The sequence below is a fragment of the Agreia sp. Leaf283 genome, assembly GCF_001422485.1.
GTDB lineage: Bacteria > Actinomycetota > Actinomycetes > Actinomycetales > Microbacteriaceae > Agreia.
Genome location: NZ_LMNF01000001.1, coordinates 1,089,198 through 1,146,606, shown reverse-complemented (window position 1 = coordinate 1,146,606; position 57,409 = coordinate 1,089,198). Strand labels below are relative to the sequence as shown.

Sequence of the window (57,409 nt, the reverse complement as noted above, 5' to 3'; positions counted from 1 at the left end):
GACCTCGATCGAGTCCTTCGCGTTCGGCGAACCTGCGGTTCCCCAGAAGGGCTCGTTGATGGTCGTGCCGTTCACGGCGCCCGCCGGCGGGCGGGAGGCGGCCGAGAACGAGGCCGTGACCGGCTGACCCGCGGCGAGGTTCGTCGAACCCACGCTGCGGGGGTCGATGTCGGCGCCCGCCTTGGCGAACAGGTCGACGACGCGGTCGGTCGACGCGAACTGCACATACGCGGGAGCCGTGACATCCTTCGTCGTCTCGGTCGTGACCGTGACGCCCGCCGGAGCCTCGACCTCGCCCGTGGCCGGGTCGTAGGTCACGTGGCTGAGCTTGTCGACCGTGAAGGCCAGCTCTCCGTCGAGGAACACCGAGTAGCCCTCGGGCACATCGGCGCCGTAGTACTTCGTGCCGCCGGGCGCATCCCACGTGATCGTGAGGTCGCTGTCGCGGTACTTGATGTTGTTGGCGGTGAAGTGATCCCACTCGATGTCGATCGGGTCGAGCTCGATCTTGGCGTCGGTGCGGGGGCGCAGGCCCATCGCATCCTCGATCATCGTGAAGTTCGTGGTTCCGAGGATCGTGTGGTGGATCCACGAGCGGTAGCCGATGTTCTGGGGGTCGGCCGAGCCGTTCGACCAGAACTCGTTCTGGTCGGGCAGCCGGTTGTCTCCGCCGTTCTGGTAGTGCGACCAGGCGTTCCAGTAGAGCAGCTTCTTGTACCACTCGGAGTCGATCGCGTCGGTCGGGTAGTTGCGCAGAACGCTGGCCAGCATGCGGAACGTGACCGTGGAGTTGATGACCGAGAAGTTGTTGCTGCCCGGTCCGCCGTAGTCGGCCTGGTCGGCCTGGTTCGCCGTGTAGAACGGGAAGATCGGGTACTGCTTGTCATCGGCGAACAGGCGCAGGGCGTCGACGTAGTCGTCGTTGTAGTCCGCGTCGCCCGGCTTCGGCATGAGGCCGACCGTGAAGGGGTAGTAGTTGTTGATCTCCTTCCACTTCGCGAGCTGCCCGTCAGACGTGAAGCGGTGCTTCAGCAGGTTCTCGTCGGAGTCCCACAGAAGCTCGACGACCTTCTCCTTGATGGTCTGCGCGAACTCGTCCATCTCGTCTGCCTTGGCGGTGTTGCCGGCCAGGCGGTAGGCCTCGGCAGACGCCAACGCGTTCGAATAGAGGTAGGCGTTCTCGGTGCGGTCCATGCTGGCGTTGGGCCGCTCGTGGAAGGACACGGCGTCGGCGTCGTTGCCCGTCATCGCGCCCCAGTTGTAGTCGATCAGACCGCTGTCGTCGGTGTCATAGGCGTCGAGCAGGCCCTTCACGTCGTACTCGGCGTATTCCGCGAGGTTGGATGCGATGGGTGCCGGCCCGCCGTGCAGCTGGTAGGCGCGCCACGCGGCCTCGGAGATGTACTGCGTGTAGCTGTTCGACCAGTTGGCGGGGTCGCCGGGGTTGTCGACGAACTTGTAGCTCTTGCTCGTCTCGCCCGCCGAGACCCAGGGGCCGTACGAGTAGATCGGGTCGCGGAAGTACTTGAGATCGTCGATGAACATACCCGTGGTGAGCACGATCGCATTGTTGTAGCCGAGCACGCCCTCCATCGAGGTGGGGAACTGGTAGTCGTTGCCCGGGATGTTCGCATCGAGGAAGTTGAATCGCATGAGCCACCAGCGGTAGAACAGCGTCTTGTCGATGTTGTCTTCAGGGGTGTCGAGGTAGGGCACGTTGTCGGCCCACCACTTGTTGTAGGTGGTCACGCTCGTCGTGAAGGCGGCGCCCGGGGTGGCGGCGCGCACGGCGTCGTACTCCGTGCGGCTCTCCTCGATCTCGGGCGTCACGAAGCCGAGCTGCACCTTGGCGCTGGCCGTGCCGCCGGCCGGCACATCCAGCGTGCGGGTCAGCTGGCCGGCGTCGACGGTGAAGCCGTCGCCCGAGAATCGGGGGAACACCGTGGTGAGGTTGTTGGCAGACGAGACCACACCGGTGAGCTCGTCGCCCTCGACCGTGGTGGCGTAGCCGGATGCGGCGCGCAGCTCGATGCTGGCCCCTCCAGTGCTCGAGACGTCGAGGTTGGTGACGGCCACGTTGCCGTTGGTGATGAACTTGGTCTGCACGACGCGCAGCCCTTGGGCCTCGTTGGTGTGCACGCTCCGCCAGTAGCTCGGCGTCTGCTTGCGCTCGGCGGTGACCTCGGTGAGGGCCACGGGGGTACCCCCGACGCGCAGCACGATGTCGTAGGCGCCGCGGTTGTCGATCGACTCCCAGTAGGCCACCTGGCCGCCGAAGCCGAGGACCTCGGGGCTGTGCTCCTTCATGAACACGGTGCGGCCGCGGGTGAAGAGCCACTGGTTGTTGTCGCCGTTGCTGCCGGCGGTGCCGGTGCGGGCGAGCATCTTGTCGAACCAGAAGTCGTTCGACGTGTCGGTGCCCGCGCCCGCCGCCACGTCGGCGTCGAAGATCGACTGCAGCTGGTTGCGGGTGTTGTACGCACCCGTCGGGGGCACGGGGTTGGCGTCGCCCGCGAAAGTCGGGTAGCCGATGTCGGAGTTGGCCGCGAAGGCCGGAGCGGCCGTTGTGGCCGCGAAGCCCGTGGCGATCAGGGTGGATGCGGCCAGGACCGCGAGCCCCCTGGTGATTCGCCGACGCGCTGAAAGTCGTTCTTTGTGCATGGATGCCACGGAAATTATTACCTCTCACCATTGAGACAGACGCTCTTGCTGTTGGACGTTACTGCAGGGCTCTCCTGGGCCGCAAGGGCTTTCGGGATCTTTCGGAATGTTTCGGCGCGATCGAGGGATGCTCGGATTTGCGGGCCTTTTGTGGCGAAAGCCCGCGCAAGTTCCTTTCTGCGATGCCGGTAACCAATTCAGGAGGAGAGCCCAGCCGCGTGGATAGTGGCGGTGGGCAGGCTCTCCTCCTGAATGAGTGACGCAATCGAGCACCCTGATCGAGGGCGGGTCCACAATAGAGAGCGGGGTGCACCGCCGTCACGACACGAAAGAAGACTCGAATGCGCGCAGTCACGTACGACCACACGGGAGATTCCAGCGTTCTCACGCTCACTGAGCGCGAGCCCGTCGAGCCGGAGGTCGGCGAGGTGCGCGTGCGCGTGGTGGTCTCGGGGGTCAACCCCACCGACTGGAAGTCGCGCGCGGGCGCCGGGGCGGGCAGCGGCCCGTTCGATGCGCCGAAGGTTCCGAACCAGGATGGCGCGGGCGTCGTCGACGCGGTCGGCGAGGGCGTGACGCAGTTCTCCGTGGGCGACCGCGTCTGGCTGTGGGACGTGGCGTTCGGCACGAGCATCGGCACCGCCCAGGAGTACGTGACCCTGCCGGCGACCCACGCTGTCGCGCTGCCCGACGACGCGACCTTCGACGACGGCGCGAGCCTCGGCATCCCGGCTCTGACCGCAGCCCTGGCGCTGGCCGCCCACGAGAACCTGCCCGACCGACTGTCGCCGGGCTCGCTCGAGGGCCGAGTGGTGCTCGTCTCCGGTGGCGCCGGGGCCGTGAGCCACGCGGCGATCCAGCTCGCGACGTGGGCGGGGGCGACGGTCATCACGACCGTCTCGTCGGACGAGAAGGCCGAGCTCGCCCGCCGGGCCGGAGCGGAACACATCCTGAACTACAAGACCGACGACGTGGCGGCGGCCGTCAAGCAGCTCGCGCCGAAGGGCATCGACATCATCGTCGAGGTCAACCTGCAGGCGAACGCCGAACTCGACGAGAAGATCATCGCCCGCGGCGGCACCATCGTGAGCTATGCCTCCGACGGCGACGACCGCGTGTCGCTTCCGATCGGCCCTGCCATGGGCCGCAACGTGCGCTTGCGCTTTCTGCTCACCTACACGGTGAGCGACGACGAGAAGCAGGATGCTATTGCCTCGGTCTCCGAGGCGCTGGCCGCGGGCGCGCTGGGCGCCGGCGACGAGACGGGGCTGCCGTTCACACGCTTCGCGCTCGCCGAGACCGCGGCGGCGCACGACGCGGTGGAGCAGGGCGTGGTCGGCAAGGTCCTGATCGACGTGACGCAGTAGCGGACCCGTTCCCTGAGCCTGTCGAAGGGGCTCGCACAACCCCGCGCCGATCGAGTAGCCCGGCTCGCGCAGCGAGCCGGGCGTATCGAGATCACATCCAATAGGTTGATCTCATGCCCACCTTCTCGACCGCCGTCTCCGAATCCGACCTCTCGCACCTGCGCCGGGCGATCTTCGTCTCGATCGAGGCGAAGCAGCATGGCAACCACCCGTTCGGAGCGGTTCTCGTCGACGAGCACGGTGCCGAGGTACTGGCGGCCGAGAACACGGTCGTGACGCACTCCGACGCCACCGGCCATGCCGAGACCAACCTCGTGCGCCTGGCGACGAAGGAGTACGCGCTCGACGAGCTGCGCGGCTTCACCCTCTATACGAGCTGCGAGCCCTGTGCCATGTGCACGGGCGCCATCTACTGGGCCGGCATCGGGCGCATGGTCTACGCGCTCCCCGAGCAGGCTCTCATTCCCCTCACCGGCGACGACCCCGAGAACCCCACCCTCGACCTGCCGAGCAGGGAGGTGCTGGCGCGCGGCCAGCGCACCGTCGTGGTCGCGGGCCCGGCCCTCGAAGAGCAGGCCGCCGAGCCGCACCGCGGCTTCTGGCGCTAGCCGACGCGGCCGCATCCGTCAGCGCGGCCGCCTGCGTCAGCGCGGCGGCGAGGTGGATGCGCGGGTCACCAGCCGGGTCTGCAATTCGATGCCGGGCTGCCGGGCCATCGATGATCGGGAGCTTCGTCGGGCTTGCACGAGCATGCCGAAGGCCGCCGCGCCCATCTCCCGGATGGGCTGGTGGATCGTCGTCATCGGCGGCGTCGCCCATGCGGGCTCGAGCAGGTCGTCGAAACCCACGACGCTGAGATCGTCCGGAATCCGGAGCCCGGCCTCGAGCGCGGCGTCGTAGACGCCCAGCCCCATGCCGTCGGAGCACGCGAAGATCGCCGTGGGCCTCTGCTCGGCCGACGCCAGCATCCGCGCGGATTCCACCCGGGCACGCTCGCGATCCCAGTCGCCGTGCGCGATCAGCTCCGGCGGCACGGTGATGCCGGCCGAGCGCAGGGCGGTCGTGAAGCCGTCGACTCGTGCGCTGCTGTACAGGTGAGCCGGCTTGCCCGCGATGATGCCGAACCGCGTGTGGCCCAGCGCGAGCAGGTGCTCGGCGGCCATGCGTCCGCCGTCCCAGTTCGTGGCGGCGACACTGGACACGCCATCGGGCGGCCTCTTTCCGGGGTCGACGATCACGACGGGCACAGGTGCGTCGGCGAGCGCGTGCAGTTCGGCGGGCGACATGTCGACCAGCACCACGATCGCCCCGAGTGTCGAACGGCCCAGCAGTCGTCCGATCCAGGATCCGTCGGGTCGCGCCACCGAGAGGGTCAGGTCGACGCCCGCATCGGACGCCTCCTCCTCGATGCCCTCCAACACCCGCGTGATCCAGCTTCCCTCGAGATGCCCCACGACCACATCGATCGACCGGAGACCGGTGACCGCGCCTGTCGGGTCGGTCGGGTCGGTCGCCGCGCTCGAACTGCTCGGGCCGCCCGAGCCGCTCGAGCCGCCCGCAGGCTGCCGCCGGATCGACCGGGTGTACCCCACGGCGTGCACCGCCTCGAGCACACGCGCACGCATCTCGTGCGAGACGTCGGTCTTGCCGTTGAGCACCTTCGACACCGTCGGGATGCTCGTGCCCGCGTGCTCGGCCACCCGCGCGAGGGTCGCGCGGGGCGATGCCGGGCGTTGGGAGTCCACCCCCTGATTCTACGGAGCAGTTGCGCAAGTTTCGAAGGAAAATCGACTCATGTCGCTTCGCACGACCACTTGTGCAGGCCGACCGGCACGACCACAATGGAGTCCGCTTCGCATCCGGTGACGATTTGCGCAACTTTCGATGCGGATGCGACAGGCCCCGAACCGAAGGACGACGATGACCGATCAGCCCCCTCACCCCATTCCGAAGACAGTGCTGGTCGTGCGCGGCGGCTGGGACGGCCACCAGCCCGTGGAGGCCACCGAGCTGTTCATCCCGTTCCTCGAACAGAACGGCTTCACCGTGCGCGTCGAGGAGTCCCCCGCCGTCTACGCCGACGCAGACGCCATGGCCGAAGTCGACCTGATCGTTCAGGCCAACACCATGAACACCATCGAGAAAGAGGAGTTCGAGGGCCTCCGCGCGGCCGTCGAGAGCGGAACCGGCCTGGCCGGCTGGCACGGCGGCATCGCCGACTCGTATCGCAACAACTCCGACTACCTGCAGATGATCGGCGGGCAGTTCGCGTCGCATCCGGGCAAGCACCCCGACGAGCGCACGGGCGAGCAGTCCGACAACTACATGCCCCACCGCATCGAGATGACTGCGGCCGCGGCCGAGCACCCGATCACGCAGGGCATCGCCGACTTCGAGCTCGTGACCGAGCAGTACTGGGTTCTGCACGACGACTACAACGACGTTCTCGCGACCACCACTCAGGCCGTTCGCCCGTGGGATCCCTGGAACCGGCCCGTCACCTCGCCGGCCATCTGGACCAGGCAGTGGGGCGCGGGGCGCATCTTCGTCTCGACGCCGGGGCACCGGGTCGAGATCCTGCAGGACACGAACGTGAGAACCATCATCGAGAGGGGGCTGCTGTGGGCAGCACGCTGAACATCGGAATCATCGGGGTCGGCAAGATCAGCGAGCAGTACTTCGCGAGCATGCCGAAGCTGCCGGGCCTCACCGTCGTGGCCGTCGCCGATCTCGACATGGATCGCGCGCGCGAGGTCGCCGCGGCCCACGAGGGTGTTCGCGCCCTCACCGTCGACGAGCTGATCGCCGACCCCGGTGTCGATGCGGTGCTCAACCTCACGATCCCGGCCGCGCACGTCGAGGTCGGAACCCGGGCCCTGCGCGCGGGCAAGCACGTGTTCGCCGAGAAGCCGCTCGGTCTGAACCCCGCAGAGGCCGCGCCCATGCTCGACCTGGCCGAGTCGCTCGGACTGCGCTACGGCAGCGCGCCCGACACCGTGCTGGGCACCGGCATCCAGACGGCGAGGCAGACCCTCGACTCCGGTGCGATCGGAGAACCGTTCGCGGCGAACGTCTTCTGGTCGGCTCCCGGCCACGAACGCTGGCACCCGGCCCCGGCCTTCTACTACCAGCCCGGCGGCGGGCCGCTCCTCGACATGGGGCCGTACTACCTCACCGCCCTCGTGCACCTGTTCGGCCCCATCGCGAGCGTCTCGGGGCTCGCCGTGCGCTCGGCGCGCCCTCGAACGATCGAGACCGGGCCGGCCGCCGGCACCCCGATCGAGGTGGGCGTCGACACGCACATCACCGCGCTGCTCGACCACGTCGGCGGCGTCACGTCGACCGTCACCGTGAGCTTCGAGGTGTGGAAGACGCGCTCGCCCCTCTTCGAGGTCTTCGGCACCGCGGGAACGATGGCGGTCCCCGATCCCAACCATTTCTCGAAGCCGGTCGAGATCGCCACCAGCGAGAACGACGAGTGGGTGACGGTTCCGGATGCCGCGGGCTTCGTCGACGCGGGCCGGGGCGTCGGGCTCGCCGACCTCGCCGAGGCGATCGTCGAGGACCGGCCGCACCGCGCATCCGGTCGCCTGGCCCTGCACGTGCTCGAGGTCATGGATGCGATCCTGCGCTCGTCTGCGGGCCGCGAGACCATCGTGATCGAGAGCACGACAGAGAGGCCGGCTCTCGTGCCGCTGCGCGACCTGGCCGAAGGCTCCCCCGTCGGCTCAGCCGGCGAGCGCTAGTCGCACGCGACGCCGTCGCCGTCTCTGTCGAGATCGTAGATGTCGGAGCCCACGACGAAGACGGGGCCGGCCACATACGCGGGGCCGTTGCCCGATCCGCCCGCGCAGTCCACATCCGACGCGATGGGAACGCAGGGCCCGGAGTAGTTCGAGTCGCAGCCGCCACCATCGGCGACGGGTGCGGGCTCGGGCGCGGGCGGCGGCGGCACGCGCGTGCCCACAGAGGTCACCTGGTCGACGGGCGCGACGCTCGTCGTGGTCGTCACCACTGTGCGCCCGGTCTCGACGCCGTCGACGGTCGTCACGGCCCAGGTCGTGACCTTCGTGCCCTCCGCCCCGGCGGTGGAGATGACGTTCTGGCCGACATCGAGGTTCGCATCGTCGACCGAAACGGCGGCGAACGGGATGGGCTCCGCCACGTCGACGTTGGTCACGACCACGACCGGCTTGGGCGTCGGTTTGGCGCTGGCCGTCGCGGTCGTCTTGGCCACGAGTCCTGCCGGCTGGGCCGTGCCGGCCGTCGGGGCACCGGATGCGCACGACGCCGTCACCAGCACGGTCGCCGCGAGCGCGACACCGATCATCATCGAGCGCGCACGCGAATACGACATGAAGTCCCCCTGACGCTCCGGGCATTGTCGGCACTGCATGGCCGAACCGGGCGTCTCTGCGACGCTACCGAAACCGTGACGGTCTGTAACAGTCCCCTGTCCAGGGAAGACCCCGACCAGGATGGTCCGTATCTTCCATCGCGCCAGTGGTCGAACGCAGAGAAGCGCCGACCTATTTGGGGGTTGGGTCGGCGCTTCTGACTTGAATATAACACTCGGAGTGAGTAATGCAAGCCATAATGTATCGGTAATATCTCAGATGACCGGCTCGTCCTGCACTGCGGCCGGCTTCGACGGATCGCAGAATCGGATGATGATCACGATCAGCCCGGCGATCGGCAGCAGCAGCCAGAACAGCTGGGTCCAGCGGTTGCCGCCGTCGCGCAGGCGACGCACCGCGATGGCGAGCACAGGAACCACGGTGCCGAGCGCCCACAGCGTCGCGAAGAGTCCGGCGTCGCCACTGTCCGCTCCGAGGAGCGAGGAGTCGAGCGCTTTCGCCGCCGAGTTCACCAGCACGACGAAGAGCATGAACCACCAGAACTCCGCGACGCCGGATCGGCCCGTGAACTCGGCGTACCTTCGGAAGCCCGTGCTGATCGCGGTGCCGAAGGACATGCGGGGCCCGGTCGTCGTGTAGCTCATACGTGGCACCCTACCGAACCTGCCCGCTCACCACTCCTCGCGGTGCCGCTCCTGGTCGACCACCGCCTCGCGATCGGCGAGGCGCCGCAGCCCGCTGAGCGGCTGGGCCATGCGGTGGTTGTGCCGGATGCGCGGCTCGACCCGGTCGAGGAACGCCCAGTACCCGGCGGTGAACGGACAGGCTTCCTCGCCCAGCCGCACCTTCGGATTGAACACGCATCCCCCGCAGTAGTCCGACATGCGGTCGATGTACGCCCCGCCCGACGCGTAGGGCTTCGTGGCGACGATGCCTCCGTCGGCGTGCTGCGACATGCCGATCACGTTCGCGGGCATAACCCACGGCGTTCCGTCGACGAACATGTCGACGAACCAGTCGTTCAGCTCCACCGGGTCGTAGCCGTGCTGCAGCGCCCAGTTTCCGAGCACCATCAGGCGCTGGATGTGATGGGCCCAGCCGTGCGTTCGCATCCCGTCGATCGTCTGGCTCAGACAGTTCGACCGGATGGCCGCCGCGTCGAGAAGCCGGAAGGCCTCGGGCAACGGGGTGTGGGCATCCAAGGCGTTGTTGCTCGTGCGATAGCCCTCGCCCAGGTGCCAGTAGAGGTGCCAGACGTAGTCGCGCCACCCCATGATCTGGCGCACGAAGCCCTCGACGCTCGGCAGCGGCGCGCGGCCGGCGTGGTACTCGGCGACGACAGTGTCGATCGCCTGAAGCGGGTCGAGCAGGCCGAGGTTCATGGGGGCGCTGAGCAGGGAGTGCGCCATCGTCCAGTCGCCCGTGAGCATGGCGTCTTCGAAGGGGCCGAAGTCGTTCAGCCGCACCTCGACGAAGTCGGCGAGGGCCCGCTCGGCCTCGGCCGCGGTGGCGGCGAAACGGCGAGGGCCGTCGTCGCCCACGAGCTGAACGACTCCGTCGCGCTGCCACCGGTCGAGGTCGGCTCGAACCTCGTCGTCGATCTCGTCTTCGACCGGCCACCACGGGTCGGGCAACCCGAGGCCGGGCGCGTTCTTCGGGGGCGGGGTGCGGTTGTCATGGTCGTAGTTGAACTTGCCGCCCTCGGGCTGGTCACCACGCATCAGAATTCCGGTGCGCTCGCGCACGCCCCGGTAGAAGTCCTCGAGCAACAGGCGCTTGCCGACACGGGAGTCCGCCCATGCGGCGAAGTCGGTCTCGCTCGTGACGAAGCCGCGGCTCGGCAGAATGTGAATGCCTCGGTCGCGCACGATGCGGCGAGCGGACCAGGAGGTGGGGTCGATGACCTCGAGGTCGTCGCGCCCGTCGACCGCCTCGGAGTAGCGGTCGACCCGGAGGTACTCGACCCGGTCGCCGAGCTCCGCGGCACGGTGCCTCATCGCCGACAGCAGCAGGTGGGCCTTGGCCCGGTGCATGGGGCGACGGCCGAAGACCGAGCGCGCCTCGACGATCATCATCGGGCCGCCGTCGTCGAAGATGGGGCCGAGCTGTCCGGCGAAGATCCAGCGGGTGCGCGGGGCGGGAGTCGGGGTCGTCACGGCCTCAGGCTAGGCGCGCAGGCCGCCCCGCACGGTGGCGTTGACAACGGCGCCGCGAACGACGAAGCGGCCGATCCGCCAAATGCGCCGAAGGCCACCCGCACGCAACGGTCGATAACTATCGATGATAGAAATATGTCATCCGTCCGCCGACAGAAGTGGAACCCATGATGACCGCACCCCACGTCCTCCTCGTGCACGGCGCCAGCCACCGGGGCTCTAGCTGGCATCTGCTCGAACGCGCCCTCGCCGCGCGAGGCATCCGGTGCGCCACGGTCGACCTGCCGAGCGCATCCCCCGAGCTCGGCGACCTGCACGCCGACGTCGAGGCGATCCGCTTCGCCCTCGACGCCGTGCCGGCGCACGAACCCGTGACGGTGATCTGTCATTCGTACGGCGGCATGCCCACCACCGAAGCCGTCGCGGGCTCGAGCAGCGTGAGCCGCATCGTCTACCTCACGGCCTACATGCCCGATGTGGGCGAGACGCTGCTCGACCTGGTCGACGAGGGCGACGACAGCGACTGGGCGATCTCCGACGACGGGCTCACGATCTCCGCCGTCGACCCCGCCCGCCTCTTCTACAACCGCTGCCCGCCTGCCGTCGCAGCCGAAGCGATCCGCGACCTGGCGCCGCAGTCGCTCGCGTCGTTCGAGCAGAGCGTGCAGGATGCGGCGTGGCGCGACATCCCGTCGAGTTACGTCGTCTGCACCGACGACAGGGCGATTCCGCCGCACGTGCAGCGCCGCATGGCGGCCGGCGCGACGACCTCGGTCTCGATCGACAGCGACCACTCGCCGTTCCTGTCGATGCCCGACCGGCTCGCCGATCTCCTGGTGGAGCTGCTCGGCGCTTAGCGGCGGGGCGCGGCTCCGGGGTAGCTCGCGATGAGCCGGCCCGCCTCGCCGGCCACCCCGGCGATCGCCTGCTCCGGAACGCCCAGCAGGCGAAGACAGCCGCGGGGCACGGTCGCGGCATAGGCCGCCCGGTCGCTGAGGCCACCCCAGTACCGCTGCGCCACGATGCTCTCGACCAACCCGAAGATCAGCACGAGATCCGACTCGGGCACCGACAGGGCGCCGGGGGTCGTCGATCCGAGCCGGGCGGTCTCGCGCGCGAGCTCGAGGTAGCGAGACTGGAGCACGGTGAGCTCGACGCGGCCGCTCTCTTCTTCTTTCGCGGCGACGTCGGGAATGCGGTAGAGCTCGTGCATGCTCCACGGATCGTTGAGGATCACGTCGAGGTCGTACGCGGCGAGAGCGTAGAGCTTGACCTCCGGGCCGGCCTGGATGCCTCGGAGCCAATCGGAGAAGCTGACCGAAGGCGACACCGTTCCGTCGAGCAGGGCGACGACGATGCTGCTCTTGTCGGCGAAGTGATAGTAGAGCGACGCCTGCTTGATACCGACGAGCTCGGCGATCTGGCGCGTCGTGGTGCCCTCGTAGCCCTGCTGGGCGAACAGGCGGGCCGCAGCATCCAGGATCTCGTCACGCGTGCTGGCGTCGGGCGCCGTCTTCGGGGCCGATCGCGGCCTGCCGGGCCGGCGGCGCACCACGGTGCGCTCGTCGTCGTGCAGGGGAACCGGTGCGTCGGCCGTCATCGCGTCACCGTCTCCGAAGGTCGTGTGATCACGTCTCCAGCTTGCACTATCAACGACATCGCGTGGGGCATGGCGAGCGAATGGACGTCGCCGAGCGGATCGAGGCTGGTCGCGACGAGATCGGCGCGCTTGCCGACCTCGAGGGTGCCCACCTCGTCGTCGAGTCCGTTCAGCCGGGCCGCGTTCGCCGTTCCGGCAAGAATCGCCTGCATCGGCGTGAGCCCGTGATCGACGAGCAGGCCGAGCTCGCGCAGGTTGTCGCCGTGGGGCACGATGCCCGCATCCGTTCCGAGCGCGACCTGAACACCCGCCGCGAGCGCGGCGGAGATGCGCTCCCCCGCCCGCTCGATGGTGCGCCGTCTTTTGGCGACCACCCAGGGCGCCGCCGTCGGCGATACCGCGCGGGTGAGCGTCGACAGGGTGGGAACGAGCACGGTGCCCCGCTCGATCATCGCCTCGATGGTCTCGTCGTCGACGAGGTAGCCGTGCTCGATGCTGCGCACGCCGGCCCGAACGGCGGCGGCGATGCCCGCGGTGCCGATGGCGTGGGCCGCGACGCCCGCGATGCCGTGCCTCTTCGCCTCGTCGACGACGGCCCGCATCTCGCTCTCGCTCAGGCCGCCGCCCTCGGGGTGGCTGCGCGGGCTGCCCATGCCTCCGGTCGCGGCGATCTTGATCCAGTCGGCCCCCTCGCGGATCGCCTCGCGGGTGATCCGAACGAATTCCTGCGGCGAGTCGGCGATCGCGCCCGCCCCCGGGCCGGAGTCGAGCGCGAGGCCGTTGACCGCGCGCGAGTCGCCGTGCCCGCCGGTGATGCTGAGGATGCGCAGGGCGATCAGCAGCCTCGGGCCAGGAATGACCCCGGCCTCGAGCGAGTCCCGGAACCCGGAATCCGCCCCGGCCAGGTCGCGCGCCGTCGTGACACCGGCCATCAGCGTCGCCCGCAGCTGCGGCACGGCGCGCAGGGTCTTGGCACTCTCGGCCTCGGTGATGCCCTCGAGTGCGCCCTGATCCGGCGTGGTGCTCGCGTGGATGTGACAGTCGAAGAACCCGGGCATCACCGTGAGGCCGTGGGCGTCGATGCGTTCCAGGCTCGAGAGCCCCTGGGCGATGGTCAGGCTGCCGGTGGGCGCGATGGCGGCGATCGTGCCGTCGTCGATCAGGATGTCCTGCCCGTCGCGGGGCTCTCCTGCGAGTGCGTCGATCACTCGGGCGTTGGCGATCAGCAGGGGCGGCATGGGCTCGACTTTCGGAATAAGGGTCTGAATTCTTCCCTCAATCTATCAAATACCTGTCAGCGATAGATTTTACACGCATGTAACACGCGGCAACGGCGTGGAAATACCGGCGGGTTAGTTTTTGTCAGCGATAGATATTCGCACGGGCACCGCTTCCGATGCCCCTCCCACCGCTCCCGAGAGGTCCGTACCCACGATGATCCAGAGCCCCACCACGCGCTCCGCCCGCGCGACCAGCCTGCGCAGACGGGCGCTGACCGCAGCGGCCCTCGTCGCGGCATCCGCCTTCGCCCTCACCGCCTGCGCACCCAGCACCTCGGGCGACGCCTTCGCCTCAGGCGACACCTTCGATGTCGTGCTGCTCGGCGCCTACTCCACCCCGCCCGACCCCGACGTGAACTACGACGGGCCCGGGCTCAACATCATCCAGAACACCTACGAGGGACTCGTCTCCTACGAGGACGGCAACACCACGGCCACGATCGTTCCGCGGCTCGCCACCGACTGGACGGTCTCGGACGACTCGCTCACCTACACCTTCGATCTGCGCAAGGGCGTGACGTTCCACGACGGCACCGACTTCACAGCGGATGCGGTCATCGCGTCGTTCGCCCGGCGCACGGACGTCGATGCGGGCCCCGCCTACATGGTCGCCGACGTCACGTCGGTCACGGCCGTCGACGACTACACGGTCGAGGTCACGCTCGCGGCCCCCAACTCGGCCTTCCTCGACTACCTCGCGTCTCCCTTCGGCGTCAAGATGATCAGCCCGACGGTGCTCACCGAGCAGGCCGGCGACGACTTCGCCCAGGCATACCTCACCGAGCACGACGCGGGCACGGGTCCCTACGAGCTCGGCTCCGTGACCACCGGGCAGTCGTACGAGCTCACCGCCTACGACGACTACTGGGGCGACAAGCCCGAGTTCAGCACCGTCGACATCACCCTCTCGGAGAACGCCTCGTCCGTTCAGCTCCAGCTCGAGCGCGGAGAGATCGACGCGGTGCTGGGCGACATCAACAAGACGAGCTTCGAGGACTACTCGTCGAACGATGAACTCGACGCCTCGACCTTCGCGAACTTCACGACCCAGACGCTGTTCGTGAACCCGCAGTCGACGATCTTCACCACGGTCGAGGACCGCGCGAAGCTCTTCACTGCGATCGACACGAAGACGATCCTCGAGTCCTCCATGGGCGAGCTCGAGGTTCCGACCACGCAGCTGTTCCCGGCGGGCATGCTCGACGCCTCGCTCGACGACCAGGGCGTCACCTACGACCCGACGGCGTTGGCCTCCCTGGCCGAGTCGGGCATCGCCGCGGGCAAGACGATCCGCATCGGCTACGCGGGCTCCTCGCCCGACGGCAAGGCCGTGGCCGACGAGCTGGGTGCAGACCTCTCGAGCGCGGGGCTCCCGGCCGAGTCGATCTCCTACGGCGCGGGAACCATCTACGGCCTCGCCGACGACCTGGCGGCGGCACCCGACCTCGTCGTGATGTCGGTCTTCCCCGACGCCGGCCATGTCGACGCCTGGGCGCGCATCCTCTACACACCCAGCGGCGGACTCGACCTGCTCGCGGCCGAGGTCCCCGGCCTCACCGACGACCTCGACGCGGCGCTCCTCGCCGGCGACGACGAGCCGTACGGCGCGATCGCGCAGAAGGTCATCGCCTCGAAGTACTGGTTCTCGACGGGCTCGCTGCAGACCACCACGGTGACGCGCTCGGGGCTCACGGGCATCGACGACGCCCGCAACCTGCTCGAGTACAACGTGCTGCACTTCGCAGCGCTCGGCAACGCCTAGCTCCCTGGAGGGGCGGGGTGCACGCGCACCCCGCCCCGCTCCATCCCCTCCCTTTTCGTCTCCGCTCTCAAGAAGGCAGCCCACCCATGAGCTCTCCGGTTCCCGTCGTCGAGGTCGAAGACCTGCGGGTCACCCTCCGCCGCGGCCAGGCCGAGGTCGAGGCCGTGCGCGGCGTCTCCCTCACGGTCGGGCGCGGCGAGATCGTCGGCATCGTCGGTGAATCCGGATCGGGCAAGAGCGTTCTCGGCCTGAGTCTCATGGCCCTGCTCCCCGCGGCCGCCCGCCCCGTCGTCACCGGCCGCATCCGGATTCTCGGCACCGACATGGTCGGAACGACCGCGACCGCAGACCGCCTCGTGCGCAAGAAGCACATCGGCGCGGTGTTCCAGGACCCGATGACCTCGCTCGACCCGACGATGACGATCGGCAACCAGCTGGCCGAGGTCACGTCGAACAGGCGCGAGGTCGTGCGACTGCTCACCGACGTCGGCATCGCCGACCCCGAGACCCGGCTCGGCGCCTTTCCCCATCAACTCTCCGGTGGTCTGCGGCAACGCGTGATGATCGCCCTCTCCCTGGCCCGCAACCCGTCGCTCATCATCGCCGATGAGCCCACGACGGCCCTCGACGTCACCGTGCAGGCGCAGATCCTGCAGCTGCTCCTCGATCTTCGCGAGAGCCGGGGCTGCAGCGTGGTCTTCGTGACCCACGACCTCGGCGTCGCCGCCCAGATCTGCGACAGGATCGCCGTGATGTACCAGGGTCGCATCGTCGAGAGCGGCGACGTCGACACCGTGCTGGGGCGACCCGAACACGACTACACGAAGGGGCTGCTCGCCTCGCGGATCGACCTCACCACTCCGCGCGACCGGCCCATTCTGAGCGCGCACGGCGCGGGCTCCGGCGACGCCCTCCCCGCGGTCTGGCCCGCCGTCGTGCCCGGCGCGCCCGCCGTCACCATCGCCGACGCGCGCCGCACCTTCAGCACCGGCCCCTTCTGGAAGAGGCGGCAGCTGGAGGCCGTGCGAGGCGTGACCCTCGAGATCGGCCAGGGCGAGTCGATGGCCCTCGTCGGCGAGAGCGGATGCGGCAAGTCCACGCTGCTGCGGCTCGTCGCCGGCCTCGATACGCCGACCTCAGGGTCGGTCACGGTCGCGGGCGACACCGGCCCCCAGATGATCTTCCAGGATGCCGGCAGCTCGCTCACCCCGTGGCTGACCGTGGGCGAGCTGCTCGGCGAGCGGCTCTCGGCGGCCGTGCCGGGCATCCGCAAGCCGGAGGCCGATCGACGCATCGCCGAGACCCTCGAGAGAGTCGGCCTGCCTGCCGAGGTGAGCCGAGTGAAGGGCGCCAGCCTCTCGGGAGGCCAGCGGCAGCGCGTGGCCATCGCCCGCGCCGTGATCGTGCCGCCGACCGTTCTGCTGTGCGACGAACCCACCAGCGCACTCGACGTGTCTCTCGCGGCGACCGTGCTCAACCTGCTCGGCCGCCTCAGGCGGGAGCTCGGCATGTCGGTGCTCTTCGTGACGCACGACCTGGCGGCGGCGCGGATCATCGCCGACCGCATCGCCGTGATGAACCACGGGCGGATCGTCGAGCTCGGAGACGCCGAGACCGTGTGCGCCTCCCCCACGAACGACTACACCGCCGCCCTGCTCTCCGCGATCCCCGGACGAGAGCTGAGACAGTCTCACGCCGCAGAGCACGGCGATCACAGCGAGGAGCGCCGAGCATGAGCGTCATCGAGAGACCCACGACGGGCCGCGCCGCCACGAAGTGGATGCGCATGACCGGGTGGCGCTCGCACACGGCCGGAGTCGACGCCGCGGGACTCGTCGCCCTGGCGCTGCTGGTGCTCGTCGCCCTGCTCGCCCCGGTGATCGCCCCCTACAGCCCGATCCTCCGTGCGGGCGAGGCCTTCCTTCCGCCCGGCAGCCCGGGCCACCTCCTCGGCACCGACGGGGTCGGCTACGACATCCTGTCGCGGATGCTGTTCGGCCTGCGCTCGAGCATCGCCTCGGCCGCCATCGTCATCACGTCGGGCGTCATCATCGGTGGCATCGTGGGACTGCTCGCCGGATCGATCGGAGGCTGGGTCGACAACGGTCTTATGCGACTGACCGACCTCTTCCTCGCCTTCCCCGGCATCGTCATCGCCATGACCGTGGCCGCCGCGCTGGGTGCGAGCTTCTCGAGCGCCCTGATCGGCGTCGCCGTGGTCTGGTGGCCCATGTACGCCCGACTCGTGCGGGGCGAGGTGCGATCGTGGGCCGCCCGCCCGCACCTCGAGGCCGCCGTTCTGGCCGGAGTGCCGTGGTCGCGGCGTGTTCGGCGCCACCTCCTGCCCGGCGTCACCTCGACCGTCGTCGTGACCGCGAGCCTCGACGTGGGCGGCCTGGTCGTGGCGATGTCGGGCCTGTCGTTCATCGGACTCGGCTCGCCGGCGCCCGCCCCCGAACTCGGGTCGATGGCCGCCCAGGGAATGGAGTACCTGCTCCAGTTCTGGTGGATCCCGATTCTGCCCGGGCTCGGCGTGCTCCTGCTCGCCCTCGTCGCCAACCTCGCGGGCGACGCCGTGCGCGACCTGCTGAGCCGTCGATGAGCCGCGCCGCGTCACGGCCGTCGCCATCCGGCAGCGCCACCCCACACCGCCTCGAGACCGAAGGACCGTCGCTGACATGATCATGTTCGTCATTCGCCGCATCGCGTCGATGCTCGCGGTGCTGCTCGCGCTCACCATCGCGCTGTTCACACTGCAGGAGCTCAGCGGCGTCGACCCGGCCCGCGCCTACGTCGGCGCCAACGCCTCCGCCGAGGCGCTCGAGCGCACCCGCGTGCAGCTCGGCCTCGACCAGCCCGCCATCGTGCGGTACTTCGACTACCTCGGAGGCCTGCTGCACGGCGACCTGCAGAACTCGCTGCGCACGCGCACCCCTGTCGCCGACGGCCTCTCGACCGCGTTCCCCGCCACGATCGAACTCGCGCTCTGGGCGCTGGGACTGGCCCTCGTGCTGGGCTCGATCTTCGCCGTGCTCACCGTCGTGCGATGGAAGGGCGCCGGGGTGGTTCGCGTCGTGCTGCTCTCCGGCGCATCCGCACCGACCTTCCTCCTCACGATGCTGGGCCTGCTGTTCTTCTACGGCCAGCTCGGGCTGCTGCCGTCGGGCGGGCGCTCGTCGTACGGGTCGACCTCTCCCGGGCCGACGGGGCTGTTCGTTCTCGACGGCCTGCTGGCCGGGCGCGTCGATGTGGCGACGGATGCGATCTGGCACCTGATCCTGCCCGCCGCATGCGTCGCGATCTCGCCGGCCGTGGCCATCGGCCGCGTGCTTGTCGACGGGCTGCGCATCAACCTCGTGTCGGATCACGCCCGCACCGCTCGCGCAGCCGGTATGCCCGAGGGACTCGTCATGCTGCGGCACGCCGTGCGCAACTCGCTCGGCGCGACGCTGTCGATGATCGGCATCCAGGCCGGGCTGCTGCTGGGCGGCCTCGTCGTCGTCGAGAAGATCGTTTCGTGGCCCGGCGTCGGAAGCTACCTCGACAAATCCGTGCAGGCCAGCGACTTCCCCGGAATCGCCGGCGTCGCCCTGCTCCTCGGCGTCACCTACGTCGTGCTCAACACTCTCGTCGATCTGCTGCAGGTCGCCGCAGACCGGCGGATCGCCCTCAGCTGACCCAGCGCACCACCGTCGGGCATCGCCCGCATCGAAAGGAAATCATGAACATCGTTGGAAACACCGTCCTCATCGTCGTCGACATCCAGGGCGGCGAGATCCCCCGCGAGGACTCGCGCACCGAGATCCCCTACATGGGAGGCCGCACGGAGCGCGCGCCCCGCGTGCGCGAGGTCATCCGGCACAGCCGCGAGAAGGGGATCCCCGTGGTCTTCATCCAGGAGGTGCACAAGCCGTCGCTGATCGACATCGGCCGGGAGCTCGACGGCGCCGAGGGCCCGCACTGCCTCGAGGGCTGGGAGGAGACCGAGCTGGCGCCCGGGATCGACCCGCAGCCGGGCGAGTTCCTCATCAAGAAGCGTCGCTACTCGGCCTTCTTCGGAACGGAACTCGAGATCGTGCTCAAGGCCTACAAGGCCGAGACGCTTCTGCTCATCGGCGGGCTCACCGACGTGTGCGTGCACTACACCGCCGTCGACGCGCACCAGCACGACTACCGGTTCCGCGTGCTCACCGACTGCGTGGGCGGATCGACACAGCAGGCGCACGACAACGCCCTGCAGGCGATGCACTACCTGCAGCGCGACGCGCTCGTCACCTCGGTCGACGTCAACGAGTGGCTCGACACCCTCGAGACGCCCGAGCCCGCCCCCCTCGTGCACGAACTGGTGCGCTGACACCATTCGAATGCATCACCGGCACCACCGGCTCTGGCCTCTCGCCCTCGGCACCTTCGCGATCGGTTTCGGCTCGAACGTCATCACCGGGCTGCTGCCCTCGATGTCGGCCGACCTCGGCGTGACGCTCGCCGATGTCGGCCGACTCCTGAGCTTCTACGGAATCGCCTACGCCGTCTCGACGCCGCTCGTCGCCCTCTTCGGCGAGCGGCTGCCACGACGGGCGCTCATGCTCACGGCGCTGGCGCTGTTCGCCGCGGCCTGCGTGGCGACGGCCCTCGCCTCGGACTACGCGACCCTGTCGGTGCTTCGCGCACTCAGCGCCATCGCCGCCGGCGGGTTCACGCCCACCGCGACGGTGCTGGCCGCGAGCCTCGCCGCCCCCGAGAGGCGCGGCCGAGCGCTCGCCACGGTCTTCGGCGGGCTCACGACCGCGGCGGTCGTCGCCGCACCCGCCGGCAACATCCTGGGGCCGGGGATCGGGTACCGAGGGGTGTACCTCATCACGGCCGGGCTCGCGGCCGTCGCATTCCTCGCTGTGCTGCTCCTCGTCGCGCGACCCGCGGACAGGGCGGACGTCGCGTCAGGGCTTTCGACACCGGGCCCGCACGGCGGCGCCGACCCCGTCGACCCTGACCGCGCATCCATCGTGGGCCCCCGACGTCGCGGCCTGCCGTCGCCGCTCGTCGTGCTCGTGCTGCTGGTGTCGACGGTCGAGACCGTCGCCGCCTTCACCGTGCAGACCTACGCGTCGCCCCTGCTGACCGCCATCTCGAGCGCCGATGGCCTCTCGCTCAGCGCACTGCTGCTCGGCTACGGCATAGCCGGCGTTCTCGGCAACGTGGCGGGCGGCCGCATGGCAGACAGGCTCGGGGCGGCGCGCACACTCTGGCTGTGCTTCGCCGGATGCACGGCCGCCCTCGCTCTACTGCCCCTCGTCGGGAGCACACTGCTGGGCGCCGGCGCGGTCTTCGCGGTCTGGGGTTTTCTCGCCTGGGCGTCGAACGCGCCGCTGCAGGGCATGCTGATTCAGCTCGCCGGCCGGTTCGAGCAGCTGATCGTGGCGCTCAACTCCTCGGTGATCGCGCTCGGCACGGCGGCAGGCGCGATCATCGGAGGTGCGATCATCGCCGGCGGACCCGTGATCGGCCTCGCCTGGTGGGGCGCGGCCATCATGGGAGTCGCCCTGGTGCTGGTCTCGGTGCTGGTGCGCAGCAGGCGACTGGTGGCGTGATGCCTCGGAGCCCCGGCCCACGCCCGCTCTACACGACGGTGAGGATGACCCGCTGATATCCCTTCAGCGCGGGAACCCCGTCGTCTACCGCCTCGACGATCATGTGGATCGTCTGCCCGGCGACCGCATCGGCGGGCACGGTGACGACGACGGAGGTCGAGTCGGCGCCCGAGAGCGGCACGGCACCCTCGAAGTTGCCCGCCTCCCGGTACCGCCACCACCGTACCGCCACGGCATCCCCGTCGGGGTCGGTGACGACGGCCGACAGTTGCACTTGCTCTCCCGGCCGGACGTTTCTGTCGACCTGCTCGACCGCCACGACGGGTGCATGATTCGCCCCATCGAAAGTGGACTGAACACTCCATTGCAGTCGCGCGGCGAAGTCGTTCTGCGCGTCGGCGAACCAGCGCGTAACGGAGTATTCATCAGGCGCTGACTCATCCGGCGCTGACTCATCCGGCGCAGCATCCGCAGTCCCGCGCGTCTCCCACGTGTCGGGGCCTTCGTCGACGCGGTGCGCCCGGCCGCCCCATCCGCCGTACCCCGGATGCTCGTGGCCGCGCAGCCCGGGAACCAGCAGGTTGAGCATGTTGGTGGTGTCGCCCTCGCTGATCCACTCGCCGAGCGGCTGCGGATCGACCCACACGGCGTAGCCGAGCTCTCGCAGCTCGTCGGCGCTCTGCCCGCTCAGGTGGAAGTAGTCGGTGAGATCGCCCGGCACCATCTGCCGGCCGTCGCCCCAGGTGCGGTAGAGCGCGCCGAGCGGGCCTGTGGATGTGACGTGGTCGCGCATCCATTCGGCCCCGAGATACTCGAGCTCGGGCTGCTCGATGACCCGCCGCGCGAGGTAGCCCCACGCCATGGTCGCCACGTCGGTGACCCGGATGTCGGGCCAGACGGGGCGGATGTAGCTGTCGTAGGTACCGTCTTGCGAGGCGAACTTGGTGATCACGGCCTTGCGCGAGACGGCGGCGTGGATCTCGGGCCACTCGGGCGCCTGCGAGTATCGCTCCTCGATCGACATCAGGGCGCGAGCGATGGTGCTCGTTCCGGCCCAGACCTGCAGGTGCACGGGCCGCGGATCGTCGTCGAGCAGGGTCTCGGCGATCAGCTGCGAGCCGGGCGTCTCCTCCGAGACGTCGCCCTCGAACTGCACGTTGCCCATGCGCACGACGGCCCTGAGCGCGTCGGCGCTCGGGTAGCGCGGATCGTGCACCAGGAGGTTCGGCAGCACCTGCTCGTAGGCGTCGACCGCGTCGTCGATGAACCGCTCGCCCGGCGCCCAGCGCCACGACAGCTGCGGCTCGGTGTACTCGCGCTCGGGCAGGAAGAACGGGGTCTTTCCGTCGCCCGACCAGTGGAACCGGCTGCTCGCGTAAACGAGACCGACCACGTCGATCTCGTTGGCATAGAGCAGGAACCGGATCATCGAGTTGAGATCGTCGAGCTCCGGGTCGGCCGTGACGATGGTGCGGGCCCGAGATGCGCGGGCCCCGGATGCGCGGGCAGGGTCGGGCGAGGTCGCGTCATTGCGCAGGGTCATAGCCCAAATCCTAGCGAGCGCTCGGTTTTTGGCAAGCCCCCGTTCACGACGCGAGGGCGATCTTCTGCAGCTGCTTCGCCGCCGTGATCGCGCGCGCGTCCGCGCCTCCGGGAGGGGGCGTGCGGCGTACGGCGTAGCCGAAGCTGATGCCGGTCTCCGGGTCGTGGAATCCGAGCGCCCCGCCGGCGCCGTCGTGTCCGAACGCGCGGAAGCCGCCGAACGCCAGGTTGTCGGTGGGCTTCTGGAACACCACACCGTAGCTGCGGTCGATGCCGATAACGAGGTCGCTGCCGACCACCTGCGGCTGCGCCATGACCTGCAGCGTGTGCGGCGAGATGAGCGCGGGGCCCGTGAGTCCGACCACACCCTCGGCGAACAGCCCCGCTATACCCCTGGCGCTCACCGTGCTGTACGCGGCGGGCGAGCCCACCGAACGCTGCCAGCGGGCATGGGCGAGGGCCTCCTGCCCGGAGCGCGTCTGGGCGATCGACCCGAAGACCTGTCGCCCGATCTGCCCGGGCTGCCGGGGGAACGGGATGTCACCCGTCGACGCCGAGGTCGACGCGCGCATGGGCTGCAGCTCGAGCACCCGCGACTCCTCTGCCTCGGGCAGGCCCAGGTAGAAGTCGAGAGAGCGCGGCGCGCGGATCTCGGCCTCGAAGAACGCCTGCAGGCCGAGTCCGGTGATCCGCCGCACCAGCTCCGACGCCAGCACGCCGATGGTGAGGCCGTGGTAGCCGAAGGCCGCGCCCGGACGCCACCACGGCAGCTGGGCTGCGAGCCGCGCCGCGCCGCTCCGGTCGTCGGCGTACTCCTCGTCGGAGAGGGCGGGCAGCGCCTCGGGCAGGCCAGCCTGGTGCGAGAGCAGCTCGCGAACGAGCACGTGCTGCTTTCCCTCGGCCGCGAACTCCGGCCAGTACTCGGCCACCGGCGCGTCGAGATCGAGCAGTCCGCGGTCGACGAGCAGGGCGATCGAGAACGCGATGGAGTTCTTCGACACTGAGAACGGGATCATCAGAGAATCGCCCGTCATGCCCTCACCGCCGTGCACGTCGACCACGAGCTCGTGGCCCCGGTACGCGGTCAGCTGGAACGCGTAGTCGGCGTCGGCGGCGAGCTCGGCCTCGAGGGTCTCGGCGAGCTGCTCGTAGCCCGGGGCGACGGAGCCGTTCAGTGCGGAGGCGATATCGGTCATCATTGTCCTTCTCTCGAATCTCGGGTGTGCGATCGGGCGCGAGCGCCCGATGCCGGGGTCAGACTCCGGCGCGGAACAGGGGACTCGTGGTGTCACCGGGAACGTCGGAGCGCGCGGCCACGATCTCGTCGAGGCTGCGGGGCACGTCGAACGGGAGCGAGCCCCGGGCCGCGCCCTCGGTCGCCAGCGCCTCGAGAACCGCCGCATCCGATGAGCCGTAGACGGCGAGGATGGCGGCGGAGTGCGGCAGCAGCGGCGCGAGCAGCGCGGGGCGCTCGAGGTGGATCACGACGATCACGGGCGCGTGCTGCGACAGCGTGCGCAGGCGCTCGACGTCGGCGTCGGCGAACTCCAGCGAGCCGGCGTGGAACGCGGGCTCGAGAAGGTAGTGGTCGCGCGGATCGAACGGAGCACTGATGCGGGTGACGATCACGTCGGCCTCGTCGAGGGTCGCCGGTGCGAACCCGGCGGCCGAGATCTCGGCGTCGGGGATCTCGGGCGAATACACGCGGCTGCCACTCGCGACGGGGATGCTCGGCCGATCGTCGGAGTCGACCACCACGGTGGCCGAATGCACCTGGGCGCGATGCCCCGCGGCCCGGAACTGCGACGAGCCGACGATCTCCACCGCGGCATCCTCGTCGACGTAGGGGTCGTCGAAGAGGCCGAGTTCGAACTTCACGGCCAGCAGCCGGCGCACCGACTCGTCGACGCGCTCCTCGCTCAGCCGACCCGATTCGACGAGCTCGACGATCCACGAGGGGGTGTCCTCGCCGCCGAACTGGTCGCAGCCCGCCTCGATGGCGCGCTGCACCCGGTCGAGCTCGCCGAGGTGCTCGACGCCCCAGGCGCGCGCGGGTAGGTGCGCGCCGCCGAAGCGGGACTCGGTGATGAGGCTCCAGTCGGAGCAGATCACTCCCTCGAAGCCCAGCTGCTCGCGCAGGAGCCCCGTGAGGATCTGGCGATTGAAGCCGAAGGCCACCTCCTCGATGCGCTCGCCGTCGAGGCTGAGGCCGATCGGGATGCCGTAGCTCGGCATGATGGCGGAGACCCCGCGGGCGAGCACCCGCCGGAACGGCGCGAGGTGGTACTCGAACATGTCGCCCACGTAGTCCTGCTCGCGGCCGTAGGGGAAGTGCGGGTCCTCGCCGTCGCGCTGCGGCCCGCCGCCAGGGAAGTGCTTGGCCATGCAGGCGACGCTGCTGCTCGAGAGCCCGTCGACGCCCTCGAAGCCGTCGACGTAGGCGACGCCGAACCGAGCGACCTGCTCGGCGCTCTGACCGAAGGTGCTGTACTGGCGCGCCCAGCGCGGCTCGGTGGCCACATCGAGGGTGGGGTGCAGGGCCGATCGAATGCCGAGGGCCGTGTACTCCTGGCGCGCGATGTCGGCGAACTCGCGAACGGTGTCCTCGTCGGAGAGAGCTCCGAGCCCGATCGGCTCCGGCCACGCCGACAGGTGCTCCGCGCTGAACGACGCTCCCCAGTTCTCGGTGAACGAATGCCGCGGATCGGTGGAGATGGTCACGGGGATCCCGAGCGGCGTCGACTCGGCGAGCTCCTGGATCTGGTTCGACCAGCGCGCCATCGACCGCGGGTCCGGGATGCGGTGCACGTTCAGGTGGGTGACATGGCGGTTGAGCACGAACTCATCGGCGGGCACCCGTCCGGCCGACATGAGCGGGCTGTCGAGGTCGCCGGCGGCGTTGACGCTCACGATCGAGTGGATCATCAGCCCGGCCTTCTCGGCGAGCGACATGCGGCCCATCAGGTCGGCGACGCGTTCCGCGACGGGCAGATTCGGGTTCTCGTAGGCATCCATGACGCCGTTGTCGTTGAGGTCGCGGTAGAGCGTTCCGTCGTGATGGCGGGAGAGTTTCGGTGTCATTCCGGGGGATCCAAAGGTTGTGTGTACGAGGTGACGAGCTCGACCATGAGGCGCACGACGCGCCTCATGTCGACGGAGTCGTCGTAGAGCCACTGCAGCTGCAGGCCGTCGAGCACGGCCAGGAAGAGAACGACCAGGTCGCCGCGGTCGAGGTTGGGTGCCACGTCGAACTCGTCGCCGGCGTGCGCGAGCAGACGCTGCTTCATGCGCTCCTTGACCCGCTCGTAGCGCACCCGGATGAGCTCGTGGGCCGGGTTGTTCTCGGTGAGGCCCTCGGCCATGATCACCATCAGGAACTGCACCCAGACGCGGTCGTCGGTGTTGCGCGACATAAGGGTGTCGTAGCCGGCGAACGGCGAGGCGTGCCCCAGCCCGAGGCGGTCGACGATCGCGGCGTCCTCGCCGAAGCGGCTCTGCACCACGGCGTCGAGCAGGATGTCCTTCGACGCGAAATGGTGCAGCACGCCCGATTGCGAGATGCCCGCCTTCTCGGCGATCGCGGCGATGGATGCGCCGTGATACCCGTGGGCGGCGAACTCCTCGGCGGCGGCATCCAGAATCAGTGCCCGGCGGCTCTCGCCCCTCGGACTGCGTCGCGTGGCACTCGGCTTGACCGGCTCAGGCTGCTCGTTCGCTGTCGACACGCAGCTTCTCCAATTCCTCGCGGCGTTCGCGCTGTGCCCCCGGATCGGGAAGCGGCGCGGACATCATCAGACGTTGAGTGTACGGGTCGTCCGGATCGCTGGTGACCTTCTCGACGCCCCCGGATTCCACGATCTTTCCGCGGTTCAGAACGATCACCCTGTGGCTCACGTGGCGGATTACCGAGAGGTCGTGCGAGACGAACAGGTAAGCGCATCCGGTGTCGCGCTGGATCTCGATGAAGAGGTCGAGAACGCGCTGCTGCGTCGTCAGATCGAGCGCCGAGACCGGCTCGTCGCACACGATGAGACGCGGGCGCAGGGCCAGAGCTCGGGCGATGGCGACCCGCTGGCGCTGGCCTCCCGAGAACTCGCGCGGCAGGCGACCCGCGGCGTCGCTGGGCAGGCGCACGCGATCGAGCAGCTCCTTCACCCGCCGGCCGGCCTCGCGGCGGTCGATGCCCTGTGCGCGCAGCGGCTCGGCGAGGATGCCCTCGATGGTGAGCGAGGGGTTGAGCGACGTATACGGATCCTGGAATACGACCTGCATGTCGCGGCTGAGCTCGCGGCGCTTCGTGCGCGAGGCATGCGTGATGTCCTCGCCACGGAAGGTGAGCGTTCCGCGGGTCGGCGGCACGAGCCCGAGGATCGACCGGCCGATGGTGGTCTTGCCCGATCCCGACTCGCCGACCAGGCCCACGGTCTCCCCCTCGGCGATCGAGAACGTGATCTCCTCGAGCGCCGTGAAGGTGGTGCGTCGTCTCGTGAAGTCGACGCCGAGCTTGTCGACCGACAGCAGCTGCTCGCTCATCTGTGTGCTCCTTCTGCTTCGGCCCTGTCGAGGTCGATGCGCGAGGGTCCGCCCTCTAGCGTCGATCCGAGCAGGGTCTGCGTGTAGGGGTGTCGGGGCCGGGCGAACAGCGACTCCACGTCGTTCTGCTCCACGATCGTTCCCTTGTTCATCACGGCCACGCGGTCGCAGATGTCGGCGACCACGCCGAAGTTGTGGGTCACGAGGATCACCGCCATCTCCTGCTCCGACTGCAGCTCGCGCAGCAGGCGAAGCACCTCGGCCTGCACGGTCACGTCGAGTGCCGTGGTGGGCTCGTCGGCGATGAGCAGGCGCGGTCGGCATGACACGGCGCCGGCGATCAGCACGCGCTGCGCCATGCCGCCCGAGATCTCGTGCGGGTACGAGTCGTAGGTGCGCTCGGGCTCCCGGATGCCGACACGGTCGAGCAGTTCGAGGGCACGCGTGCGGGCCGCCCGCTTGTCGAGACCGAGGCGTCGCATCATGGGTGTCGAGAGCTGCGAACCGACCTTGAACGACGGGTCGAGGTTCGACATCGGCTCCTGGGGGATGTACGCGATCCCGGTTCCGCGCAGCTCGCGGATCGAGGCGCGAGAGCGGGTGGTCAGCTCGTCGCCGTCGAACAGCACGCTGCCGTTCGTGACCCGTCCGCCGGTCGGCAGCAGGCCCAGCACCGCGAAGGCGGTCTGCGTCTTGCCCGATCCGGATTCGCCGACGAGGCCGAGCACCTCTCCGGCGTGCACGTCGAGGCTCACGTTGTGCACGACGGTCTTGTCGTGCGGACCGGAGCCGTAGCCGACGCGCAGGCGACGCACGCTCAGCACGGCGCTCGGGTCGGGCTCGGGCGTCTCGAGGGGCGTCGAGTCCGACCAGGCGGGTTCGGGCACGAACTCGAGATCTGCCAGCGGGGCGGTGACGATCGTCTCCGTCTCGTCGGCCGTGTTCACTCCCGGACGCGTCAGCGGGGCCGCCTCGTCGAGAGCGTCCCTGTCGAGAGCGTCGACGTCGACTGCGGGAAGGGCGGCCATGGCCGCGGTCGCCGTGACCACGTTCTTGCGTCGGCCGCGGCGAGCCGAGCTCGACCCGCGCTCCTCCAGCGCATCCCGCAGACCGTTGCCGATGATCACCAGCGCCGCGCAGGTCAGACCGATGGCGAGCGAGGGCCAGAGCAGGGTGATGGGGGCGCGGTAGATGCTGCGGAAGCCCTCGTTGAGCATGTTGCCCCACGAGGGAACCGAGTTGTCGCCGACTCCGAGGAACTCGAGGCCCGACTGGATCGCGAGCGCGATTCCCAGCAGCAGCGAGGCCTGGATGATGATCGGGCCCCGCACGACCGTGAGGATGTGCCGGCCGATGATGGCGCTGTCGCGCAGGCCGGAGACCTTGGCGGCGTCGACGTACAGCTCGCCGCGCACGTTGATCACGGCGGTGCGCACGACCCGGTAGAAGCCGGGCGAGAGGATGACACCGAAGATCAGCATGGAGATCCAGATCGATGGGCCGAGCACGGCGCGGGCGGCGAGCAGCACCACGATGCCGGGCATCGACTGCACGAGGTTCGCCATCCACACCGAGACCGAGTCGAACCAGCGCCCGTAGTAGCCGGCCAGCAGGCCGGCGGGGATGCCGATCAGCGCGGCGACGACGAGTGCGAGCAGCGCCCCGAGCAGGCTGATCTGGCCGCCGTACAAGAGGCGCGCCCAGATGTCGCGGCCCGCCGAGTCGGTGCCCAACGGATGGCCGGCCGAGAACGGGGCGAGGAACGCGTCGCGGATCGCGGAGAACGCGGGGTCGGCCCCGGCCAGCACAGAGGCGAGCGCCGAGGAGAGCACGATGAGGGCGAGAATGATCGCCCCGACGACCGCGAGGGGGTTGGCGAGGAACCGGTGGAGTGTCGTCTCCGGCTTGTCGGAGGTGCTCATGCCACTCTCGCTTTCGGGTTGAGGAAGCCGACGCCGAGGTCGACGAGCAGGTTGACGACGGCGACGATCAGCGAGGTGATGATCAGCAGACCCATCACCACCGGGATGTCTCCGCGCGAGGTGTACTGGATGGCCACGGTTCCGAGGCCGGGGAGGGCGAAGATCTGCTCGACGACGATCGCGCCGCCGAGAAGCCCGACGAACTGCAGGCCCAGCACGGTGAGGCCGGTGCCGGATGCGTTGCGCAGCACGTGTTTGAAGATGATCTCGCGTTCACTGAGGCCGCGACTGCGCAGGGTGCGCACGTAGTCCTGGCGCAGCACGTCGATCACCGCTCCGCGCACCTGCTGCGCCGTGGCCGCGATCATGCCGATCGACAGGGCCGCGATGGGCAGGATCACGGTCTTGAGCCAGCCGAGCGGATCCGCCGTGAGCTGCACGTAGCCGGTGGCCGGCAGCCAGCCGAGGTTGATGGCGAAGACGATCACGAGCAGCAGCGCGAAGAGGAATCCGGGGATCGCGTAGCCGGCGATCGAGAGGATCTGCACGAGTCGGTCGAGCCATCCCCGGTACACGGCGGCGGCGATGCCGAGCGCGAAGGCGATGAGGGCGGCGACGATCGTGGTCGCGATGAGAAGGGAGAGGGTGGTGGGGAGGCGGCTGATGAGCGCATCGCTCACATCCTGCGGCGTGAAGTAGGAGCGACCGAGGTCGCCCTGGAACACGCCGAGCAGCCATTCGACGTAGCGCACGGGCAATGGTCGGTCGAGACCCAGCTCGGCGGTCTTGGCGGCGACCTGCTCTTCGGTGGCCTGCTCGCCCAGGATCGTGCGGGCTATGCCGCTCGACGACAGGTAGAGGAGGAAGAAGGCGACCGCCGAGATGACGAGCATCTGCGAGAGCGCCAGCAGCGTGCGCTTGGCGATGAAGGACAGCACGGGTGGGGCCTTTCGTGGGCGGGGCCCCCGCGCCTGGCGCGGGGACCCCATCCGGATCAGTTGGCGGGCGAGTAGTTGTAGATCGACGGCACGGCCTGCTGCGTCTGCAGCTCGACCGAGACGGTGTCGTCGTGCCCGTAGGTGCTGAGCACTCGGGAGAACACGCCGAACCAGTTGTTGTCGACCACGTACTTGTTCATGGCCTGGCCCGCCGTGGTGCGCTCGTCGTCGGTCGCGGCGTACTGGTACGTCTTGATCAGGTCGGCGAGGTCGGCGTCTTCGGTCTTCAGCGAGTTCCAGGGGGCGTCCGGAGCCAGGTACTGCCGCACCGTCGTCCAGTCGTTGAACGTCGCGAGCGTGAAGTAGGTGATCGCGAACTGTCCGCCGAGGAGGGCCGGAATCGTCTGGCCCGGCCCGAACTCGACGCGTTCCATGGTGACCCCGATGTCGCTGAAGTTCTGCTCGATCGTGGTGTAGATGGAGGGGTCGAAGACGGGGCTGATCGGCATGGTCACGGTGAGGCCGCTGGCGTAGCCGGCGTCGGCGAGCAGCTGCTTGGCGCGATCGGGGTCGTAGGCGAAGCGGTCGTCGGTGTCGAGCGCCTTGTCATACGAGAAGTCGTCGCTGGGGAAGATCTGGTTGGTGAGCTCGCCTCGACCCTGGCCCACGTTCTCGAGCAGCGCCTCCTTGTCGATCGAGATGGTGAGCGCCTCCCGCACGCGGGGGTCGGCGAAGGCAGGGTTCAGCTGGCCGGTGCGGTCGAAGAAGACGAAGCCCGAGAAGTCGCCGAGCTGTCCTTCCACCGTGAAGCCCGACGACTCGAGCTCCTGTGCCGTCGACGGCGCGGTGAACACGGCGGCGTTGATCTGGCCGGAGCGCAGGGCGTTGACTCGGGCGGTCTCGTCGGTCAGCAGCACGAACTTGATGGAGTCGTAGGGCAGGGCGTCTCCCCAGTAGTCGGCGTTGCGCACGAAGGTGTACTCCGAGCCGACGATCGTCGAGGCGGAGTCGAGGGTGTAGGGGCCGGAGCCGACGGGGGCCGATGCGATGTCCTCGGAACCGATCGCATCCGGGCTCGCCATGAAGCCGAGCGAGCTCGCAAGCGAGTACTCGAGCGAGGGGTCGGGAGCGTCGAGGGTGATGACGAGGGTCGTGGCGTCGGTGGCCTCGACCGAGGTGATGCTCGCGGCCTGGTTCGCCTGCGGGCCTTTGGCCTCGAGGAAGTGCTCGATGTTGGCCTTGGCGCCGTCGGCGTCGAAGGCGGCGCCGTCGCTGAACGTCACGTCGTCGCGCAGCGTGAGGGTGAGCACGGTGCGGTCGTCGTTGTAGGTCCACTCGGTGGCCAGCATCGGTTCGAGGCTGCCGTCGGGGGCCCGCTTGATCAGGGTGTCGTAGACCGCCTGGTAGTAGGGCATCGAGTTGCCCTCCTGCGAGAGGGCGGGGTCGAACGAGGTGGGCTCGACGATCTGGCCGAGGGTCAGCAGTGGGGCGGTGGTCGAGCTGCCCGTTGTCGAGCCTGCGTCGTTGGTGCCGGGGCTGCAGGCTGCGAGGCCGAGAGCGAGTGCCCCGGCCGCGAGCGCCGCCACCAGGCGGGAGGTCTTCTTCACTGGTTCCATCCTTTACGTCTTTGTGAGGAGGGGTGGATCGTCGAGGACGAGCGCGAGCACTCGCTATTCGACTTCACCCTTGAACGCCGTTAAACCGAGCGCACAGTCAGCATAACGGCTTAAACTGACTGTGCGCACGGTTTATGGAATTGTTATATTTCTGACGTTCACTCACCAAGACACCGGCAAAGGAGCCGCAATGCACCCTGACGAATCGCTCGAGCTCATGCTGAGCCGGGTCGCGAGCCCCCGCGGCATCCTTCCTGAGGGACCGGTGTGGAACGCGGAATCCCGGCTCCTCTCGTGGGTGGACATCGAGCTGGGGCGGTTGCACATCGCGACCGTCGACGGCGGATCTCGTGACGAAGACGAGCCGCGGGTGCGACTGCTCAGCGTGCTCGAGCTCGGCGACCAGCTCGGATGCGCCCTGCCCGCCGAGGGCGGCGGCTGGGTGTGCGGCCTCGGCCGGCGCCTCGCCACGGTCAGCCCACTGGGTGCCGTGACCGAATCCGAGCCACTGCTCGATGAGAGTGAACGGTTCAACGACGGTCACATCGATCCGCGGGGCCGCCTCGTGATCGGAACCCTGAATTCCGACGGGCCCGACGGTCGGCAGCTGCTGCTGCGCCTCGAGCACGACGGCGCCCTCACCACGCTGCAGCACGGCGTCGGGATCTCGAACGGCATCGCCTGGTCGCCCGACGGATCGACTCTCTTCCACGCCGACACCGCGGCACGCACGATCTTCTCGCGCGACTACGGCGACGCCGCGACCGCCTCGGCCGCGGGCGCGCAGCGCCCCTTCGTCAAGGTCGACGGCATGCCCGACGGCATCGCGATCGACGCCGAGGGATGCCTGTGGGTCACGGTGTTCGACCAAGGTCGCGTCGACAGATACTCGCCCCGGGGCGAGCTTCTGGCCGACCAGAGCATCCTCGTTCCCGATGCCCACGTGTCGAGTATCGCGTTCGTCGGAGACCGGCTCGACACCCTGCTGATCACCACGGGCATGCCGATCATGCGCCAGTGGCTCCGACGCCGGCGGGCGGATGACGGCTACGCCTTCTCGGCAGCGTCCCCGGTGCGGGGCCTGCCGACCCGGGCATGGGCGCCCGCGCCGCTCCCCCGGAATCTCCCCTTGCGCTGAGCGCCGCGCTCTATATAGTTGGGGTACTGATGAATTGACCGCTGATGATGCGACGGCGACGACGCCGCTGGCGATGGAGGAACCTGCAGTGCAGCAGATGGACGGCTCGGCCGACACCCCGGAACTCGAACAGCTCTACCGCGACTTCGCGGCCAACGACATGGCGCCGCTGTGGACCCAGCGCGACGACCTCATGCCCATGACTCCCTCGCCGCAGGCCGTGCCGCACGTCTGGAGATGGAAGACACTCTTCGACATCGCGCAGCGCTCCGGCGACCTCGTTCCGGTCGGCCGCGGCGGCGAACGCCGCGCGGTCGGCCTCACCAACCCGGGCCTGCCGGGCACCGGGTACGCGACCCCGACGCTGTGGTGCGCCATCCAGTATCTGGGCGGCCACGAGACGGCGCCCGAGCACCGTCACTCGCAGAACGCCTTCCGCTTCGTCGTCGAGGGAGAGGGCGTCTGGACCGTGGTGAACGGCGACCCCGTGGCGATGCGCCGGGGCGACCTGCTGCTGACGCCGGGCTGGAACTTCCACGGCCACCACAACGACACCGCGAACCCCATGGCCTGGATCGACGGCCTCGATATTCCGTTCTCGAGCCAGATGGATGTCGGATTCTTCGAGTTCGGCTCGGAGCGGGTGACCGACGAGGCTTCACCCGCGGTCTCGCGCTCGGAGCGGCTGTGGGCGCACCCCGGACTGCGACCGATGTCCGTTCTCGAGAACACGGTCTCATCGCCACTCAGTGCGTACCGCTGGGAGCACACCGACGCGGCGCTGCGCGAGCAGCTCGCGCTCGAGGACGAGGGCTTTCCGGCGACGCTCGAACAGGGTCACGCCGCCATCCGGTTCACCAACCCCACCACGGGCGGCGACGTGATGTCGACGATCCGCTGCGAATTCCACCGACTGCGCGCGGGCATCTCGACGGCACCCACGCACGAGGTGGGCTCGGCCGTCTGGCAGGTCTTCGAGGGCTCGGGCACCGTCGTGCTCGGCGATACCGAGACGCGCCTCGAGACCGGCGACCTGTTCGTGGTGCCCAGCTGGGTGCCGTGGTCGCTGCACGCCGACACGCAGTTCGACCTCTTCCGCTTCACCGACGGTCCGATCATGGACCGCCTCAACTTCTCCCGCACCTTCGTCCCCTCCGCCTGAGCAGAAAGCACCGCCCATGAGACTCGCCACCCTCCGCACCCCCGACGGCACCATCGCCGTGCGCATCGACGACGACACCGCCACCGAGATCCCCGGCGTCGCCGACGTGGGTGCACTGCTCGCCCTCGCCGACTGGCGCCGGGTGGCCGAGACCGCCGACGGCGGCACCCGCCCGGTCGCCGACATCGCCCCTGCCGACTGGGCGCCCGTGGTTCCCGCGCCGAGCAAGATCGTGTGCGTGGGGCTCAACTACCGCAACCACATCCTCGAGATGGGACGCGAGCTGCCCGAGTTCCCCACACTGTTCGCCAAGTACCCCGAGGCGCTCATCGGCGCCCACGACGAGATCGTGCTGCCCGAGTACGCCTCGCACGCCGTCGACTGGGAGTGCGAGCTCGCCGTGGTGATCGGCCGCACCGCCCGCCGCCTCGGCGAAGACGAGGCCGCCGACGCGATCGCCGGATACTCGGTGCTCAACGACGTGACCATGCGCGACTTCCAGTACCGCACGCCCGAATGGTTCCAGGGAAAGACGTTCGAGAGCTCCACACCCTTCGGACCCGTGCTGGTGACCGCCGACGAATACGCGGTCGACACCGAGATCCGCACCGAGGTCGACGGTGAGGTCATGCAGAAGAGCAACACCTCCGACCTCGTCTTCGACCCCGCCGCGCTCGTCTCCTACATCTCGCAGATCGTGACCCTCAACCCGGGCGACGTGATCGCGAGCGGCACCCCCGGCGGAGTCGGCCACGCCCGTAAGCCCGCCCGCTACCTCGGCGACGGCGCCACGCTCACCACCACCGTCGAGGGCATCGGCACGCTGAGCAACCCGGTGCGCGTGGAGGCCTGACCCGTGGCTGCGCGCACCGACCTGGTCACCGATCCGGCGATCATCGAGGGCCTGCTCCTCGCCCGCCGGGGCCAGGCGTACTACTCCCGCGCGCTCTCGCGGCTGAGCGACGCCGACTTCGACGGCCCGTCGCTGCTCGCCGGCTGGGATCGCCGCCACCTCATCGCCCACGTCGGCCTCAACGCGCGGGCGCTCACCCGTCTGGTGGAGTGGGCGGCGACCGGCATCGAGACGCCGATGTACGCATCCGCCACCCAGCGCGCCGAGGAGATCGACTTCTCGGCGACGCTGCCCGTGCAGGCCCTGCGCAACCTCTCGGACCACGCGGCCATCCACCTCACCGTCGAGTGGCGCGACCTGCCCGACGAGGCCTGGTCCCGAGAGGTGCGCACGGCGCAGAATCGCACCGTTCCCGTCTCAGAAACGGTGTGGATGCGCACCCGCGAGGTCTGGATCCACGCCGTCGATCTCGACGCCGGTGCCCGCTTCGAGGACTTTCCGCCCGAGCTGCTCGAGCGCATCCTCGTCGACGTCACGGGCTCATGGGCCAGGCGTCGCGAGGCGGAGGGCCTGCCGCGGTTCACGCTCGAGGCCACCGATCGCGCTCTGCACACAGTCGCCGTGTCGCAGGCCGCGGTGCCGCAAGCCGCAGGGCCGGATGCCGCCGGCTCGATCGCCGTGCGCGGATCGAGCGCGGCCCTCGCCCGCTGGGCCACCGGCCGAGGCAGCGCGGGCGTGACCACGGCCGACGGCGAGCCCGCCCCGGCCGCGCCCCGGTGGTTGTAGGCGCCCGGCGCTCGCCTGACATAATCCGAAGCGACATGGAATCGCACGACGTCTCGCAGTACACCGGCTACCTGATCCGCCGCGCCCAGCAGGCGCACGTCGCCGCCTGGCAGCGCGAGGTCTCGTCCGAGATCACGAGTGTGCAGTTCGGCGTGATGAATGTGCTCTCGCAGTCTCCGGGCGCGAGCCAGACGGAACTGTGCGCCCGGCTCGACCTCGACCGGTCGACCATCGCAGACCTGGTCGCCCGCCTCGAACGCCGCGGAATCCTCGAACGCGTCAGGGATGCGTCGGACAAGCGGCGCAACGTGCTGCACCTCACGGAGGCCGGGGCCGCGGAGCTCGACGCCCTGCTGCCGAAGGTGGCGCGCGTCGACCACGTGCTCACCGACGGGTTGGATGCCGAGGATCGGGTCACGCTCAGACGCATTCTTACGGTGATGCTCGAGTCTCCCTCGGTGGAGGCGCTGCGCGGCGATCCAATGCGCTGACCGAGTCGGCCCTTCGACAAGCTCAGGGAACGGGGCCCTTCGACAAGCTCAGGGAACGGGGCCCTTCGACAGGCTCAGGGAGCGGGGGCGTCACCCGGCGAACGGGTGCACCGGCGCGCCGCGCACGCCCACGTCGACCGAGTACGTGAGCCCGGCCAGCGGCTCCGTGCCCTCCTCGATGCCGTCGCGCGAGGTCGTCACGAGCAGGGTGCGCCCGTCCTCCCCACCGAAGGCACACGAGGTCACGTTCGTGACGGGAAGCTCGAGCACATCGACGAGCTTTCCCGACGCGTCGTAGCGGCGCACCGCCCCGCCACCCCACATCGCTATCCACAGCCCGCCCTGCTCGTCGAGCGCCATTCCGTCGGGCGACCCGTGCACATCCGAGAAATCGATGAACACCTCGCAGCGACCGAACTCCCCGCGCTCGGCGTCGAACTCGTAGCCGTAGACCGCGTCGTCTGCAGAGTCGACGTGCACGGCCAGCGTGCCGTCGCGCATCCACACCAGCCCGTTCGGAACCGTGACGCTCTCGAGCACGACGTGCACCGACAGGTCGGGGTCGAGCCGGTAGAGCGAGCCGGCGCCCGGGCGCGTGTCGTAGGCCATCGAGCCGCAGAACAGACGCCCCGCGCTGTCGCACGCGCCCTCGTTCATGCGCACCGACGTGTCGTCGAACACGGGCACGCGCTGCAGCTGCTGGAGGTCGTCGTCGAGCAGCACGAAGCCGCGCTCGTCTGCCACCACGTAGCCGCCGCGCGTGCGTCGACGGATGAGCGCGGCGATGTCTCCGATGTGCGAGCGCGACTGCTCGCCCGCGGGGTCGGTCACCACGTCGCCCGCGAGCATGTCGACATAGCGGAACACCTCGGCGCGCGGGTCCCAGAACGCTCCCTCGCCGTGGACCACCGAGGCGGGACCGGCCCACGAGCCCTGCGTCGCCGAGAGCCTCACTGCATCAGAGCCAGCCACCGTCCACCACCCAGTTCTGCGCCGTGCACATCGACGAGTCGTCGGCGGCGAGCCACAGCACCATGCGCGCCACATCGGCAGGGTACACGCGATCGGGCAGGCACTGGCTCTGCTCGATGTGCGCCTCGGCCTCCGGCGTGACCTCCTGCTTAAGCTGCCGTTCGGTCATGACCCAGCCGGGGATCACGCAGTTGACCCGGATTCCGTCGGGTCCGAGCTCGCGCGCCATCGCCCGGGTCATCCCCTCGATTCCCGCCTTGGCCGTGATGTAGCCCACGAGTTCGACCAGGTCGATGTGGGCGCTGATCGATCCGAGGTTGATGATCGATCCGCGACCCGTCGCCCGCATCATGGGCGCCACGAGGCGCGACGCGAAGAACTGGTGCCGCAGGTTCACCGCCATCCGGTCGTCCCAGTAGTCGGGGTCGAGGTCGTCGATGGTGTGCCGCCTGTCGTTCGCGGCGTTGTTCACGAGCACGTCGACGGGGCCCAGCGCTTCGGCAAGCCCCGAGATCACGCTCTGCAGCTCGCCGACATCGCGCACGTCGCACCCGCGGAAGAGCACGTCGCCGCCGAGCCCGCCGAGCTCGGTGGCCAGCGCCTCGCCGCGGGCCGCGTCGATGTCGATGAACCCCACGCGCGATCCCTGGGCAGCGAACTGCCGCACGAACTCCTCGCCCAGACCGGATGCGCCGCCCGTCACCACGACGGTGCGTCCGGCCAGGCTCGGGTAGCGCGCGAAGGCGAGCGCGCCCGAAGCGTCGCCCGTCACGGCCTCGCTCATCACGGCCTCGCTCATCATGCCCCCGGCAGCACGATGGAGCGCCCGAGGCTCTCGTGCTGCAACGCCTCGAAGGCGTCGCCGATGCGCTCGAGCGGGTACCGCTCGCCGAGCAGCAGGTCGAGGGGAAGCGCCCCGCTGCGGTAGAGCTCGAAGATGCGCGGCAGGTCGAGCTGCGGAATCGACGATCCGTACAGCGAGCCCACGACGCGCTTCTGGCGCTGCACGAGTTCGTTGATCGGCACGTCGAAGGTCTGCCCGACGCGGCCGAGGCCGACGGCGACGGCGGTTCCGCCCGGGCGCAGCATCGACACGGCCGAGGCCATCGTCTCCGGTCGCCCGACGGCCTCGATGACCCACGCGACTCCGCCGGGAACGAGGGCGAGCACCTGCTCCACGGCATCCCCGTCTCTGCCGTCGACGGTGGCCGTGGCCCCGACCCGGGCGGCGAGCGAGAGCTTGGCCTCGTCGACGTCGACGGCGATCAGCGGATGGGCTCCCGCCGCCGCAGCCCCCATCAAGGCCGAGAGTCCCACGCCTCCGGCGCCGATCACGACGATCGCATCGCCGAGGCACGAGCCGACGACGTTGCGTACGGCCCCCACCCCGGTGATCACGGCGCATCCGGCGATCGCCGCGATCTCGGGCGGGATGTCGTCGGGCACATACACGACGCTGCGCTCGGGAACCACGACGCGCTCGGAGAAGCACGAGACGCCGAGCAGGTGGTGCACGGTCTCTCCATGGGAGTCGCGCATGCGGCTGGTGCCGTCGAGCAGCCCGCCGGACTGCGCCTGCACGGGGCCGAGCTCGCACATGATGGGCCTGCCCGCGATGCACTGAGCGCAGCGGCCGCAGTTCGGGCGCCACAGCAGCGCCACCCGGTCGCCGATCGAGAAGCCCTCGCGCACATCCGGGCCCATGCCCACGATGCGGCCCGCACCCTCGTGGCCGGGCACGACCGGAAGCGGGCAGCGAAGCCCGCCCTGCAGGTAGTGCAGGTCGGAGTGACAGACCCCGGCGGCCTCGATCTCGACGAGCAGCTCGCCCGGGCCGGGGTCGGCCAGCTCGATCTCCTCGATGCCCAGCGGTGCGCCGATCTCGCGCAGCACCGCTGCCTTCACTCTCTGATTCATCACTCTCCGACTCATCAGTGCGACTCCCTCATCACATCGGGCCCGGACGCCCCCGTGAGGAAGTCGAGGTCTGCGCCCGAGTCGGCCTGCTCGACGTGCTGAACGTAGAGCTTCTCCCACCCCCGGGTCGGCGCGGCATAGGCCGTGGTCAGCGCGGCCGACGGCACGCGCCCGGCCAGCTCCTCGTCGGAGACGAGCAGCGTCAGCGACCGCCCCTCCACGTCGAGTTCGATCAGGTCTCCGTCGTGAACCAGCCCGAGCATCCCGCCCGCCGCCGCCTCCGGCGTGACGTGCAGCACCACCGTTCCGTAGGCGGTGCCGCTCATGCGCCCGTCGCAGATGCGCACCATGTCGCGCACGCCCTGCTCGAGCAGCTTCGTCGGCAGCGGCATGTTCGCGACCTCGGGCATGCCCGGGTAGCCCCGCGGACCGCAGCCGCGCAGCACCAGAACCGAGTCCGCGGTCACCTCCAGCTCGGGGTCGTCGATACGCGCGTGCATGTCTTCGACAGAGTCGAACACCACAGCCGGTCCGCGATGCTGCAGCAGCGCGGGGCTCGCGGCGGCCGGCTTGATGATCGCCCCGGTCGGCGCCAGATTGCCGCGCAGAACCGCGATTCCGGCGGCCGGCTGCAGGGGCTCTGACGCGGTGCGGATGACATCCCTGTCCCACACCCGATGCGCCGCGAGCTCGTCGACGAAGGGCGTGCCCAGCACGGTGATCGCGCCAGGGTCGAGCAGGTTCTTCACCTCGTTCATCACGGCGAGGAAGCCGCCCGCCCTGAACAGGTCCTCCATGAGGTGCTCGCCCGCGGGCTGCAGGTTCACGAGCAGCGGCACGTCGGCACCGATGCGGTCGAAGTCGTCGAGGCCCACGTCGACGCCCACGCGCCGGGCGATGGCCAGCAGGTGCACCACCGCATTGGTCGACCCGCCGATGGCCGCGAGCGCGACGACCGCGTTGTGGAACGCGGCGGGGGTCAGGATGTCGGCGGGCGCGAGCCCCTCCTCGACCATGCTCACGATGCGATTGCCGGTCGCGTGCGAGAACTCGAGCAGACGGCTGTCGGATGCGGGGATCCCCGCGACTCCGGGAAGCGTCATGCCGAGTGCCTCGGTGACACAGGCCATCGACGACGCCGTGCCCATGGTGTTGCAATGGCCCCGGCTGCGGATCATCGACGACTCGCTCTTCACGAAGTAGTCGGCGTCGAGCTGCCCCGCCCGCACCTCTTCGCTCAGTCGCCAGACATCCGTACCGCAGCCCAGCGGGCGCCCCTGGAACGTGCCGTTCAGCATGGGCCCGCCGGGCACGACGATGGCGGGGATGCCCACCGACGCGGCCGCCATGAGCAGCGCGGGAATCGTCTTGTCGCAGCCGCCGAGCAGCACGAGCCCGTCGACGGGGTTCGCCCGGAACAGCTCCTCCGCCGCCATCGCCATCATGTTGCGCCACAGCATGGCCGTGGTGCGCACGGTGGTCTCACCCAGCGAGATGATCGGCAGGTTGTACGGGATTCCGCCGGCCTCGTAGACCCCGTTCTTCACGCTCTGCGCCACCTCGTCGAGGTGCGAGTTGCAGGGCGCGAGGTCGCTGGCCGTGTTCGCGATCGCGATCTGCGGCCGCCCATCGAACGCGTGGTCGGGAATGCCTCGGCGCATCCAGGCGCGGTGCAGATAGGTGTTGCGGTTGTCGCCGTCGTACCAAGCGGCGCTGCGGCGGGCGCGATCGGATGCGGGACCGGTTCTCGGACCAGTTCGTATGACGCGCCCGAGGTGCGGCTGGGGCTCCTCCTGTGCGGGCGGGTCGAGGTGTGGGTCGCCCTGTGGTTCGGGCGGGGTCTGCGAGTCGGTCACGGCAGGATCAGCTCTCCGTTTCTGCGGTGCGGGATGCGGGCGAGGCCGGCATCGGTGAGGTCGAACGGAAGGGCCGCGGCGGGCGCGTTCTGGTAGGCGATCGGCCGCAGAAAGCGGCGGATCGCGGTGGCCCCGACCGAGGTGTGCTGCGTGTTCGTGGCCGGCCACGGGCCGCCGTGGTGCTGGCCCCAGGTCACGGCCACGCCGGTCGGCCAGCCGTCGAAGAGCACGCGGCCGGCCAGCGCGGCCAGTCGCTCGACCAGACCCCGGATGTCGTCGGCCGGCTCGGCGTGCACGGTCGCGGTGAGAGACCCCGCGACCGCGTCGATCGCCCACCCGACCTCGTCGAGCGAGCCGTATTCGATGAGCAGGGTGAGCGGCCCGAAGCACTCCTCGAGCAGCGCATCGCTGTGCTCTGTGAACGCGGCGATGGATGCCTGCAGCACGGTGGGCGCGGGCGCGCCGTCGCGCACGGCCCCGCCTGCGACCAGCTCGACGCCCTCGACCGAGAGCAGGCGTTCGAGGGTCTCGCCGAACGCGTCGGTGATGCGGTCGGTCAGCAGCGTGGGTCGCGCGAGCGCGTTCACCCGCTCCGCGAGGGAGGTCGCGGACGCGAAGCCCCGAGGAACGAACACCACGCCGGGCTTCGTGCAGAACTGCCCGCCGCCCAGCGTGAACGAGGCGACGAGGCCTGAGGCGAGCTCCTCACCGCGCGCGTCCAGGGCTGCGGGCGTGACGATCACCGGGTTGATGCTTCCGAGCTCGCCATAGAACGGGATGGGCTCGGGTCGCGTCGCGATGGCGTCGAGGAGCGCGCGCCCGCCGGCGAGCGACCCGGTGAACGAGACCGCCCGGGTGGCCGGGGCGGTGACGAGGTCGATGCCGGCCTCTCGTCCCTCGACGAGCGCGAACGTGCCCGCGGGGGCACCGGCCGCGTCGAGCGCCTGCGTCACGATCTCGGCCGTGCGGCGCGAGAGCTCGAGGTGTCCGGAGTGCGCCTTGACGATCACGGGGCATCCGGCCGCGAGCGCCGATGCGGTGTCTCCGCCGGCGACCGAGAAGGCGAACGGAAAGTTCGATGCCGAGAACACGGCGACCGGGCCGACCGGCCGCAGAACGCGACGGATCTCGGGCTGCGGCGGCGTCGCATCCGGCCGCGCCTCGTCGAGCACCGCCTCGAGGTAGGAGCCCTCGAGAGCGACGTCGGCGAAGAGGCGCAGCTGCCCGGTGGTGCGCGCCACCTCGCCGGTGAGTCGGGCGGCGCCGAGGTGCGTCTCGCGATCGGCGATCTCGACGAGCTCGGCGGCGCGCTCGTCGAGGCGGTCGGCGATCAGGCGCAGCCAGCCGGCGCGCTCTTCGCGAGCCGAGGTCGACATCGAGGTCGAGGTCGAGGTCGAGGTCACGCTTCCACCTCGACGACGAGCGACTCGGTGCCCGCGCCCAGCTCGACCTCGGCCGCACCCGCCGGGGTCGTCACCCGGTAGCGCCCGGCGAATCCCTGCACCGCGACCTGGCCGTCGGCATCCGTCGTCGTGGTCGTCTCGGGCAGCCACCACTCGCCGCGGATGAGGTCGTGCAGCGCGTCGTAGCCGGGCTTGCGGCTTCCGTCGGCGCGGATCAGGCCCGATGGGGCGCCGAGCCAGGCGCCGTGGTCGGTGATGCCCCAGTAGGTGAGCGACTCGACCGCCGGGTGGCCGACGACCGTGCGGTAGTGACGCACGAGCTCGTCGGCCTGCCGGGCCTCGCCCTCGGCCGTCGACGGCCACTCGTCGACCACGTAGTCGTTGAGGTCGACGATCTCTTTCGGCATGAGCTCGCCTGAGAGCAGGGTCGTCTCCGTGAGCTGCAGCGGCAACCCGAAGCGCGAGAAGCGCTCGAGGATCTCCCACACCTGGTCCTCGCCGCGGTAGCCCTGGTGCATGTGCGTCTGCAGGCCGAGGGCGTCGATCTGTATCCCTGCCTCCAGGCACTCCTCGATCAGGTGCTCGTAGTCGGCGCTGAGGTCGAAGTCGTTGAGCACCAGCCGGGCGTGCGGGTTCGCGGCGCGCGCCTCCTCGAAGGCGAGCCGCACCATACCCACCCGGCCGACGCGCTGGGCGAGCCGGGTCACGGCGTTGTCCTCGGCCGTGAACACGGGCAAGATGACGACCTCGTTGATCGCGTCCCACAGGTCGACGACGCCGGCGAACTCGGTGACCTCGCGGCGGATGCGCCGCCGGATCGTCTGCTCGACGTCGGCCTCGTCGAGCTCGAGCAGCCACTCGGGGGCGAGCGTGTGCCAGACCAGGGGGTGGCCTTTCACGGTCACCCCGCGATCGGCGAAGTACTCGGCGGTGCGCCTGAGCCGCTCGGTCTCCGGCCTGCCCTGAACCGGCTCGAAGGCTCGCCAGTAGAACGGCAGGGTCATGTTGTTGAACAGCCCCAGCCAGTCCTCGGCCAGCCTCTCGACCTCGGGCGGGGCCTGCCCGCCGAACACCTCCGACGCGCTGGGCTCACCCGAGGCGGGCGGCCCGCCGAGCCAGTCGATGAAGTCGAACCCGATGTTGCCGAAGCCGAACGCGTGCCGCGTCTGCTCGATCGTCACCTCGGTCGAGGCCAGCGGATGCCCGTGGGCGTCGACCAGGGTGAGGCGTGCGTCGGCGAGACGGTGGCTCAGGTCGCCCCGCTCCAGACCCGTGCGCTCGGTCATCGCTCTCCCCGTGCGCCCGGGTACCAGTCGTCGAGCGTGTTCTCAGTGATCGCGATGAACACGTCGTCGGGGCGCACGCCGAGGGCTTCGAGGTTGCGCGCGACGGCGTCGAACATGGCGCGCTTCGTGTCGGCGTCGTACATCTTCACCATGAGGATGCGCACGTAGACGACGTCGCGGCGGTCTCCTCCGAGGTAGTGCGGGTCGGCCACGATGTGGTCGGCCGGCAGCGGGTGGATCACCTGGAAGCGGTCCTCCGCGTCCATGCCCAGCCCCTCGACGAGGCCGGCGTTGATGGCCTCGGCGTAGGCGAAGCGGGTGTCGTGGTCGACGGTGTCTGCGAGTTCGATGGTTACGAGGGGCATCAGGCCCAGTCCTCCTTGGTTGTGCGCACGTCGGCGCCGGTTCGAGCGGATTCCTCTATGGCGAGGCCGAGCAGGTGGTCCTGGCAGGCGTCGGCCAGGGAGTACGGTTCCGGGCCCTCCGACCTGGCCCACAGGCCCGTCTCTGCGAGGAACGACGCCACGGCGATGTCGTCCTCGGAGAAGCTGGTTCCCACCCACGGGTTCTCGTACACGCGCCGGCCCTCGAAGCTGGCCGAGACGACCTCGTTGCCCTCGAGGTTCATGTCGACGCCGGTGCGGCGATACGAGATGAGCGAGACGATCACTCCCTCGTCGGTGAGGTGGGTGACGGTGTCGTCGACGATCTCTCCGAGCGAGCCGCGGATGACGATGCGGCGCGCCAGCAGCGGGTTCCACCACTGGTTGTCGACGAAGTCGTAGAGGCCCATGCGCCCGTCGCCGAAGTCGAGGGTGGCGATCGTGGTGGTCTTGGGCTCGGGCTGCGGGTCGGCGACCCAGCCGTCGAAGGTGAGCGGGTCGGCCAGCGGCGCCGAGAAGGTGCGCGCGTTCACGACCGTCTCATCCATGCCCACGCCGAGGAACCCGCGCATGAGAGAGGTCGCGTGGTACAGGTGCGTCGACCCGACCTGCACGGCGTTGACGCGGCCGATGGCTCCGCCGCGAGCGACGGCCTGCCGCGATGCGTGGCCGGGCATCAGCATGTACTGCTCGGCCACCTGCACGAGGCCCGATGCACCGACGGCCGCCCAGAGCGAGCGCAGCCCGTCGGCATCCGGTGCCGGGGGCGTCTCGGCGAGAACGTGCGCTCCGAGCTCGACGAGCCGGGTGGTGACCGTCGGCATCGACGACCACGACACCGCCGCGATCACGAAGTCGGGGTGGAAGGTCAGCGCCTCCTCCAGGGTGCGCACGACCGGGATGCCCCACTTCTCCGAGGTGCGCTCCGCGGCCTCGGCCGAGTTGGCCACGACGGCCACCGCCTGCAGGCGGTCGGGCGCGGCCCTGGCCATGCGGATGTGGAAGTCGGCCCTCCAGCCTGTTCCGACGACGGCGAATCTCACGGGGTTGGACATGACAGACCTTCTTTCTTCGTGGTGAACGGATCGATCGCGAGGGTCCCTCGCGCGTGCGTGCCGGTCACACCTGACTCATTCCGCCGTCGACGACCAGTTCGGCGCCGGCGATGAAGCTCGATTCTTCGCTCGCGAGGAACAGCACTGCGGCGGCGACCTCGTCGGGCCTGCCGATGCGGCCCACGGGGATCATCGCGGCGACGGCCTTCTCGACCGTCTCCGATCCGCCGGTGAACTGGTCGAAGCCGGCCGTCGCGATGGGCCCCGGGCTCACCGCGTTGGCGCGGATGCCTCGGCCCGCGAGCTCGGAGGTGAGCGTTCGGGCCAGCGAGCGCACGGCCGACTTCGTGGCGTTGTAGACCGCGTGCCCCGCACCGCCGTTGTGCGCGGCGATCGACGACACCAGCACGATGCTGCCGCCATCCGTCATCAGCGGCACGAGCCGCTGCGCGGCGAAGAACGTGCCTCTGAAGTTGAGCCCGGCCACCCGGTCGAACAGCTCGGGCGTCATGTCGACGAGGGGCGTGGAGTCGACGTCGCGCCCCGCATTGGCGACGAGCACGTCGATGGTGCGGCCGGATGCCCGGATCACCTCGGCGAGCCGGTCGATGCCGTCGAGATCGGCCGCGTCAGCCAGCACCACCTGGATGCCGATGGGCGCGTCGGTCTTCTGGCCCTCGATGCGCAGGGCCTCGGCCCGCTCGGGGTTCGTGCCCGTGACGATCACGTCGGCGCCCTCGGAGACGAAGCGCCGCGCGATGGCCAGTCCGATGCCGGCGGTGCCGCCGGTGACGACGGCGAGCCGGCCCGCGAGGCTGCCCGCGCCTGCCGTGCCGCCGACTGGGCTGTCGATCACTTGAGGGCTCCCGCTGCGAGGCCGCGCTCGAACGAGCGCTGCAGCAGCAGGTAGGCGACGATCACGGGCACGGCCGTGATGACCGCGGCGGCCAGAACGCCGGTCTGGTCGTTGGTGTACTGGCTCGTGAAGAACGAGGGAAGCAGCGTGACGACCTGCTTTTCGGGGTCGTTGAGCATCAGCATGGGCAGCAGGAAGGCGTTCCAGCTGTTGATCAGGGTGAGCACGACGATCGCCCCCGCGATGGGGCGGGTCAGCGGAAGCACGATGTACCAGAACACCTTCACGATGCTCGCGCCGTCGACGCGCCCCGCATCCATCAGCTCTGTCGGGATGCCGGCGAAGAAGCTGCGCGCCAGCAGTACCGTGAAGGGCACCTGCAGGGCGGCGAGCGGCAGGATCACGGCGATCAGCTCGTTGTAGATGTCGAGTGTCGACGCGGTGACGAAGAGCGGTGTCAGCAGCACGGCCTCGGGCATGGTGAGGGCCACGAGCAGCAGCCAGAACCACACCTCCTTGCCACGGATGCGCAGCTTGGCGAAGCCGAAGGCGGCGAGCATCGTGCACACGTAGACGATGGCGATCGTCGACCCGGCCACGATGATCGTGTTCATGAAGTAGGTGGGAACGACGCCGGTGTCGAAGACCTTGGCGTAGTTGCCCCAGCCCGCTCCGGCGAGAGATCCCTGCACCATCGCGACGAGCGCGAAGAGGTAGGGGATGACGATGATGGTCGCGAGCAGTTGCACGCCGATGCGTGACCTGAGGGTGCGCAGTTCGAACATGGCGGGCCTCAGCTCTCGTCGCTTCGACGGCGCAGGTTCATGAGCACGCCTCCGCCGATGGCCAGCACGAGCAGAGCGATCGAGATCGCCGCCGCGTAGCCGAAGTGCTTCTCGGCGACCATGGTCTGGTAGATGTAGGTGCCGAGGAATTCGGTCGCATGATTCGGGCCCGCTTTCGTGACGAGATAGGGAACGTCGAAGGTCTTGAGCGCGCCGATGATGCCGAGGGTCGCCAGCGCGATGGTGGTTCCCTTGCACATCGGCCAGATGATCGACACGAGGGTGCGCAGGTTGCTCGCGCCGTCGATGCGCGCGGCCTCGAGCACCTCGGGCTCGATCTGCGCCATGGCGGCGTAGAAGAGGATGAAGGTCAGACCCGTCCACTGCCAGATCGTGATCGCCATGACCACGGGCATCGCGGTGGCCGAGTCGGCCAGCCACGGGTGGGCGAGATCGCCCAGGCCGACGTGGCGCAGCACCCAGTTGAACTGGCCATCCACGTCGAAGATCGAGCGGAACACCGGGGCCATCGTGGCCGGGGCGAGCACGGTCGGAACGAAGATGATGACCTTGTAGACCGGGGCGAGCTTGAGCTTCGAGTGCATAAGGGCCGCGAAGGTGAACCCGATCGTGGTCTGCACCGCGAAGGTCACGACGAAGAAGACGACGGTGTGCCAGATGGCCAGCCAGAACACGTCGTCCTGGAACATCTGGGTGAAGTTGTCGGCGCCGACAGACTCCGACGGGCTCAGGATGAAGCCGTTCCAGTCGAGGGTCGAGACGTAGCCCGTGTACCCGATGGCGAAATAGATCATGCCGATGACGAGCACCAGCGCCGGCAGGATCCAGATCATGCCCGCGCCGAGGAAGATCTTCTTTCGAGGCCGACGGGGTGAGGGGGCCCGGTTCGGCACCCCCGGGGCGGGTGTTCCGGCACGTGGTTCCACGGTCGCCGTGCTCATGTCAGCTCCATTGCTTGAAGGGCTTGCTTGAAGGGGGGTGTTCAGGCGTGATGCGGTGAGTCCTGCGGGCGGCCGGGTGGCCGCCCGCAGAACCCGAGGTGGTGCGCTACTTCTGCTTGTCGACCACGGCCTGCAGCGCCTCTAGGGCCTGCTTCGCGGTCTGGTCGCCGGTGGCGACGCCGATGAGGGCGTCTCGGAAGGCGGTGTTCAGGTCGGCGCTCACCGAGGCGAAGCGCGGTTCCGTCGCACTGCCGGCGATGTCGGTGTACTCCTTGAGCGCGTCGAGCTGCGCATCCGGGTTGACCAGGTCGATGCCGTCCCACTCGGGCTGCACGCCGTTCAGCGACGGGATGTCGTTGAGCGTGTCGGCGACGGCGCCCTGGCCGGCCTCGGATGTCGTCAGCCAGGTCGCGAAGGTCGTGGCCGCCGCCTGCTGGTCGCTCTTGGCGCTGACCGCGAGTCCGTAGTCGGCGTCGCCGAACATCTCACCCGTGTTGCCTGTTCCCGCGACATCCGGGAACTGGATCGGGATCATCGTGAACGGCTCGGGGTTCGCGACCCCGGCGGCCTCCATCGCGGCGACCATCGAGTCGCGCACGGTGTACTGCGTGTACCAGCTGCCCATCATGACCATGGCGTACTTCTGCGACATGAATGCGTTGTTGGCGTCGGGGTACTGCTGCAGCCCGATCGCGCCCTCCTGCATGATGCCGTCGTCGAACATCGACTTCCAGATGTCCATGCCCTTCTCGAAGGCGGGGTCGGTGTAGTCCATCTCGCCGCGCGACGCCTTGGCGTACGCACCGGGCTCGATGTTCTGCATGATCGCCTCGAAGGTGTCCATGTCGAACGCCCACTGGCCCGCGCCCTGCACGAAGCATCCCTGGCCGGCGGCCTCGAGCGTCTGGCAGACCTGCACCCACTCGTCGTAGGTGGTCGGGGGCGTGAGGCCGTTCTTGTCGAAGATGTCCTTGTTGATCCACACGCTGCCCGAGTAGACGGCGCCGGCCGACAGGCCCACGACCTTGCCGTCGACGCTCAGTCCGTCGACTCCGGATGCGGCCAGCTTGTCTTTCCAGCCCGACCCGAGGGCCTCCTCCACCGCGGGGGCCAGGTCGATGGCTCCGGCCTGGAACGTGTTGACGCCTCCGTTGGCCGATCCCGGGGCGACGTTGAAGACATCCGGTCCGTCAGACGAGGTGATCGCCGGGCCGAGAACCGAGTCGTAGGTGTCGATCGGCTTCGAGACGAACTCGACCTCGATGTCGGGGTACTCCTCGTTGAACGAGGCGATGAGCTTGTCGGCCAGCGGCTTGTCGGGGGTCCAGCCCCACCAGGTGATCGAACCTTCGCTCGCCGAGCCCGCGTCGGCCGAGCTTCCGCCACCGCCGCCCGAGCAGGCGACGAGCGATAGGGCCGCCAGACCGGCCACGACGATGGCGCTGCTGCGGCGCCATCCGAATGTCTGCTTTGACACTGTTTCTCCTCTTAGTCTCCGCGTCTCTGCGGATCGCCAGTAGAACCTGTACGCAACTCTGACGCGGGGGTGCGTGAGCTTTGCGAATGAACTTACCTGAAACTTGCTGCGCAACTTTTGCGTAAGTTGCGTAATCAGCAGTGTAGGCTGGGGGCAGTTCACGAGTCAACGGGGTTGGCTAAATGTGATCGAAATTCATATCGAGAGAGTTCATGTCGAGAGGAGGGGCCCATGCCTGAAGCAGGAGCGACCCTCGCCCAGATCGCCGAGGCGGCGGGGGTGTCGATCCCCACCGTGTCGCGGGTGCTGAATGGCAAGCCCGGCATCTCGGCGCCCAAGCGCGAAGAGATCGAGCGCCTGCTCGAAGACCGGGGCTACGCGCGCCGCAAACCGCGGCGGGGCACACCGCTCATCGACTTCGTCATCTCGAGCCTCGAGACGCAGTGGGCCACCGAGCTGCTGCGCGGCGCCCAGGCCGAGGCGGCGCGCGCCGGCGCCGACCTGGTTCTCAACGCCACCGACGGCAGACCGGCCGGATCGCCCGACTGGATCGAGCGCATCTCGGCCCGGGGCACCGACGGCGTGGTGCTGGTCGTGTCGGAGCTCGAACCGCAGGCCAGAAGGGAACTGTCGCGCCTGCAGGTTCCCGTCGTCGCCATCGACCCGATCGGCTCCGACACCGAGTCGTTCGTCACCGTATCGGCCACCGACTGGGTGGGCGGGCGCGAGGCCACGGAGCATCTGCTCGCCCTGGGGCATCGCCGCATCGGCTTCATCACCGGCCCCATCACCCTCGAGTGCCACCAGGACAGGCTCGACGGCTACACCTCGGCCCTCGGGCGAGCAGGCATCGCAGCCGACCCTTCCCTTGTGCGCCAGGGCGACTCGCTCATCGCGGGCGGCCAGCGCTTCGGCGGTGAACTGCTCGACCTGACCGACAGGCCGACCGCCATCATCAGCGGCTCGGACGAGCAGGCCTACGGCGTGTACCTCGCCGCCAGGGAGCGCGGGCTGCGCATCCCCGAAGATCTGTCGGTGGTCGGCTTCGACGACGTCGACCTGTGCCGGTGGGTCAGCCCGCAGCTCACGACGGTGCGCCAGCCCCTGTCGAGCATGGCGGCCGAGGCCACGCGCCTGCTGCTCAAGCTCGCCGCGGGCGAAGAAGTCGCGAGTCCCACGGTGCGACTGGCCTCGAAGCTGATCGTGCGCGACTCCACGGCGGCGCCGGCTTCGTAGGCCTGCCGCGCACTCAGAGCCTGTACGCCCGCGTCGCCGTGCCCACGAACAGCTTGTGCCGATCCTCGCGGGACAGACCGGTTGTCAGCTCGTCGAACGCGCCGAACAGCTCACCGAAACCCGAGTACAGGCTGTCGACGGGAAAGTTGCTGCCGAACATCGTGCGCGACGGCCCGAAGATGTCGATGGTCTCGAGCACGAAGGGTGCGATCGACTCCCTCGTCCAGTCGTGGTCGTTCGTTCCCAGCGCCGACACCTTGGTCACCACGTTCTCCCTCGCCGCGAGCGCCCGCATCCCCGCGGCCCACTCCGACCGCGACGTACGGTCGCGCCCGATCGGCATGCCCGCGTGGTCGAGAACGATGCGCACCTCCGGATGTTCGGCCGCCAGTTCCGCGGCCTCCAGCAGCTGCGACGGAAAGACCTGCAGGTCGAATGACAGACCGAGTTCGCCGAGCAGCGCGAAGTTCGCTCGCCACACGGGGTCGGCCATGACGTCGGCCCGGTCGCGGTGCGTGTACACCGGGTCGGGGTGCCAGTTCAGGATGTCGCGGATGCCCCGCACGATGCCGAACCCGGCGTGCGCGCGCAACTGCGCCGGGGCATCCGAGTCGAGCAGCGACACCTTCGCGACATGCGCGCTCGGCAGGCCCCGCTCGGCCGCGACGTCGGCGATCCACTGCGTCTCGTCGATCGGCGACGCCGCGCCGTTCTCGATGTGCACCGACCCGATGAGCGAGTACCCCCGGGTGTCGGCGAGGTAGTCGTCGAGCGAGTACGATCGCCGCAGCGGGCGGTCGTCGCCGTGATAACGGAACGGTTCGACCGGCCCCTCGAGCCACGGGTACGAACGGCTCAGATCCGTGAGGTGGTGATGCGCATCCACGATCTGCAGCCCGGACGCGGGCTCCGTCATCGGCCCATTCGTCAGCTCAGTCTTCGGCCCATTCGTCGGCTCAGTCATCGCGCGCTCCCCGCCCTTCGATCGTGAGGTACACCCCGGTGTGATCGAGCTCTCCGAGCCCCTCGTCGATCATCTCCTGGAAAAGGTCGGTCACCGCCGCGGTCACCGGCAGGGCGAGTCCCCTCTCGCGCGTCGCCTCCTCGATGAATCTCAGGTCCTTCAGCTGGTTCTTCGCACTGCCTCCGGCGGCGAAGTCCTCGTCGATCCAGTTGTCACCCTTCTGCCGCAGCACCGCAGTGGCGGCGAGGCCGCCCTGCAGCAGTTCGCGCAGCACGGCCAGGTCGAGTCCCGACGACCTCGCCAACAGCATCGCCTCCGACACGGCGCTCACGACTCCGGCGACGACGATCTGGTTGCACGCCTTCGCGAGCTCGCCGGCTCCACTGCCGCCGAGCACGCGCACGGTCCTGCCCACATGGGTGAACAGCGGGAGCACTATGGGCAGCACCGACGGGTCTCCCCCGACCATGATGCTGAGCGTGCCGTCGTGCGCGCCGACCGTGCCCCCGCTCAGCGGCGCATCCACCACGGCCACGCCGTGCACGCGGGCCAGCTCGGCGGCGAAGTCGGCCACGGCGACGGGCGAGACGGTTCCGTGCACCACGAGAATCGGATGCTCGATGCCGCGCTCGGCCCATCCGGCCAGCAGGCCGTCGTGGCCGTCGAGCAGCTCGCGCAGCTGCGGCAGATCGGGCAGCACCGTGAGGGTCACATCGGCCGCGGCCTCGCGCGGGGTCGCGGCGACAACGGCGCCCAGCGCCTCGAGGCCGTCGGTCTTGGATGCGGTGCGATTCCACACAGTGAGCGACCCGAGACCGGCCAGCAGATTGCGCGCCATCGGCTCGCCCATCGGCCCGAGTCCCAGCAGCGAGACGCTCATGCCGACCCTTCGCCCGAGCCGTCGCGCGAAGGGTCGCGCGACGGCTCGAACGATGCGAGGTCGACGAGCTGCTCGGGCGCGACCTCGTCGAGCAGCACCGAGGCCTCGAAGCCGAGCAGCTCGCGCGAACGGCGCAGTTCGAGCCCCACCCCACGGCCGGCGATCGGGCGGCGCACCACGGAAGCGGCGAACAGGTCGAGCGCATCCTCGGTCGGCGTGGTCAGATAGGTCAGGGGCGCGGCGACCAGGATTCCGGGGGCCGCCGGGGTCTCGTGCAGCAGGGCCGCCACGATCGAACGCCCCGCATCCGAAACGTCGAGGTAGCTCCAGCCCTCGGCAGCCTGCCTCCGCGGATCGGAGCCGAGGGCCGCGCGCAGATGCGCCCCGAAGGTGCGGCCGCCGTCGGCCGTGATGTCGCGCACCAACGGAAAGCGGAGGCCCGTGACCGACGCGTGCCAGCGCGCCGCGACCATCAGCGCGGCGTGCTCTCCGGCCTGCTTCGACAGCGAGTACTCGTCGGAGACGTGCGGGGCGGCGTCTTCGTCGTAGGGGAAGACGGGCGGCAGCACCTCGTCGCTTCCGAGCGGGTATCCGTTGGCGTTGATGCTGGACGCGTAGACGATCTTCCTCACACCGGCCGCCGCAGCTTCGGCCAGCACGGTGAAGGTTCCGACGGTGTTGACCCGGTAGGTCTCGACCGCGTCGGCCATGCCCAGACCCGCGTACCCGCCGAGGTGCACCACGGCATCCATGCCCTGCACCGCGGCACGCACGGAGGGCTGGTCGGTGACGTCGCCGCCGATGACGGTGATGGATGCCGCCGGCAGGCCGGCGTCCGCCGCATCCGCCCGGTCGAAGACCGTGACCCGCGCGCCCTCAGAGACGAGGGCCGCCACGGCCGCACGTCCGATGAGGCCGGAGCCGCCGGTCACGAGAACGGCGGCCCCGTCGAGCGACGCGAGCGGCCCGGGCGAAGGCGCTCCGGTTGCGGCCGAGGCCGTCACGCGCGCACGGCCGGGGTCGAGGCCGTCGGAGGCGCGGCCGTGAGATCTTTCTTGTTGCTGCGCTTGAGCATCGGCCAGCCCTTGCTGCCCTGGTCGAGCGACACCGCGATGAGCACGACGAGGCCGGTGACGATCTGCTCGTAGAAGCTCGGAACGTTCAGCAGCACGAGACCGTTGGTGAGGGCGCCGAGGATCACGGCACCGACGAGCGTGCCGGCGATGCGGCCCTCGCCTCCCATGAGGTTGGCGCCGCCGATGACGGCCGCCGCGATGGCTGTGAGCTGGTACGGGGCACCGGCATCCGGTTGAGCGGCGTTGATGCGGGCCACGATCACAAGACCGCCGAGCGCGGAGAGCCCGCCGGCGATGCAGTAGACGGCGATCTTGACGCGGTGCACGCGAACGCCGGAGAGCCACGCGGTCTCCTCGCTGCCGCCCACCGCGATCACGTTCTGCCCGAACACCGTCTTGCGCAGCAGCAGCCCCGCGCCGATGGCGACGATCGCCACGACGATCACGACGACGGGAATGCCGATCACGTAGCTGTTCAGCAGCAGCACGAACTCCTTCGGCACGTCGTAGACCGGCTTGCCGTTGGTGGCCACATAGGCGCAGCCCTGGAAGACGCTCATCGTTCCGAGCGTGGCGATGAACGGAGGGAGCCTCAGTTTGGTGATCAGCAGCCCGTTCACCGCGCCGCAGAGCAGACCCAGCACGATGCCGGCCAGAAGGCCGAGGGTGGGCGGCACCCCTCCGTTGACCATGAGCGTGGCGCTGACGATGCCCACGAAGCTGGCGATCGCGCCCACCGACAGGTCGATGCCGCCCGTGATGATCACGAACGTGAGGCCGATGCCGATGATGGCGTTCACACTCGCCGACACCGCGACGTCGCGCAGGTTGCCCGCGGTCAGGAAGTTGGGGTTGAGGAGGCCGAGAACGATGAACAGGACGATCGCGGCGATGTAGATGCCGAGCGCCTGGAAGTTGATCTGCCTGCGGGGTCGCACGGCGACTCCGTCGGGGGTGCCGCTGGTCATGATGTTCCTTTCGCTGTCACACCCATGGCGTTCGCCACGATGCTGTGTTCGTTGATGTCGGCGCCGGTGTGCTCCGAGACGAACTGCCCGGCCTTCATCACGAGCACCCGATCGCTGATCGAGATGATCTCGGGAAGGTCGCTCGAGACAACGATCACGGCGTTGCCCTCGGAGGCCAGCTGGTCGATGAGTTCGTAGATCTCGACCTTGCCTCCCACATCGACTCCCTTGGTGGGCTCGTCGAAGAGGTAGACGCTGGCTCCGAGCCAGATCCACTTGGCGATCACGATCTTCTGCTGGTTTCCCCCCGAGAACTGCCGGGCGTTGAGTCTCACGTTGGCGGGGCGCAGCGACATACGCTTGCCCATCGCCTCGGCCATGGCGACCTGCTTCTTCGTGCTGATGAAGGGTCCGATGCCATTGAGCTGCCCGTCGGCCGTGAGGGCCACGTTGGCGAAGGCGGGCGTCTGCAGCACGAGCCCCTGGGCTTTGCGGTCTTCGGGGATGAACGCGATGCCGGCCGAGCGGCTGTCGCGCGGCGACCTGATCTTCACCGGCTTGCCGCCGATCGTCACGCTGCTGCGCGACCCCTCGTCGGCCCGGATGATCGACCGCAGGAATTCGGTCCGGCCCGATCCGACGAGGCCGGCGATGCCCACGACCTCGCCCTTTCTGACCGAGATGGAGAGAGGGCCGACGCCGGTCGGATGGCTCACGCCGGTGGCCTCGAAGTGCACGGGCGCCGACGCGTCGACGGGATGCTGCCGCTCGAATGAGAGCAGCTCGCGGCCGACCATGCGCCGCACGATGTCGTCCGACGACGTCTCGGTGATGGGCCGGTCGAAGGCGGGCTTGCCGTCGCGCAGCACCACCACGGTGTCGGAGACGCTCATGACCTCGGGCATCTTGTGCGACACGTAGATCACACCGACCCCGCGGCCGTGGGCGATCTCCCGCACTCGCGAGAGCACCTCGGCCACGTTGTGCTCGAGCATGCTCGTGGTCGGCTCGTCGAGGGCCACGATCTTCGCGCCGAACGCGAAGGCCCGGGCGATCGTGAGCGCGTGCCGCTGTGCGGGACTGAGCCGCGAGACCGGCGTTCGCGCATCCATCGGGAAGCCCATCTGGGCCACGTCTTTGAGTGCTCGCTCGATGTCGTCGGACGACTCCCTGCGCTGCCTTCGGCTGAGGCCGAGCAGCAGGTTCTGCTCGACACTCAGCTGCGGCACGATGGCCGGCTCCTGCTGGGCGATGCGCACGCCCTCGGCGAGGGCGCGGCGCGAGGTGTACTCCATGCGGCGCACCCCGTCGATGGTGATCGAGCCGCGGTCGGGCCGAAGCGCGCCGCCGAGGATGCCCAGGAGGGTGCTCTTGCCCGCCCCGTTCTCGCCGGCCAGCGTGCGGATCTCTCCTCGTTCGAGGGTGAAGCTCACGCCGTCGAGGGCGCGAACTCCGGGGAACGACTTGGCGATGTCGCGAACCACGAGCAGATGCTCGGCTGTGTCGGCCATGGGTTCACCTTCCTGTGCGTCGGGTCTGGTGCGTCGGGTGGAATGCGATGGGTGGGGTCTCGTCGCGCGCGACGACAGAGTGGATGTCGGTGGGCGCCCGGGTGGGCGCCCGCCGACTCGGGGGTGGGTTACGGCATGCCGGTCGGGTAGTCGGCCACGTTCGCCGAGTCCACGATGAAAGCGGGAACGTCGACCCAGCCGGGAACCTTCTTGCCGTCGAGCAACCACAGGGCAACGTCGACGCCGGTGGCGCCTTCCGTAGTGGGCCGCTCGCTCACGGTCGCGGTGAAGCCGCCGTTGGCGATCTGCTTCTTCGCCTGCGGAATACCGTCGGTTCCCACGAGCAGCACCTGGCCGGTGAGGCCCTTCGCGTCGATCGCGGCCTGCACGCCCAGTGCCATCCCGTCGTTCTGCGAGTAGAACGCCTTGATGTCAGGGTTGGCGGTGAGCATCGTGGTGGCGATCTCCTGGGCCTTGGTCTGGTCCCACGAGGCGGTCTGCGAGGCCACGATCTCGAGGTTCGGGTGCGTGGCGATCTGCTTGGTGAAGCCGTCTCCGCGGTTGATCGCGTTGCTCGATCCGGGGTCGCCCTCGATCATCGCGACCTTACCGCCGTCGGGCAGCTTGTCGGCGATGTAGTCGGCGGCCGTGGCACCGATCGTGGTCGCGTCGGGACCCACGTACACCACGCCGGGGATGCTGCTCTTGGCGTCGTTGAGCACGACGGCGGGGATGCCCTCGGACAGGGCGGACTCGAAGATCGAGTCGAGGCCCGTTGCCGAGATCGGTGACGCGAGAATGGCGGAGCAGCCCTGGTTCATGGCGCTCTTGGCCTTGTCGAGCTGCTCGGTGATGGATGACTCGTCGGTCACGTCGAAGGTCTGGAAGTCGACGCCGAGCTCCTTGGCGCGGTTCTCGAAGCCGTCGCGCTCGTAGCCCCAGAACTCGTTCGAGAGCGTGCGGGTCACGTAGCAGAGCTTGGCTCCATCGGGAACTGTCGGGTCGCCGAGTTCGGCGGTGACGTCGTCGACGTCGGTGGTCTTCGACGCGTCGACGAGCGAGGTGATCGAGTCTGCCGAGCCGGATGCAGAGCCGGTGTCTCCGTCGGGGGATGCGGTGCAGCCGGCGAGCAGCACGAGCGCTGCTCCTCCGGCCAGGGCGACGCCCAGGGTGCGGATCTTCATGAGGTCCCTTTCTTCATTGGAAGGATCTGTCGTGCTGTGTGGATGGGGTGAGGATGCCGCACACCGACTGCTCGAGATCGATTCTCGCAGTCGCATCCGGTGCGGTCGTCGGGGAGAGGATGATCCCCGGGTGGTGATAGTGGTGCGGTCGTGCTGGTCGTTCTGGCGGGTCGTGTCTGCGGGTCGTTCTGGAGGGTCGTTCCTGCTAGCGAGAGAGAACGGAGTCGTCGACGAGCAGCGCCTCGGTCTCGCGGCGCAGTTCGAGGGCCTCGGCGAGCGAGTCGTCCATGATCACGTCGTCCCAGCCGACGGTCTCGCCCTGGGCGACGTCGTTGCGCAGCTCCACGTGGTGGGCGAGCGCGACGGGCAGGGCGCCGGTGGCCACGGAGTGCTTCGCCGAGACGAGCTTTCCGTACACCGTGTAGCCGCCTTCGCCGTCGAGGAACTCGCCCGCCTTCAGGTCTTTCTTCGCGGTCGCGACGACGTCTCCGTAGAAGCCCTCCGGCTGCCCGGTCGAGATGCCGCGCAGGGCCGCATTCGCAATCGACACGTTCAGCTCGAGACCGACGTAGTGGTACGGCCGATAGAGCGCCGCGTACTGCTTGGTGGGGTCCGGATGCCACGGGTACTCGTCGAAGCACGTCGAGACGTAGGCATTGGTCGCCTTCACGACGACGTACACGCCCTCCTGGGTGTTGTGAGGAATCCAGGAGCCGTCGCGGTTCACGCTCGACATCACGTCGACCGTGCCTTCGTGGGCGAGGGCGCCGCCGAGGGAGCGCGGGCGGCTGATCGTCGCGATCTCCTCGACGTCGCCGGGGGTGAAGGTGAGACCTTCGTCTGAGGGCACGAGCCCCGCCGCGTTGGCCACGGCCGCCATCTCAA

General features: G+C 69.2%; 51 protein-coding genes (2 of these 51 only partly in view). 17 read left to right on the top strand and 34 right to left on the bottom strand.

Annotated elements, in window-relative coordinates; translation table 11 throughout:
* Positions 1-2,661, bottom strand: partial view of an Ig-like domain-containing protein gene (locus tag ASF51_RS05205; RefSeq protein WP_082479673.1) — the start only. It extends 3,591 nt beyond the left edge of the window; 2,661 of the gene's 6,252 nt are visible here — the first part of the coding sequence; it begins with the start codon at positions 2,659-2,661; the stop codon falls past the left edge of the window.
* 341 nt (positions 2,662-3,002) lie between these two features.
* Between ASF51_RS05205 and ASF51_RS05200 the strand changes: the two genes are divergently transcribed.
* The gene (locus tag ASF51_RS05200) at positions 3,003-4,028 is read left to right on the top strand and encodes an NADPH:quinone reductase (RefSeq protein WP_055926107.1); all 1,026 of its coding nucleotides are present in this window, start codon (positions 3,003-3,005) and stop codon (positions 4,026-4,028) included.
* Positions 4,029-4,141: 113 nt separating this feature from the next.
* Positions 4,142-4,636, top strand: a complete 495-nt coding sequence (locus tag ASF51_RS05195) for a nucleoside deaminase (protein WP_055926104.1) — start codon at positions 4,142-4,144, stop codon at positions 4,634-4,636.
* A 36-nt stretch (positions 4,637-4,672) separates the two neighbouring features.
* Here the strand turns inward: ASF51_RS05195 and ASF51_RS05190 are convergent, their stop codons facing one another.
* Positions 4,673-5,773, bottom strand: coding sequence for a LacI family DNA-binding transcriptional regulator (locus ASF51_RS05190; RefSeq protein WP_055926101.1), 1,101 nt, complete (start codon positions 5,771-5,773; stop codon positions 4,673-4,675).
* Positions 5,774-5,948: 175 nt separating this feature from the next.
* Here ASF51_RS05190 and ASF51_RS05185 point away from each other — a divergent pair, with 175 nt between their 5' ends.
* Both ASF51_RS05185 and ASF51_RS05180 read left to right on the top strand, forming a co-directional pair.
* Entirely contained in the window at positions 5,949-6,665 is a 717-nt protein-coding gene (locus tag ASF51_RS05185) for a ThuA domain-containing protein (RefSeq protein WP_055926098.1), read from the top strand.
* Complete coding sequence (locus tag ASF51_RS05180) at positions 6,650-7,774, top strand: Gfo/Idh/MocA family protein (RefSeq protein ID WP_055926095.1); 1,125 nt, start codon at positions 6,650-6,652, stop codon at positions 7,772-7,774. Before ASF51_RS05185 ends, ASF51_RS05180 begins: the two co-directional genes overlap by 16 nt.
* Here the strand turns inward: ASF51_RS05180 and ASF51_RS18960 are convergent.
* The 3 genes from ASF51_RS18960 to ASF51_RS05165 all read right to left on the bottom strand — a co-directional run bounded on the left by ASF51_RS18960 (position 7,771) and on the right by ASF51_RS05165 (position 10,542).
* Positions 7,771-8,385, bottom strand: coding sequence for a G5 domain-containing protein (locus tag ASF51_RS18960; protein WP_235497138.1), 615 nt, complete (start codon positions 8,383-8,385; stop codon positions 7,771-7,773). The two genes, ASF51_RS05180 and ASF51_RS18960, sit on opposite strands and share 4 nt — an antisense overlap.
* Positions 8,386-8,640: 255 nt before the next feature.
* Positions 8,641-9,030, bottom strand: coding sequence for a DUF805 domain-containing protein (locus ASF51_RS05170; protein WP_055926092.1), 390 nt, complete (start codon positions 9,028-9,030; stop codon positions 8,641-8,643).
* 27 nt (positions 9,031-9,057) lie between these two features.
* Positions 9,058-10,542 carry a cryptochrome/photolyase family protein gene (locus ASF51_RS05165; RefSeq protein WP_055926086.1) on the bottom strand — a complete coding sequence of 495 codons (1,485 nt, stop codon included), beginning with the start codon at positions 10,540-10,542 and terminating at the stop codon, positions 9,058-9,060.
* A 167-nt stretch (positions 10,543-10,709) separates the two neighbouring features.
* On the opposite strand from ASF51_RS05165, the gene ASF51_RS05160 reads away from it, so the two are divergent.
* Positions 10,710-11,399 (top strand): alpha/beta hydrolase, encoded by a 690-nt coding sequence (locus ASF51_RS05160; RefSeq protein ID WP_055926084.1) that lies wholly within the window; start codon positions 10,710-10,712, stop codon positions 11,397-11,399.
* Here the strand turns inward: ASF51_RS05160 and ASF51_RS05155 are convergent.
* Entirely contained in the window at positions 11,396-12,142 is a 747-nt protein-coding gene (locus tag ASF51_RS05155) for a TetR/AcrR family transcriptional regulator (RefSeq protein ID WP_055926081.1), read from the bottom strand. The genes ASF51_RS05160 and ASF51_RS05155 overlap by 4 nt on opposite strands.
* Positions 12,139-13,380, bottom strand: a complete 1,242-nt coding sequence (locus ASF51_RS05150) for an amidohydrolase family protein (RefSeq protein ID WP_055926078.1) — start codon at positions 13,378-13,380, stop codon at positions 12,139-12,141. The genes ASF51_RS05155 and ASF51_RS05150 overlap by 4 nt, the downstream gene beginning before the upstream one ends.
* Before the next feature lie 196 nt (positions 13,381-13,576).
* Between ASF51_RS05150 and ASF51_RS05145 the strand changes: the two genes are divergently transcribed.
* From ASF51_RS05145 to ASF51_RS05120, 6 genes are all read left to right on the top strand, one after another.
* A complete protein-coding gene (locus ASF51_RS05145) occupies positions 13,577-15,184 on the top strand; it encodes an ABC transporter substrate-binding protein (RefSeq protein WP_055926076.1) in 1,608 nt (535 codons plus the stop codon).
* 86 nt (positions 15,185-15,270) lie between these two features.
* Complete coding sequence (locus tag ASF51_RS05140) at positions 15,271-16,920, top strand: ABC transporter ATP-binding protein (protein WP_055926073.1); 1,650 nt, start codon at positions 15,271-15,273, stop codon at positions 16,918-16,920.
* Entirely contained in the window at positions 16,917-17,786 is an 870-nt protein-coding gene (locus ASF51_RS05135) for an ABC transporter permease (protein WP_055926070.1), read from the top strand. The genes ASF51_RS05140 and ASF51_RS05135 overlap by 4 nt, the downstream gene beginning before the upstream one ends.
* 76 nt (positions 17,787-17,862) lie before the next feature.
* A complete protein-coding gene (locus ASF51_RS05130) occupies positions 17,863-18,861 on the top strand; it encodes an ABC transporter permease (protein WP_055926066.1) in 999 nt (332 codons plus the stop codon).
* A 44-nt stretch (positions 18,862-18,905) separates the two neighbouring features.
* The gene (locus tag ASF51_RS05125) at positions 18,906-19,538 is read left to right on the top strand and encodes a cysteine hydrolase family protein (RefSeq protein WP_055926063.1); all 633 of its coding nucleotides are present in this window, start codon (positions 18,906-18,908) and stop codon (positions 19,536-19,538) included.
* Between the two features lie 10 nt (positions 19,539-19,548).
* Positions 19,549-20,772: an MFS transporter gene (locus ASF51_RS05120; protein WP_055926060.1), complete on the top strand. Its 1,224-nt coding sequence runs from the start codon at positions 19,549-19,551 to the stop codon at positions 20,770-20,772.
* Between the two features lie 28 nt (positions 20,773-20,800).
* Here the strand turns inward: ASF51_RS05120 and ASF51_RS05115 are convergent, their stop codons facing one another.
* The 8 genes from ASF51_RS05115 to ASF51_RS05080 are packed head-to-tail and all read right to left on the bottom strand — an operon-like array spanning position 20,801 to position 31,314.
* Entirely contained in the window at positions 20,801-22,315 is a 1,515-nt protein-coding gene (locus tag ASF51_RS05115) for a DUF1593 domain-containing protein (RefSeq protein WP_082479558.1), read from the bottom strand.
* 43 nt (positions 22,316-22,358) lie between these two features.
* Complete coding sequence (locus tag ASF51_RS05110; RefSeq protein ID WP_162236923.1) at positions 22,359-23,510, bottom strand: serine hydrolase domain-containing protein; 1,152 nt, start codon at positions 23,508-23,510, stop codon at positions 22,359-22,361.
* 58 nt (positions 23,511-23,568) lie between these two features.
* A complete protein-coding gene (locus ASF51_RS05105) occupies positions 23,569-25,395 on the bottom strand; it encodes a glycoside hydrolase family 3 protein (RefSeq protein ID WP_055926054.1) in 1,827 nt (608 codons plus the stop codon).
* Positions 25,392-26,039: a TetR/AcrR family transcriptional regulator gene (locus ASF51_RS05100; RefSeq protein ID WP_055926051.1), complete on the bottom strand. Its 648-nt coding sequence runs from the start codon at positions 26,037-26,039 to the stop codon at positions 25,392-25,394. Before ASF51_RS05100 ends, ASF51_RS05105 begins: the two co-directional genes overlap by 4 nt.
* Positions 26,014-26,847, bottom strand: coding sequence for a dipeptide/oligopeptide/nickel ABC transporter ATP-binding protein (locus ASF51_RS05095; RefSeq protein ID WP_055926048.1), 834 nt, complete (start codon positions 26,845-26,847; stop codon positions 26,014-26,016). Before ASF51_RS05095 ends, ASF51_RS05100 begins: the two co-directional genes overlap by 26 nt.
* Positions 26,844-28,769: a dipeptide/oligopeptide/nickel ABC transporter permease/ATP-binding protein gene (locus ASF51_RS19395; protein ID WP_055926045.1), complete on the bottom strand. Its 1,926-nt coding sequence runs from the start codon at positions 28,767-28,769 to the stop codon at positions 26,844-26,846. The genes ASF51_RS05095 and ASF51_RS19395 overlap by 4 nt, the downstream gene beginning before the upstream one ends.
* Positions 28,766-29,707, bottom strand: a complete 942-nt coding sequence (locus ASF51_RS05085) for an ABC transporter permease (protein WP_055926042.1) — start codon at positions 29,705-29,707, stop codon at positions 28,766-28,768. Before ASF51_RS05085 ends, ASF51_RS19395 begins: the two co-directional genes overlap by 4 nt.
* A 56-nt stretch (positions 29,708-29,763) precedes the next feature.
* The gene (locus ASF51_RS05080; protein ID WP_055926039.1) at positions 29,764-31,314 is read right to left on the bottom strand and encodes an ABC transporter substrate-binding protein; all 1,551 of its coding nucleotides are present in this window, start codon (positions 31,312-31,314) and stop codon (positions 29,764-29,766) included.
* Positions 31,315-31,513: 199 nt separating this feature from the next.
* Between ASF51_RS05080 and ASF51_RS05075 the strand changes: the two genes are divergently transcribed.
* The 5 genes from ASF51_RS05075 to ASF51_RS05055 all read left to right on the top strand — a co-directional run bounded on the left by ASF51_RS05075 (position 31,514) and on the right by ASF51_RS05055 (position 35,753).
* The gene (locus ASF51_RS05075; RefSeq protein WP_055926036.1) at positions 31,514-32,461 is read left to right on the top strand and encodes an SMP-30/gluconolactonase/LRE family protein; all 948 of its coding nucleotides are present in this window, start codon (positions 31,514-31,516) and stop codon (positions 32,459-32,461) included.
* A gap of 73 nt (positions 32,462-32,534) precedes the next feature.
* Positions 32,535-33,623 carry a cupin domain-containing protein gene (locus ASF51_RS05070; RefSeq protein ID WP_055926033.1) on the top strand — a complete coding sequence of 363 codons (1,089 nt, stop codon included), beginning with the start codon at positions 32,535-32,537 and terminating at the stop codon, positions 33,621-33,623.
* Positions 33,624-33,639: 16 nt separating this feature from the next.
* Positions 33,640-34,476, top strand: a complete 837-nt coding sequence (locus tag ASF51_RS05065; protein ID WP_055926031.1) for a fumarylacetoacetate hydrolase family protein — start codon at positions 33,640-33,642, stop codon at positions 34,474-34,476.
* Positions 34,477-34,479: 3 nt separating this feature from the next.
* Positions 34,480-35,262: a maleylpyruvate isomerase family mycothiol-dependent enzyme gene (locus ASF51_RS05060; protein ID WP_055926028.1), complete on the top strand. Its 783-nt coding sequence runs from the start codon at positions 34,480-34,482 to the stop codon at positions 35,260-35,262.
* 35 nt (positions 35,263-35,297) lie between these two features.
* The gene (locus ASF51_RS05055) at positions 35,298-35,753 is read left to right on the top strand and encodes a MarR family winged helix-turn-helix transcriptional regulator (RefSeq protein ID WP_055926025.1); all 456 of its coding nucleotides are present in this window, start codon (positions 35,298-35,300) and stop codon (positions 35,751-35,753) included.
* 90 nt (positions 35,754-35,843) lie between these two features.
* On the opposite strand, the gene ASF51_RS05050 is transcribed toward ASF51_RS05055, so the two are convergent.
* The 12 genes from ASF51_RS05050 to ASF51_RS04995 form a co-directional block, all read right to left on the bottom strand.
* Positions 35,844-36,725 (bottom strand): SMP-30/gluconolactonase/LRE family protein, encoded by an 882-nt coding sequence (locus ASF51_RS05050; RefSeq protein WP_200926090.1) that lies wholly within the window; start codon positions 36,723-36,725, stop codon positions 35,844-35,846.
* Positions 36,712-37,527 carry an SDR family NAD(P)-dependent oxidoreductase gene (locus ASF51_RS05045; protein ID WP_082479554.1) on the bottom strand — a complete coding sequence of 272 codons (816 nt, stop codon included), beginning with the start codon at positions 37,525-37,527 and terminating at the stop codon, positions 36,712-36,714. The genes ASF51_RS05050 and ASF51_RS05045 overlap by 14 nt, the downstream gene beginning before the upstream one ends.
* The gene (locus tag ASF51_RS05040) at positions 37,524-38,642 is read right to left on the bottom strand and encodes a zinc-binding dehydrogenase (RefSeq protein WP_235497137.1); all 1,119 of its coding nucleotides are present in this window, start codon (positions 38,640-38,642) and stop codon (positions 37,524-37,526) included. The genes ASF51_RS05045 and ASF51_RS05040 overlap by 4 nt, the downstream gene beginning before the upstream one ends.
* A 14-nt stretch (positions 38,643-38,656) precedes the next feature.
* Entirely contained in the window at positions 38,657-40,498 is a 1,842-nt protein-coding gene (locus ASF51_RS05035; protein WP_235497136.1) for an IlvD/Edd family dehydratase, read from the bottom strand.
* Positions 40,495-41,874: an aldehyde dehydrogenase (NADP(+)) gene (locus ASF51_RS05030; RefSeq protein ID WP_055927902.1), complete on the bottom strand. Its 1,380-nt coding sequence runs from the start codon at positions 41,872-41,874 to the stop codon at positions 40,495-40,497. Before ASF51_RS05030 ends, ASF51_RS05035 begins: the two co-directional genes overlap by 4 nt.
* Before the next feature lie 23 nt (positions 41,875-41,897).
* Positions 41,898-43,187, bottom strand: coding sequence for an endo-1,4-beta-xylanase (locus ASF51_RS05025; protein ID WP_055926019.1), 1,290 nt, complete (start codon positions 43,185-43,187; stop codon positions 41,898-41,900).
* Complete coding sequence (locus ASF51_RS05020) at positions 43,184-43,552, bottom strand: tautomerase family protein (RefSeq protein ID WP_055926016.1); 369 nt, start codon at positions 43,550-43,552, stop codon at positions 43,184-43,186. The genes ASF51_RS05025 and ASF51_RS05020 overlap by 4 nt, the downstream gene beginning before the upstream one ends.
* On the bottom strand, positions 43,552-44,625 hold the full coding sequence (locus tag ASF51_RS05015; protein WP_055926013.1) for a Gfo/Idh/MocA family protein: 1,074 nt from the start codon (positions 44,623-44,625) through the stop codon (positions 43,552-43,554). The genes ASF51_RS05020 and ASF51_RS05015 overlap by 1 nt, the downstream gene beginning before the upstream one ends.
* Positions 44,626-44,689: 64 nt before the next feature.
* Complete coding sequence (locus ASF51_RS05010) at positions 44,690-45,481, bottom strand: SDR family NAD(P)-dependent oxidoreductase (protein WP_200926088.1); 792 nt, start codon at positions 45,479-45,481, stop codon at positions 44,690-44,692.
* A complete protein-coding gene (locus ASF51_RS05005; protein WP_055926010.1) occupies positions 45,478-46,266 on the bottom strand; it encodes a carbohydrate ABC transporter permease in 789 nt (262 codons plus the stop codon). Before ASF51_RS05005 ends, ASF51_RS05010 begins: the two co-directional genes overlap by 4 nt.
* A gap of 8 nt (positions 46,267-46,274) precedes the next feature.
* On the bottom strand, positions 46,275-47,228 hold the full coding sequence (locus tag ASF51_RS05000; protein WP_200920343.1) for a carbohydrate ABC transporter permease: 954 nt from the start codon (positions 47,226-47,228) through the stop codon (positions 46,275-46,277).
* Between the two features lie 106 nt (positions 47,229-47,334).
* The gene (locus ASF51_RS04995; protein ID WP_055926005.1) at positions 47,335-48,705 is read right to left on the bottom strand and encodes an ABC transporter substrate-binding protein; all 1,371 of its coding nucleotides are present in this window, start codon (positions 48,703-48,705) and stop codon (positions 47,335-47,337) included.
* A gap of 117 nt (positions 48,706-48,822) precedes the next feature.
* On the opposite strand from ASF51_RS04995, the gene ASF51_RS04990 reads away from it, so the two are divergent.
* Positions 48,823-49,941: a LacI family DNA-binding transcriptional regulator gene (locus ASF51_RS04990; RefSeq protein WP_255354403.1), complete on the top strand. Its 1,119-nt coding sequence runs from the start codon at positions 48,823-48,825 to the stop codon at positions 49,939-49,941.
* Between the two features lie 13 nt (positions 49,942-49,954).
* On the opposite strand, the gene ASF51_RS04985 is transcribed toward ASF51_RS04990, so the two are convergent.
* The 7 genes from ASF51_RS04985 to ASF51_RS04955 form a co-directional block, all read right to left on the bottom strand.
* Positions 49,955-50,857 carry an amidohydrolase gene (locus ASF51_RS04985; RefSeq protein WP_055926001.1) on the bottom strand — a complete coding sequence of 301 codons (903 nt, stop codon included), beginning with the start codon at positions 50,855-50,857 and terminating at the stop codon, positions 49,955-49,957.
* Positions 50,858-50,897: 40 nt separating this feature from the next.
* Positions 50,898-51,785, bottom strand: coding sequence for an NAD(P)-dependent oxidoreductase (locus tag ASF51_RS04980; protein WP_055925999.1), 888 nt, complete (start codon positions 51,783-51,785; stop codon positions 50,898-50,900).
* Positions 51,782-52,789, bottom strand: a complete 1,008-nt coding sequence (locus ASF51_RS04975) for an NAD(P)-dependent oxidoreductase (protein WP_055925996.1) — start codon at positions 52,787-52,789, stop codon at positions 51,782-51,784. The genes ASF51_RS04980 and ASF51_RS04975 overlap by 4 nt, the downstream gene beginning before the upstream one ends.
* The gene (locus ASF51_RS04970; RefSeq protein ID WP_055925993.1) at positions 52,786-53,829 is read right to left on the bottom strand and encodes an ABC transporter permease; all 1,044 of its coding nucleotides are present in this window, start codon (positions 53,827-53,829) and stop codon (positions 52,786-52,788) included. Before ASF51_RS04970 ends, ASF51_RS04975 begins: the two co-directional genes overlap by 4 nt.
* On the bottom strand, positions 53,826-55,340 hold the full coding sequence (locus ASF51_RS04965; RefSeq protein WP_055925990.1) for a sugar ABC transporter ATP-binding protein: 1,515 nt from the start codon (positions 55,338-55,340) through the stop codon (positions 53,826-53,828). Before ASF51_RS04965 ends, ASF51_RS04970 begins: the two co-directional genes overlap by 4 nt.
* 128 nt (positions 55,341-55,468) lie before the next feature.
* Positions 55,469-56,524, bottom strand: a complete 1,056-nt coding sequence (locus ASF51_RS04960) for a substrate-binding domain-containing protein (RefSeq protein ID WP_055925987.1) — start codon at positions 56,522-56,524, stop codon at positions 55,469-55,471.
* Between the two features lie 205 nt (positions 56,525-56,729).
* On the bottom strand, positions 56,730-57,409 hold the 3' portion of the coding sequence (locus ASF51_RS04955) for an NAD(P)H-dependent oxidoreductase (RefSeq protein WP_055925984.1). 676 nt of this gene lie beyond the right edge of the window; only the last 680 of its 1,356 coding nucleotides appear in the window; its start codon lies off the right edge, out of view; its stop codon occupies positions 56,730-56,732.

Bases quoted from the DNA above. Each gene is read 5' to 3' on its own strand.
- ASF51_RS04985 (WP_055926001.1), bottom strand. From the start codon at position 50,857: ATGACGGAGCCCGCGTCCGGGCTGCAGATCGTGGATGCGCATCACCAC.
- ASF51_RS05020 (WP_055926016.1), bottom strand. From the start codon at position 43,552: ATGCCCCTCGTAACCATCGAACTCGCAGACACCGTCGACCACGACACC.
- ASF51_RS05110 (WP_162236923.1), bottom strand. From the start codon at position 23,510: ATGACCGATATCGCCTCCGCACTGAACGGCTCCGTCGCCCCGGGCTAC.
- ASF51_RS18960 (WP_235497138.1), bottom strand. From the start codon at position 8,385: ATGTCGTATTCGCGTGCGCGCTCGATGATGATCGGTGTCGCGCTCGCG.
- ASF51_RS05120 (WP_055926060.1), top strand. From the start codon at position 19,549: ATGCATCACCGGCACCACCGGCTCTGGCCTCTCGCCCTCGGCACCTTC.
- ASF51_RS05025 (WP_055926019.1), bottom strand. From the start codon at position 43,187: ATGACCGAGCGCACGGGTCTGGAGCGGGGCGACCTGAGCCACCGTCTC.
- ASF51_RS05130 (WP_055926066.1), top strand. From the start codon at position 17,863: ATGATCATGTTCGTCATTCGCCGCATCGCGTCGATGCTCGCGGTGCTG.
- ASF51_RS04970 (WP_055925993.1), bottom strand. From the start codon at position 53,829: ATGACCAGCGGCACCCCCGACGGAGTCGCCGTGCGACCCCGCAGGCAG.
- ASF51_RS05115 (WP_082479558.1), bottom strand. From the start codon at position 22,315: ATGACCCTGCGCAATGACGCGACCTCGCCCGACCCTGCCCGCGCATCC.
- ASF51_RS05185 (WP_055926098.1), top strand. From the start codon at position 5,949: ATGACCGATCAGCCCCCTCACCCCATTCCGAAGACAGTGCTGGTCGTG.
- ASF51_RS05075 (WP_055926036.1), top strand. From the start codon at position 31,514: ATGCACCCTGACGAATCGCTCGAGCTCATGCTGAGCCGGGTCGCGAGC.
- ASF51_RS05125 (WP_055926063.1), top strand. From the start codon at position 18,906: ATGAACATCGTTGGAAACACCGTCCTCATCGTCGTCGACATCCAGGGC.
- ASF51_RS05200 (WP_055926107.1), top strand. From the start codon at position 3,003: ATGCGCGCAGTCACGTACGACCACACGGGAGATTCCAGCGTTCTCACG.
- ASF51_RS05140 (WP_055926073.1), top strand. From the start codon at position 15,271: ATGAGCTCTCCGGTTCCCGTCGTCGAGGTCGAAGACCTGCGGGTCACC.
- ASF51_RS05160 (WP_055926084.1), top strand. From the start codon at position 10,710: ATGATGACCGCACCCCACGTCCTCCTCGTGCACGGCGCCAGCCACCGG.
- ASF51_RS05150 (WP_055926078.1), bottom strand. From the start codon at position 13,380: ATGCCGCCCCTGCTGATCGCCAACGCCCGAGTGATCGACGCACTCGCA.
- ASF51_RS05095 (WP_055926048.1), bottom strand. From the start codon at position 26,847: ATGAGCGAGCAGCTGCTGTCGGTCGACAAGCTCGGCGTCGACTTCACG.
- ASF51_RS05155 (WP_055926081.1), bottom strand. From the start codon at position 12,142: ATGACGGCCGACGCACCGGTTCCCCTGCACGACGACGAGCGCACCGTG.
- ASF51_RS04980 (WP_055925999.1), bottom strand. From the start codon at position 51,785: ATGAGCGTCTCGCTGCTGGGACTCGGGCCGATGGGCGAGCCGATGGCG.
- ASF51_RS05015 (WP_055926013.1), bottom strand. From the start codon at position 44,625: ATGTCCAACCCCGTGAGATTCGCCGTCGTCGGAACAGGCTGGAGGGCC.
- ASF51_RS04960 (WP_055925987.1), bottom strand. From the start codon at position 56,524: ATGAAGATCCGCACCCTGGGCGTCGCCCTGGCCGGAGGAGCAGCGCTC.
- ASF51_RS05135 (WP_055926070.1), top strand. From the start codon at position 16,917: ATGAGCGTCATCGAGAGACCCACGACGGGCCGCGCCGCCACGAAGTGG.
- ASF51_RS05070 (WP_055926033.1), top strand. From the start codon at position 32,535: ATGGAGGAACCTGCAGTGCAGCAGATGGACGGCTCGGCCGACACCCCG.
- ASF51_RS05105 (WP_055926054.1), bottom strand. From the start codon at position 25,395: ATGACACCGAAACTCTCCCGCCATCACGACGGAACGCTCTACCGCGAC.
- ASF51_RS05170 (WP_055926092.1), bottom strand. From the start codon at position 9,030: ATGAGCTACACGACGACCGGGCCCCGCATGTCCTTCGGCACCGCGATC.
- ASF51_RS05040 (WP_235497137.1), bottom strand. From the start codon at position 38,642: ATGAATCAGAGAGTGAAGGCAGCGGTGCTGCGCGAGATCGGCGCACCG.
- ASF51_RS05145 (WP_055926076.1), top strand. From the start codon at position 13,577: ATGATCCAGAGCCCCACCACGCGCTCCGCCCGCGCGACCAGCCTGCGC.
- ASF51_RS05030 (WP_055927902.1), bottom strand. From the start codon at position 41,874: ATGTCGACCTCGGCTCGCGAAGAGCGCGCCGGCTGGCTGCGCCTGATC.
- ASF51_RS05195 (WP_055926104.1), top strand. From the start codon at position 4,142: ATGCCCACCTTCTCGACCGCCGTCTCCGAATCCGACCTCTCGCACCTG.
- ASF51_RS05065 (WP_055926031.1), top strand. From the start codon at position 33,640: ATGAGACTCGCCACCCTCCGCACCCCCGACGGCACCATCGCCGTGCGC.
- ASF51_RS05045 (WP_082479554.1), bottom strand. From the start codon at position 37,527: ATGATGAGCGAGGCCGTGATGAGCGAGGCCGTGACGGGCGACGCTTCG.
- ASF51_RS05005 (WP_055926010.1), bottom strand. From the start codon at position 46,266: ATGTTCGAACTGCGCACCCTCAGGTCACGCATCGGCGTGCAACTGCTC.
- ASF51_RS05055 (WP_055926025.1), top strand. From the start codon at position 35,298: ATGGAATCGCACGACGTCTCGCAGTACACCGGCTACCTGATCCGCCGC.
- ASF51_RS04965 (WP_055925990.1), bottom strand. From the start codon at position 55,340: ATGGCCGACACAGCCGAGCATCTGCTCGTGGTTCGCGACATCGCCAAG.
- ASF51_RS19395 (WP_055926045.1), bottom strand. From the start codon at position 28,769: ATGAGCACCTCCGACAAGCCGGAGACGACACTCCACCGGTTCCTCGCC.
- ASF51_RS05000 (WP_200920343.1), bottom strand. From the start codon at position 47,228: ATGAGCACGGCGACCGTGGAACCACGTGCCGGAACACCCGCCCCGGGG.